At 44.2% G+C, this 57,671-nt stretch carries 64 protein-coding genes (1 of these 64 running past the window's edge); 2 read left to right on the top strand and 62 right to left on the bottom strand.

What is annotated here, in order from left to right; genetic code table 11:
- From QP860_RS07695 to QP860_RS07390, 62 genes are all read right to left on the bottom strand, one after another.
- Positions 1-343 carry the 5' portion of an SHOCT domain-containing protein gene (locus QP860_RS07695; protein ID WP_013439720.1) on the bottom strand. The gene continues 155 nt to the left of window position 1, outside the view, so 343 of the gene's 498 nt are visible here — the first part of the coding sequence; the start codon lies at positions 341-343; the stop codon falls past the left edge of the window.
- On the bottom strand, positions 336-1,247 hold the full coding sequence (locus QP860_RS07690) for an AcrVA2 family anti-CRISPR protein (RefSeq protein WP_041811817.1): 912 nt from the start codon (positions 1,245-1,247) through the stop codon (positions 336-338). The genes QP860_RS07695 and QP860_RS07690 overlap by 8 nt, the downstream gene beginning before the upstream one ends.
- 316 nt (positions 1,248-1,563) lie before the next feature.
- Entirely contained in the window at positions 1,564-1,914 is a 351-nt protein-coding gene (locus QP860_RS07685) for a hypothetical protein (RefSeq protein ID WP_016057819.1), read from the bottom strand.
- Between the two features lies 1 nt (position 1,915).
- Positions 1,916-3,109 carry a GH25 family lysozyme gene (locus tag QP860_RS07680; protein ID WP_013439722.1) on the bottom strand — a complete coding sequence of 398 codons (1,194 nt, stop codon included), beginning with the start codon at positions 3,107-3,109 and terminating at the stop codon, positions 1,916-1,918.
- Positions 3,090-3,437: a phage holin, LLH family gene (locus QP860_RS07675; RefSeq protein ID WP_013439723.1), complete on the bottom strand. Its 348-nt coding sequence runs from the start codon at positions 3,435-3,437 to the stop codon at positions 3,090-3,092. The genes QP860_RS07680 and QP860_RS07675 overlap by 20 nt, the downstream gene beginning before the upstream one ends.
- Positions 3,434-3,763 carry a hypothetical protein gene (locus QP860_RS07670; RefSeq protein WP_041811822.1) on the bottom strand — a complete coding sequence of 110 codons (330 nt, stop codon included), beginning with the start codon at positions 3,761-3,763 and terminating at the stop codon, positions 3,434-3,436. The genes QP860_RS07675 and QP860_RS07670 overlap by 4 nt, the downstream gene beginning before the upstream one ends.
- A 20-nt stretch (positions 3,764-3,783) precedes the next feature.
- The gene (locus QP860_RS07665) at positions 3,784-4,200 is read right to left on the bottom strand and encodes a hypothetical protein (RefSeq protein WP_041811825.1); all 417 of its coding nucleotides are present in this window, start codon (positions 4,198-4,200) and stop codon (positions 3,784-3,786) included.
- On the bottom strand, positions 4,166-4,315 hold the full coding sequence (locus QP860_RS07660; RefSeq protein WP_013439724.1) for a hypothetical protein: 150 nt from the start codon (positions 4,313-4,315) through the stop codon (positions 4,166-4,168). The genes QP860_RS07665 and QP860_RS07660 overlap by 35 nt, the downstream gene beginning before the upstream one ends.
- Positions 4,316-4,317: 2 nt before the next feature.
- Positions 4,318-4,557 carry a hypothetical protein gene (locus QP860_RS07655; protein WP_013439725.1) on the bottom strand — a complete coding sequence of 80 codons (240 nt, stop codon included), beginning with the start codon at positions 4,555-4,557 and terminating at the stop codon, positions 4,318-4,320.
- A gap of 13 nt (positions 4,558-4,570) precedes the next feature.
- Complete coding sequence (locus QP860_RS07650; RefSeq protein WP_013439726.1) at positions 4,571-4,789, bottom strand: hypothetical protein; 219 nt, start codon at positions 4,787-4,789, stop codon at positions 4,571-4,573.
- 79 nt (positions 4,790-4,868) lie between these two features.
- Complete coding sequence (locus QP860_RS07645) at positions 4,869-10,433, bottom strand: gp58-like family protein (RefSeq protein ID WP_013439727.1); 5,565 nt, start codon at positions 10,431-10,433, stop codon at positions 4,869-4,871.
- A 2-nt stretch (positions 10,434-10,435) separates the two neighbouring features.
- A complete protein-coding gene (locus tag QP860_RS07640; protein ID WP_013439728.1) occupies positions 10,436-12,874 on the bottom strand; it encodes a phage tail spike protein in 2,439 nt (812 codons plus the stop codon).
- Positions 12,875-12,892: 18 nt separating this feature from the next.
- Entirely contained in the window at positions 12,893-15,073 is a 2,181-nt protein-coding gene (locus tag QP860_RS07635) for a phage tail family protein (protein ID WP_013439729.1), read from the bottom strand.
- 67 nt (positions 15,074-15,140) lie between these two features.
- Positions 15,141-20,834: a phage tail tape measure protein gene (locus tag QP860_RS07630; protein WP_284912480.1), complete on the bottom strand. Its 5,694-nt coding sequence runs from the start codon at positions 20,832-20,834 to the stop codon at positions 15,141-15,143.
- Positions 20,835-21,029: 195 nt separating this feature from the next.
- Entirely contained in the window at positions 21,030-21,473 is a 444-nt protein-coding gene (locus QP860_RS07625) for a hypothetical protein (protein ID WP_013439731.1), read from the bottom strand.
- Between the two features lie 122 nt (positions 21,474-21,595).
- Positions 21,596-22,240 carry a major tail protein gene (locus QP860_RS07620; protein ID WP_013439732.1) on the bottom strand — a complete coding sequence of 215 codons (645 nt, stop codon included), beginning with the start codon at positions 22,238-22,240 and terminating at the stop codon, positions 21,596-21,598.
- 14 nt (positions 22,241-22,254) lie between these two features.
- A complete protein-coding gene (locus QP860_RS07615) occupies positions 22,255-22,644 on the bottom strand; it encodes a hypothetical protein (protein ID WP_041811832.1) in 390 nt (129 codons plus the stop codon).
- Positions 22,634-23,233, bottom strand: a complete 600-nt coding sequence (locus QP860_RS07610; RefSeq protein ID WP_013439733.1) for a hypothetical protein — start codon at positions 23,231-23,233, stop codon at positions 22,634-22,636. The genes QP860_RS07615 and QP860_RS07610 overlap by 11 nt, the downstream gene beginning before the upstream one ends.
- Positions 23,226-23,579, bottom strand: a complete 354-nt coding sequence (locus tag QP860_RS07605) for a phage head closure protein (RefSeq protein WP_041811834.1) — start codon at positions 23,577-23,579, stop codon at positions 23,226-23,228. The genes QP860_RS07610 and QP860_RS07605 overlap by 8 nt, the downstream gene beginning before the upstream one ends.
- Positions 23,569-23,928: a head-tail connector protein gene (locus QP860_RS07600; protein WP_013439735.1), complete on the bottom strand. Its 360-nt coding sequence runs from the start codon at positions 23,926-23,928 to the stop codon at positions 23,569-23,571. The genes QP860_RS07605 and QP860_RS07600 overlap by 11 nt, the downstream gene beginning before the upstream one ends.
- 14 nt (positions 23,929-23,942) lie before the next feature.
- Positions 23,943-24,023, bottom strand: coding sequence for a hypothetical protein (locus QP860_RS10555; protein WP_231543918.1), 81 nt, complete (start codon positions 24,021-24,023; stop codon positions 23,943-23,945).
- Between the two features lie 128 nt (positions 24,024-24,151).
- Positions 24,152-25,318, bottom strand: a complete 1,167-nt coding sequence (locus tag QP860_RS07590; protein ID WP_013439736.1) for a phage major capsid protein — start codon at positions 25,316-25,318, stop codon at positions 24,152-24,154.
- 16 nt (positions 25,319-25,334) lie between these two features.
- On the bottom strand, positions 25,335-26,069 hold the full coding sequence (locus QP860_RS07585; protein WP_013439737.1) for a head maturation protease, ClpP-related: 735 nt from the start codon (positions 26,067-26,069) through the stop codon (positions 25,335-25,337).
- Positions 26,056-27,339 (bottom strand): phage portal protein, encoded by a 1,284-nt coding sequence (locus tag QP860_RS07580; protein WP_013439738.1) that lies wholly within the window; start codon positions 27,337-27,339, stop codon positions 26,056-26,058. The genes QP860_RS07585 and QP860_RS07580 overlap by 14 nt, the downstream gene beginning before the upstream one ends.
- A gap of 22 nt (positions 27,340-27,361) precedes the next feature.
- The gene (locus QP860_RS07575; protein WP_041811837.1) at positions 27,362-28,702 is read right to left on the bottom strand and encodes a terminase large subunit; all 1,341 of its coding nucleotides are present in this window, start codon (positions 28,700-28,702) and stop codon (positions 27,362-27,364) included.
- Positions 28,703-28,907: 205 nt separating this feature from the next.
- Positions 28,908-29,378, bottom strand: coding sequence for a terminase large subunit domain-containing protein (locus tag QP860_RS07570; protein ID WP_231537955.1), 471 nt, complete (start codon positions 29,376-29,378; stop codon positions 28,908-28,910).
- An 11-nt stretch (positions 29,379-29,389) separates the two neighbouring features.
- On the bottom strand, positions 29,390-29,788 hold the full coding sequence (locus tag QP860_RS07565; protein WP_041811839.1) for an HNH endonuclease: 399 nt from the start codon (positions 29,786-29,788) through the stop codon (positions 29,390-29,392).
- The gene (locus tag QP860_RS07560) at positions 29,766-30,272 is read right to left on the bottom strand and encodes a phage terminase small subunit P27 family (protein WP_013439740.1); all 507 of its coding nucleotides are present in this window, start codon (positions 30,270-30,272) and stop codon (positions 29,766-29,768) included. The genes QP860_RS07565 and QP860_RS07560 overlap by 23 nt, the downstream gene beginning before the upstream one ends.
- A gap of 102 nt (positions 30,273-30,374) precedes the next feature.
- Complete coding sequence (gene gtfB / locus QP860_RS07555; RefSeq protein ID WP_013439741.1) at positions 30,375-31,724, bottom strand: accessory Sec system glycosylation chaperone GtfB; 1,350 nt, start codon at positions 31,722-31,724, stop codon at positions 30,375-30,377.
- Entirely contained in the window at positions 31,717-33,216 is a 1,500-nt protein-coding gene (gtfA, locus tag QP860_RS07550; protein ID WP_013439742.1) for an accessory Sec system glycosyltransferase GtfA, read from the bottom strand. The genes gtfB and gtfA overlap by 8 nt, the downstream gene beginning before the upstream one ends.
- A 1,415-nt stretch (positions 33,217-34,631) precedes the next feature.
- Entirely contained in the window at positions 34,632-35,039 is a 408-nt protein-coding gene (locus tag QP860_RS07545; protein ID WP_013439743.1) for a hypothetical protein, read from the bottom strand.
- Between the two features lie 106 nt (positions 35,040-35,145).
- Positions 35,146-35,697: a hypothetical protein gene (locus QP860_RS07540; RefSeq protein WP_284912474.1), complete on the bottom strand. Its 552-nt coding sequence runs from the start codon at positions 35,695-35,697 to the stop codon at positions 35,146-35,148.
- 102 nt (positions 35,698-35,799) lie between these two features.
- The gene (locus QP860_RS07535) at positions 35,800-36,186 is read right to left on the bottom strand and encodes a hypothetical protein (RefSeq protein WP_013439745.1); all 387 of its coding nucleotides are present in this window, start codon (positions 36,184-36,186) and stop codon (positions 35,800-35,802) included.
- A gap of 12 nt (positions 36,187-36,198) precedes the next feature.
- Positions 36,199-36,927, bottom strand: coding sequence for an ArdC family protein (locus QP860_RS07530; RefSeq protein WP_013439746.1), 729 nt, complete (start codon positions 36,925-36,927; stop codon positions 36,199-36,201).
- A 193-nt stretch (positions 36,928-37,120) separates the two neighbouring features.
- A complete protein-coding gene (locus QP860_RS07525) occupies positions 37,121-37,357 on the bottom strand; it encodes a hypothetical protein (protein ID WP_372743845.1) in 237 nt (78 codons plus the stop codon).
- A gap of 1,574 nt (positions 37,358-38,931) precedes the next feature.
- Positions 38,932-39,435, bottom strand: a complete 504-nt coding sequence (locus tag QP860_RS07520; protein WP_013439749.1) for a hypothetical protein — start codon at positions 39,433-39,435, stop codon at positions 38,932-38,934.
- 63 nt (positions 39,436-39,498) lie between these two features.
- Positions 39,499-39,675: a hypothetical protein gene (locus QP860_RS07515; RefSeq protein WP_013439750.1), complete on the bottom strand. Its 177-nt coding sequence runs from the start codon at positions 39,673-39,675 to the stop codon at positions 39,499-39,501.
- 281 nt (positions 39,676-39,956) lie between these two features.
- Positions 39,957-41,006, bottom strand: coding sequence for a DNA cytosine methyltransferase (locus QP860_RS07510; protein ID WP_013439751.1), 1,050 nt, complete (start codon positions 41,004-41,006; stop codon positions 39,957-39,959).
- Between the two features lie 177 nt (positions 41,007-41,183).
- Positions 41,184-41,363, bottom strand: a complete 180-nt coding sequence (locus tag QP860_RS07505; protein ID WP_041811843.1) for a hypothetical protein — start codon at positions 41,361-41,363, stop codon at positions 41,184-41,186.
- Between the two features lie 223 nt (positions 41,364-41,586).
- Positions 41,587-42,033: a DUF722 domain-containing protein gene (locus QP860_RS07500; RefSeq protein ID WP_013439752.1), complete on the bottom strand. Its 447-nt coding sequence runs from the start codon at positions 42,031-42,033 to the stop codon at positions 41,587-41,589.
- Between the two features lie 263 nt (positions 42,034-42,296).
- Positions 42,297-43,544: an RNA-guided endonuclease InsQ/TnpB family protein gene (locus tag QP860_RS07495; protein ID WP_080552702.1), complete on the bottom strand. Its 1,248-nt coding sequence runs from the start codon at positions 43,542-43,544 to the stop codon at positions 42,297-42,299.
- Between the two features lie 65 nt (positions 43,545-43,609).
- Positions 43,610-43,825: a hypothetical protein gene (locus QP860_RS07490; RefSeq protein WP_016057851.1), complete on the bottom strand. Its 216-nt coding sequence runs from the start codon at positions 43,823-43,825 to the stop codon at positions 43,610-43,612.
- On the bottom strand, positions 43,815-44,291 hold the full coding sequence (locus QP860_RS07485; RefSeq protein ID WP_268886477.1) for a helix-turn-helix domain-containing protein: 477 nt from the start codon (positions 44,289-44,291) through the stop codon (positions 43,815-43,817). Before QP860_RS07485 ends, QP860_RS07490 begins: the two co-directional genes overlap by 11 nt.
- A gap of 46 nt (positions 44,292-44,337) precedes the next feature.
- Positions 44,338-44,610: a nucleotide modification associated domain-containing protein gene (locus QP860_RS07480; protein ID WP_013439755.1), complete on the bottom strand. Its 273-nt coding sequence runs from the start codon at positions 44,608-44,610 to the stop codon at positions 44,338-44,340.
- A gap of 14 nt (positions 44,611-44,624) precedes the next feature.
- Positions 44,625-44,852, bottom strand: coding sequence for a hypothetical protein (locus QP860_RS07475; RefSeq protein WP_041811846.1), 228 nt, complete (start codon positions 44,850-44,852; stop codon positions 44,625-44,627).
- Positions 44,853-45,522: 670 nt separating this feature from the next.
- A complete protein-coding gene (locus tag QP860_RS07470; protein ID WP_231621123.1) occupies positions 45,523-46,038 on the bottom strand; it encodes an ArpU family phage packaging/lysis transcriptional regulator in 516 nt (171 codons plus the stop codon).
- A gap of 55 nt (positions 46,039-46,093) precedes the next feature.
- A complete protein-coding gene (locus QP860_RS07465) occupies positions 46,094-46,420 on the bottom strand; it encodes a RusA family crossover junction endodeoxyribonuclease (RefSeq protein WP_202944341.1) in 327 nt (108 codons plus the stop codon).
- Positions 46,407-46,613, bottom strand: coding sequence for a hypothetical protein (locus tag QP860_RS07460; RefSeq protein WP_013439757.1), 207 nt, complete (start codon positions 46,611-46,613; stop codon positions 46,407-46,409). The genes QP860_RS07465 and QP860_RS07460 overlap by 14 nt, the downstream gene beginning before the upstream one ends.
- Before the next feature lie 401 nt (positions 46,614-47,014).
- Positions 47,015-47,233, bottom strand: a complete 219-nt coding sequence (locus tag QP860_RS07455) for a hypothetical protein (RefSeq protein ID WP_013439759.1) — start codon at positions 47,231-47,233, stop codon at positions 47,015-47,017.
- Entirely contained in the window at positions 47,211-47,399 is a 189-nt protein-coding gene (locus QP860_RS07450; protein WP_013439760.1) for a hypothetical protein, read from the bottom strand. The genes QP860_RS07455 and QP860_RS07450 overlap by 23 nt, the downstream gene beginning before the upstream one ends.
- A complete protein-coding gene (locus QP860_RS07445; RefSeq protein ID WP_013439761.1) occupies positions 47,386-47,685 on the bottom strand; it encodes a hypothetical protein in 300 nt (99 codons plus the stop codon). Before QP860_RS07445 ends, QP860_RS07450 begins: the two co-directional genes overlap by 14 nt.
- A 131-nt stretch (positions 47,686-47,816) precedes the next feature.
- Positions 47,817-48,155, bottom strand: coding sequence for a VRR-NUC domain-containing protein (locus QP860_RS07440; protein ID WP_041811855.1), 339 nt, complete (start codon positions 48,153-48,155; stop codon positions 47,817-47,819).
- Positions 48,156-48,158: 3 nt separating this feature from the next.
- Complete coding sequence (locus QP860_RS07435; protein ID WP_013439763.1) at positions 48,159-48,449, bottom strand: hypothetical protein; 291 nt, start codon at positions 48,447-48,449, stop codon at positions 48,159-48,161.
- 6 nt (positions 48,450-48,455) lie between these two features.
- Positions 48,456-48,632 carry a hypothetical protein gene (locus QP860_RS07430; RefSeq protein WP_013439764.1) on the bottom strand — a complete coding sequence of 59 codons (177 nt, stop codon included), beginning with the start codon at positions 48,630-48,632 and terminating at the stop codon, positions 48,456-48,458.
- Positions 48,633-48,634: 2 nt separating this feature from the next.
- Positions 48,635-50,989, bottom strand: coding sequence for a phage/plasmid primase, P4 family (locus tag QP860_RS07425; RefSeq protein WP_013439765.1), 2,355 nt, complete (start codon positions 50,987-50,989; stop codon positions 48,635-48,637).
- A 19-nt stretch (positions 50,990-51,008) separates the two neighbouring features.
- The gene (locus QP860_RS07420; protein WP_013439766.1) at positions 51,009-51,551 is read right to left on the bottom strand and encodes a DUF669 domain-containing protein; all 543 of its coding nucleotides are present in this window, start codon (positions 51,549-51,551) and stop codon (positions 51,009-51,011) included.
- A gap of 16 nt (positions 51,552-51,567) precedes the next feature.
- A complete protein-coding gene (locus QP860_RS07415; RefSeq protein WP_041811857.1) occupies positions 51,568-52,962 on the bottom strand; it encodes a DEAD/DEAH box helicase in 1,395 nt (464 codons plus the stop codon).
- Positions 52,889-53,605 carry an AAA family ATPase gene (locus QP860_RS07410; protein WP_013439768.1) on the bottom strand — a complete coding sequence of 239 codons (717 nt, stop codon included), beginning with the start codon at positions 53,603-53,605 and terminating at the stop codon, positions 52,889-52,891. The genes QP860_RS07415 and QP860_RS07410 overlap by 74 nt, the downstream gene beginning before the upstream one ends.
- Entirely contained in the window at positions 53,605-53,859 is a 255-nt protein-coding gene (locus tag QP860_RS07405; protein WP_013439769.1) for a hypothetical protein, read from the bottom strand. The genes QP860_RS07410 and QP860_RS07405 overlap by 1 nt, the downstream gene beginning before the upstream one ends.
- 395 nt (positions 53,860-54,254) lie before the next feature.
- A complete protein-coding gene (locus tag QP860_RS07400; RefSeq protein WP_013439772.1) occupies positions 54,255-54,425 on the bottom strand; it encodes a hypothetical protein in 171 nt (56 codons plus the stop codon).
- The gene (locus tag QP860_RS07395; protein ID WP_013439773.1) at positions 54,422-55,201 is read right to left on the bottom strand and encodes a phage antirepressor; all 780 of its coding nucleotides are present in this window, start codon (positions 55,199-55,201) and stop codon (positions 54,422-54,424) included. Before QP860_RS07395 ends, QP860_RS07400 begins: the two co-directional genes overlap by 4 nt.
- A gap of 27 nt (positions 55,202-55,228) precedes the next feature.
- Entirely contained in the window at positions 55,229-55,444 is a 216-nt protein-coding gene (locus QP860_RS07390; protein ID WP_013439774.1) for a helix-turn-helix domain-containing protein, read from the bottom strand.
- A 162-nt stretch (positions 55,445-55,606) separates the two neighbouring features.
- Here QP860_RS07390 and QP860_RS07385 point away from each other — a divergent pair, with 162 nt between their 5' ends.
- Both QP860_RS07385 and QP860_RS07380 read left to right on the top strand, forming a co-directional pair.
- Positions 55,607-56,236, top strand: a complete 630-nt coding sequence (locus QP860_RS07385) for a LexA family protein (protein WP_013439775.1) — start codon at positions 55,607-55,609, stop codon at positions 56,234-56,236.
- A 237-nt stretch (positions 56,237-56,473) separates the two neighbouring features.
- A complete protein-coding gene (locus tag QP860_RS07380) occupies positions 56,474-57,586 on the top strand; it encodes a tyrosine-type recombinase/integrase (RefSeq protein WP_013439776.1) in 1,113 nt (370 codons plus the stop codon).
- The last annotated feature ends 85 nt before the right edge of the window (positions 57,587-57,671 follow it).

Genomic DNA, 57,671 nt, shown 5'->3' with positions numbered 1-57,671 from the left:
GACCTAAGCATTGAAAAACAATTAGTAAAAACGCAACAAGTCTAAAAAGATTATATGCTGGCAAATATGCCACAAGACTTGAGTAGGTAAAAAGCAACAATGCAGGAGTAATGCACGCTAAAGTTACTTCTTGCCATTTAACCGGTCTACGCTTGCAGGTAGCAATGTAGATAATACCTAAGACTATTGACCAGATCATAAAGACTAAATACTTGGACATAAACACAGCATCCGTCAATTGGCTATAGTCTAAATACTCAACACAATAAGTAATGAACAAAAGCAGTTCAAACAACGCCAGCACCAATAATAAAATACCGCCTACTAATCTTCTCTTAATCATTATCCTTTACCTCGTGTATAACAGCTGGCAGTTCTCCGTCAACCTTATCTGCATTAACTAAGATTGGGTCAATCCAAATAAATTCCAATGTCCGTTTCCCGTTTCTAGGCCCTCTCCAGTAATGTTGAAAATGTCCTCTGCGATAATGCGGTCGCTTTCCCGTATGACTTCCTGCGTGCGTTTTATTGGTTTGCTTGTATTGCTTGATAGCAGCTCCGTAGCGAAGTCCTACGTCCCATGTGCGTATTTCCCTATAACTATCTTTAGGGTGGCTCGTAGGCCGCTTAAATCGATTCTGGCGTGGTCTAACTTCCGGATTGCCAGTGCAGAGATAGAGCGTCAGCTGCATTGCCTTCTTGACCATATCGAACAGCCTTGGATTTTCCCGCCCCAGTGACATCTTATCCACAGCCTCTTTGATCGTGCTTGCCGAATCATAGGCTATGAAGGCAGGCCAGGCTTCGGCAGTGTTGTTGCAAAAAGTAAATCGCAATTCAACCGCCTTGTTCTTTACATCATATTCTCGGCTGACAAAGAAACCATTCACACCCAGTCCAGGCGCTTGTATGTAGATTGCTGGAAACGGCAGTCTTTCAAATACCACGGTGGGGAGTTTGTCCAGTGGCTGGCTATACAGATCATTGGCTAGCTCGTTATCAAACACATAGATTTCCTTGCTTATCCTCCACGGTGCTAGGGCTGACATGAGAACGGCATCCTGGACCTGCTGAAATACATTTGCTTGGCTTGCCATAGTAATTGTTAGGCAGCGGTTGATTGGAACATAGCACCAGTCAGGCCAATTTCTATTTTCCCTGGCTGATTCAATTTCAGACCAGGCGCTGGGGTATTTGCTGGACGTTAGTTTCAACATCCGTAATGGTAAGCATTTTTCTTTCTTCATTGGCTTTTCCTCCACACCCATATTATAGCAAAACAAAAAAGCCTTACCAGAATTTCTCCGGTAAGGCTTTTCATGTGACAGGCGTGACGGATCTGTCACCCACCCGTAACTCTTACTCCCACAAGGGATTGGGGCACTTTTTGTGACGGAAGTCCCCAATTTTCCCCTATCTCCTATATATACTTCTTCTTCTTCTATATAAAGATATAGAGTAGAGTACGTTTGCGTCACGGTAAGCGACTGAATCCCTTGTGGCTGTAGGGCTGAAGGCCGGTGACACAATCTGTCACACCTGTCACCCTCCACACTGTGTGGACTAAATAGACCCCACTAACCGAACAACAGGTCGTGCACCAGTTGGGAAGATGGTTTCTGTGTCATCATCATTCTTCAATCGCACTTCGAATTGATACAGACCAGCAGGCTGTGCTGCAAGCTTAGTGCCCAGAACACTAATCGTGTCATCATCGGTAATCACAATGTCGCTTGCATCAGTACTAAACAAATACTGGCCTTGCTCATTAGCAACTCTGACCTCAATATCCTCTGGGTCATAGTCATCAGTAAGATACAAGTCCATTTCGTCATCGTATAAATCCAGCGTATAAATCTGGGAAGTGTCGCCCACCTTGGCAACAGTCTCCGCTACGCCTAAACTTAATGCCATATTACTTGACCACCTTTACATACTTAGACAGAATCCATAAGTCCTTGCCAATCAAGTAAGCCTTCCCCTTCTTAAAGGTCTTGCTCTTGGTAGTCTTCCAGCTTGAACCCTGGGCAACGTAATGGTTAGCATACTTGCCGTTTGAACCAATCAAGTTCACCTTCCAGGTTTCCTTGCCAGCGCCCAAACTGTTGACCTTGACCACGTGCGTGGTAACCTTAGGCTTCTTAACAGCTTTCTTAGGTTCGACTTTAATCGTGATCGTGCCAGTCAACTTAATGACGTTTCCTGGATGGATCATGCTCTTGGTTGTCTTGCCATTCAGCTGGGCAAGCAAGCCTGCATCAAGCCCGTAACGCTTGGCAATTGCATACCAGCTGTCGCCTTGCTTGATCGTGTACTTGTTTGACTTAGGAATAGGCTGAACTCCCTGGGCCTTGTTGGTCGCAGCGTTGGCTGGAGTGACTGGAGTCTTCTTTGCCACCTTGCCGGTGGATACCAGACCATTAATCAATTCCACATTGCCATCGATGCCGTACCAGTTGTCAGCATACTGCCACATCCCTACATGATTCATGCTAGGGAAGTAGCCGAAATCTGGTTTGGTTTGCAAGCTAGTTGTCTTGTAACTAGCCACCCAAAGTACATCACCGTACTGCTTGCCAATTGATTCATAGTCTACGTACTGTTTCAGATAGTACGCGCCAGAGTACAGAATAGGCTTGTAGCCTGCCTTCTTTACTGCATCCATGAACGTTTTTACAGCAGCCGTGTTTGCACTCTTTGAATAAGTCGCTCCGGCTTCATAGTCCAGAGCAATTGCTGAGCCAGACTCAAGTCCAAACTTCTTTGCGTCTGAAACGGCCATTTTAGCCATTTGAGCAGCCTTATATTTGTCTGCGCCAAATTGTCCCCAGTAGTACCCGCCAACGTCCAGACCAGCCTTTTTCGCGTTTGAAAGCTGTGCGCTGGCCTTAGGGTTTTGATAGTGGTAACCTTCGCCGCCACCACTGCCGCCCAGCTTGACAAGGACAAACTTAGCTCCCTTAGCCTTCATGCTATTAAAGTAAGTGTATGAACTGTCTTGATAGCTGGACACGTCCATGCCTAAGCGTCGTGTGGAGGCACTGACTGGAGATGCTGACAGGGCCAAAGCAAACGCTCCAGTCGCTAAACTAAGATTTAACTTTCTCACTTGGCACCTCTTTCTTGTATTGGTCCAGCGTCCCCACCTTGGACAATTCTGCCCACTGTGCTTCAACTGCGTTTTCAATCATAGTCAAGTCAGCGTTGTCAATGCCTGCTTGATTGAGTGCATGCTGAACAAAATCAACCGCCTTGGTAAACTTAACATTGCCAGCACCACCAATTTTTTCAGCAGCAACAACGGCAGCTGGTGCTACGCTATTGATAATCTGCAAGGCCAATCTTGCCTTGCTGTCTTGCTTTACAATTTGGCACATGATTGTCCCAATTAAAGCAATCACTGCCAAAATAATATCTACGATAATTTCGTGTGTCATTTTTGCACCTCATCGTCCCCATGATCGCTTGCGTCAGTAAACGTATGCTTCGTACCTAGCTCGTTTTCAAGTTCAATTAAACGTAAGGAATATTTAGAAACCTGCTTAGTTAAATCGTCAATCTCTTTTTGATCTTCAACATGCAGTTGCTCTAAATAAGCATTGCGTTCTCTTTGATCTTTTAAATCTTCACGCAGTGCCGAACGTTCGTCTTGCTGTAGCTCACGATCATTCTTTTGCTTGCTTGTCCAGTAACTAAATAGTGCTATTAGGACTGTGCCTGCCGTGGGAATGATTCTCGTTAACCAGTCCATCAAAGAGGCCATGCGTCAACCATTCCCTTCTATCATTCATCTTCTCTCGTTGGTGATTTCCTTGCCATGTACAAAGTCACCAGGACCATAACCAAGTCGCTAACAGCGCCCCATTCCATGCGGGGAGTAAACGGACGTGCAAAAAGTAAGTGCATCAATTCCGTTAGCCCCATCATTGTATAAAATGAAGAACTGCTAGCAAGCAAAAAACGGTTCATTTTGTATGAACCGTGTTCTTGATATGCCCAGTGAATCATGCCTATCCCAATCAAAATCCCCGTGTATCCTACAATGTCGTCATTGAGAAAATCGGTAATAAATTTTGGATGAGGCGGCCAAAAGAAATAGCGTGTGCTGATTGTAAGCACAAAGCCATTCAAGATTAAGGAAAAGCCAACGATGCAGTGCCAGCCATTATTCAGTAGCCTTTTCATCGTTCTTCTTAGCATCTTGTAATTCCTTCTGGAGTTGTTCAACTTGCACCTGCATCAGCAGCAGGTTGTACTGCAAATCATCAGTCAGCTTGCGATACTTTGCAATAACATCATTTGCGTCAATGTTCATAATTAAGCCTCGCCTAATGCAGCCTTAACGTAAGCTTCCAGCTTCTTCAAGCCCAAGGTTGTGATCTGCGTCTTGTTCAAGCTATCCAAGGTCGTACCGTCAGTTAAATCTGATGCCGTGATTACGAGGGAACCATTGATGTAGTCAGATGCTTCTGTACCACTCAAGTTAATAGTGATTGACTTAGTGCTACCGTCTGAATCTGAGAATTGGTAGCTAATGCCTCTTGCGTTAATCTTCATGATTTATTCTCCTTTATGCGAAAGTTAACTTACTCTTGACAAGTGCAATGACATCCTTTGGTGTCATGTCATCAAAGGTCTTGCCACTTGCCAGTTCTGACTTGTTGATAGTAATTCGGCCATTGACATAATCGCCGGAACCATCGTTTGCGTAGCCGGATACGGAAACGGTCTCACCAGTGATGATCTCATTGTCGTACTTCGGCTCAATATTATTAATTCTTAAATCCATATGTGTTCTCCTTTATAGTTCTCACACACTACAATTATATCGTTCCGGAGGGGAACGTTTGTCTCTAATTAATCTCAATTTACTTTGCTTCTAATTTGTCTAATCTCTTGAGAATTTCTTGCAATACAACTTGGTGATAACCCAGCAAGTTTGCGTCAATTCTGGCAGTGCGTTCTTTGTTAATCAGCATCGGATCCATGTTGTACTCTGGCTTATCGTGAATGTCATCGATAATCCCGGAAACATAGTGCTGACCAGTTTCGTCACTGGTATAGCGGTAGTCGTACATGTCAGTGTTTTGAACGGCCATAAGCGCACGGTCATAGGTCACCTTGGTGATTGCTGTCTTAACTGAAAGCCGGGATGATACCGTGTTTGCCCTCCGAGAAATAACGCTATTGCAGTGCACATTGACCTTACCAGCATCGCTATAACGCTGGCCCAATAATGGGCCAACATTGCCTTGCTGGATATAGAGGTCTCCGGATGGCATATATATTGTGTTCTGGCCCAGACCAATGCCAGACCAGACCTGGAAGCCGACAGAACCAGCATTGTCAAAGTTAGTGCCGTTCCAGTTGGTGACGTAAAGACTGTCGTTAAGACCACGCATTTTACTGCCTGTAAGTCTGAAGTTGCCTGCCTGGACGTCATTCGTTTCAATTCTACCCGCATCGATGTAGGTTCTAGCCAATTGATTAGTAAAGCCGTTGTTGACATCATTCCACGAAGGATATACGGTAAACTTCAGATATGTAGGGGCAAGTGTCGTTATAGCGGCAGACGAATCTCCTCTTAGTCCGCTGATTGACGTATTGTCATTACTGTAGCTCTGTGAAACAATCGTTGACTGTAGCTGAAGGCCACCACTCCCGGCAAACACGTTTGCATCCCGCCAAGCCCAAGGATTATGAAATCCCTGGACTCTTTGATCGACATATCTTTGGTCAGTAGGTAATAAATTGAGTTGACCACGAATTGTAGTGTTACCGTTTAGTTCGATGTTCTTACCATCGATTGTCACACCATCTGGGCTAAGGTTGATAGCTGAGATAAGGTTTGAACTGTTAGGAAGCATAACCCAAGGCGTCCAGTGGTCACCAGTCCACGTGCGCTGATATTGCGTTGGGTCATAGTCCCGCCAAACGGTAACGACAAACCGAGTACCATCGGCTGACCCACGAGACTGAACGTATACCCATGGCTTTAAACCGTCTGGCCCATTGTAGAAGTAATTGCCACTCGTGTCACCATTTATGAACCAGTTCTCATAAGTTGACTTTGTGTAATTGAAGTCCCAAGGACTTGATGCAGATACAGTGTAAGTTTTGTACTTAACCTTCTGATCAACGGCTAAAAGGATATCCTTTGATGTTTGTTGAATCAAAGAGCGGGTAGACGAACCATCGTTTTTTAATTCTTGATAGTAGCTGGTCAGCTTGCTGTTAGTCTGATTAATCGACCCCCACAAGGTGTTGCCTTGGTCATCTTTACCACCAATTGTGGAGTTAAGCTGGCCCCACGCTATTGCAAGATTTTGATCTGATGCTGAACCGTCAGCATTACCAACTGAATTATGAACGGTAATCTTGCTTGCGTTGATAACACCATCGTCAATGTGTGTCTGACCATTAAGGTGGATGTTCTTACCTTCAATACATACACCATCTGGATTTGTATTAATCCCAGCAATCAGCTTATTGTTTACATACGTACCAAGACCAGCTTCGCTGCCATCCAGTTTCAGAAGGGAGCCAACTACGTTGTTGCCTTCGATTCTTGATACACGCGCGCTGATTCCGTCAGCAGTTTCCTTAATCGAAGTTGCTCTGCCATCAACTGCCTTGATCTGGGTATCCAGTTCCTTTGACGTTAATTGCAGGCTGGACACGTTATTCTCTGCATCGTGCAAGCGGGTTGTGAACTGACTAGCCGTAACCTGGAGGGAGGAAATATTACCCTTCGCGTCCTTCATGTCTGCGGTGAGCCCACTTGCTGTCTGCTGGAGGGAGGTGATATCGCCATTGGACGGTTTCCATGGAGTGGCTGTTTCGCCATATTCAATTTGGTATTTGCGAGTGTAAACGTTGTCTGATTCCGTCGTTGAGAAGTACGTTACCCAGTTGTGGCCGCCAGATGTTACCTTACCGGAAACATGGTAACGAACCCACTCGGTCGTAAGTGGAGCATCTGTTAAGAAGTTGCCTTCAAGCCCCATCACACAAATCTTGGCTTTGCCGTTGTCGCACCGTGCATCAAACGAAAGCGTGTAAGTCTGACCCACCGTGTTGTTGCCGCCCCACCAAATACCTTGCCATTCCTCCGGCTTCATAACGCATTTGTGCTCAGTTACCTTTTCTGAATCATTGTATGTGTCTGATTGATTTATAGAGCTAGAGCCAGAACCCGCCCACCAGGCTAAAGGCCAAGAGAAATCACTAGTCCCAGAAAGCAAGTTAACCCCACCATTGCTCAGCGTGCTGGTGATGCTGTCTGCCCGCTGTTGGAGAGTGCTGATCTGATTGTTTGCGTTAGCCATGCTGGAGGTTAGACTGTCCGCCTTGGCCTTGACACTGGCAATGTCATGATTGGCGTTAGTGAGGTCTGTTCTGACTGAATCAGCCGTAACCTTGACGCTAGCAACATCATCCTTTGTGTTGGTGATCTGGGTTTGCAAGTCGCTTGCTGTTTGTTCCAGTTTAGACACATTACCTTGCGTGTCGGCAACCTTGCTGGTTAGGCCGTCTGCAGTGAGCTTTAATTGCGCAAGGCTGTTGTCATCTGGACACCAAATACGAGGATTGCGGAACTTCAAGTAAGTCCCAGTCGTCACGTCAACAACGTCAGTGAAGTTAAAAATATCAAACATACGGAGCAAATGAGTAGCTTCACTAGCTGTTGGTGTGTATGACCCAATAAGCCTATAAGTGTTATTTCCCAGTTTAACAAGCGTTGCATTTTCTACCCTATGACTTCCACCTGCAAACCACGTCCATTTCATGCCGTCAGTGACCTTTGCATCAGTTTCAAAGATGATCGACTGCATGTAGGTTTTACCTGCTTGCCATGGGATATTTAACGTAAACCCAGCAGTCTGCGGGAGGACTTCTGGATGTATTTTAGTTGTAGGTAACTGGATGTATGAGTTACTGTCTTGCCAAGTCGTGTTGGCAATCCCGTAACCCATGACAAATGGCTGATCGAGATTTGGAATTAAATCAATAGCCGCACCGCCCACAGTTGCGCTTAACCCATCAGCATCCTGCTGTAGTTGTGAAATCTTGTCGGACTGGTCAGTCACGGTAGACTGTAAGCCTTTAGCCGTCTGTTGTAATTGTGAGATATTACCATTTGCATCGGCCATTTGCGCTGTCAGACTATCAGCCGTAGCCTTGACCGCAGCCACGTCTCCCTTGGTGTTAACCAGATCGGTTTTGACTGCGTTAGCTGTTTGCGTCACCGAGGAAATGTCGCCCTGTGCGTTGGTGACCTGGGCTTGAATTTGGTCAGCTGTTTGCTTGATTTGGGAGATTGAATCATCTACGTCTTCCGGAGCTGGAGACCAATCGGTTGCCAAGTTGCCCTTTTTTACAAATAAGCCCTTGTACGATAACGTTCCGGCTGGAAAATTGTCTGTTCTGATTCTTAAATTGAATTTACTGTTTTTAAGATTGTCAGCGGTCAGTGTAAGGTATTGAACGAGTGTTGTGGTTGCGCCATCTGGACATACTTTAGAAATATCATACGAAGGAGAACCAATGCTACCGGCATTCCAAACCGTGACATTTCCTGGGCCTTGTAATTGAAATTTGCCAGATTGAATACCACTGTTTTTTATCGTATAACCGATTGTTACAGTATCACCTATTTGCAAATCGTCTGGGTAGAAAACGCCAAAGTCTGGTGTACAGTAATTAGTTGCGCCTGTAAATCCAGTTAATGTTTGCCACTCGTTTGAAGTGTTGCGTGCATAGTTTCTGTCACCAGCGTGCAAATTGCTTACCGTGCTAGTTAAACCGTTAGCTGTCTGTTGAAGCTGTGAAATGTTCCCCTCAGCATTGCCAACCCGTGATGTCAGTCCATTTGCCGTTTGTTGTAAGCTACTGATATCCCCCTTAGCATTAGTCAAGTCTGACTGGAGCTTAGTTGCCGTCTGTTGAAGGCCAGACACGTTACCTTCTGTATTGCTTACTCTAGTGGTTAGCCCACTAGTCGTCTGTTGAAGACTGCTTACATTTCCTTCTGCATTTGACATTCTCGTGGTCAAACTGTCAGCCGTTTGTTTGACCGAAGAAATGTTGTTTTTATTATCTGTGATCTGTGATTGCAAACTATTTGCTGTAGCTTTAACAGAAGCAACATCACCCTTGGTATTGGTCAAGTCCGCCTTGATCGCATCGGCCGTTACTTTCAGCTGAGCTATGTCACCATTAGACGGCTTCCAAGCTGTGCGGTTTGGGCCAAGTTCAAGCTTAACATCTTTGTAACTCAATGTAATTGTGCCTGAACTGTCACCACACCCGACAACCACGTTCCATACCGACCAACCACTCGGCATTGTGTAGGTTACTTGTGACCAACCACTACCTCCGGCAGGGATTTTATTACCCAGAAAACGTCCTTTGTCTGTATACATTTGCACCCAAGCCTCTTTTGATGGATTTTCAATCCATGCACTAAGAGTGACTGTTTCACCGTCTATTGAGTGTGTCGGAATAATGTCGCTTTTAGATGATTCCCACATCCAAGCTTGACCGGTAAAGGTCTTGAGTGTATCACTAGAGTCATTTAGCAGATTGTTGCCACCGCCTACTACTGTCGTGCTGATCTCCTCAGCCGTGTGCTTGACTTCTGCAATAGCATCGCTATTAAACATAATCATGCTGTTGGCTGTAGACAAGCTACCACTAAGCTGTCCAGTCTGCCTTTGCAGTTCTGAGGTAGTCGTAGCCAGACTATTTCTAGTAGCCTCCAAGCTGGTCTTTGCCACTGACAGATCGTTGCTTGCCTGCTTCACACCATTTCTCAGATCGTTGTCCACTGCAGCCAAACTGTTTTTAGCGTTGTTCAGATCATTGGCTATTTCACTGGTAGCTGTTGCAAGGCTTGTCTTAGTATCGACCAAACTGGTCTTAACATTAGCCAAATCGTTGGTAGTCGTTGCTAGACTATTTCTAGTATCATTCAAAGAGCCTCTGATAGTGTCCATATTGGAATGCAAACTCTCATCCACTGCATGGAGACTATTTGCTGTACTGTGGAGGTCTGCCAATGACAAACTGTTTTGTACACGTAAACTTTCAAGATGACTGTCAACTTCACTAGTTGCTGTGATTGCAGAGTTGTACAAACTTTCTTCCACAGTTGACATAGAGTTCCAGCTTGATTCCATGTCTGACCGCAGGCTCGCTACTGCACTATCGTTTTGGTGCTGGCCTTCATAGATTTGGCTCTTAACCCAGGAAAGATTAGATTCAAATTCTTTTTGCGCTGTGTTCAATGCTTCAATAGTTTCAGAGTTGGCTTCGTCCCATGCCATTTTATATTTATTGGCTACCGTTACCGCTTGATTGGCTGCCTGCTGAGCTTGATTCGCGGCTAAGCCATTTGCTGTAACATTGACCGAAACTGATTTGCTTTTCATCTTTATCTCCCCTTTAATGGAATTTCAAAAACAGGTTCGATTCTCGTAATGCTATTGCCATTAGTATTCGCACAATTGAACGACACTAACAACTTGCCATCTCTGTATGACAATGCTTCGGGTTCAACTACGTTGCAGTCAACTGGAGTGTGGATATAGTCCAGGAAGTTGTATTCCAGTTCAAAGACTTGCCCCTTGTGCTCCATGTTGACGCCGTAAAGCACCCGCCTGTCGTGCATGTCATAGTCACCGCTATGCCAAAATACGTATGGGTATTTGATCGCCGGAGACTGCCAAGTCTGAGTTTGCGGATTCCAGTCGTAATCAGTAAGCACTGTGTTTTGAGTTGGCTTAAAATTGCCTGCCATTAAATCTGTCAGCTTAACAGTGTAAGCATGCCAATCTTTGCTGAACACTACCACACAATAGCCGCTGTCATTATCTAAGCTTGTATAGAAATAGTCGGGACTGGTATAGCCAATTTTGAAATCATCACGGCTCGTCTTGTTGTCTGAAACCTTAACATTGGTTTGCTGTAGCATAAACTTAATTCGTGTAAATCTGTACTTATTGCTGGAATCATCATTATTGTACGTGTTCATGTAAACATAACAGTAGTCGCTGTTTACTTCCTGCACACCAAAGCAAGAACCGTGACCACCGCTGGCAATTCTGGCTGAGCCTAAAACATTGCCGCTTGTTGAATAGTGAATCAATGCACAGTCATTGTCATACTTGTTCAGGCCATCGCCTACGCCTTCAAGAGAGTACGTAGTCACAAGCGAGCCATCACTCAACCTCCAAGCGTTCTGCAAAGCCACCTGGTGGCCGAACGCTTCGTGTGGTAGTTGAGCCACGCTAACGCTAGCTGTCTGGTCTGGATAGATTTCAGCATCGCTGGTAAGGTAGTCGTTATCTACTTGTGCTCTATAGTTGCCCAGGTCTTTGCTGGTCAATGTCTGGGAATAGCCATACAAGGTCTTTTCATACTCGCCAATTGAACTATCATCGACCGTGCCATCTAAACTTATTGTGTCTGACTTGTATTTCAAAAATTCAAAGCCTTGATTTTGAACATAGCCGCTGATGTTAGTTCCCATTGACCAAGCTTGGATATAGAATCGCTTAGTTTGGTCACTGCCTTTAAAGTCAGTACCATCCGGAGTGAGCACAGAAACTGAGATGTTTGCAGCATCCTCCTTAGCCGCTTTAAGAGCCTTCTGAATGTTAGTGCTATAGTTAGCCAGCCATGCAGGCGTAACCCGTCTAACGGTCACAAATTCACCAAATGAAACAGTATTTTGACTTGGGTCAGCAAATGAAAATGTCTTGCTGATTACTCTTTGGTAGGTAGTAATTTCTGGGTCAGCCAAAAAGTCTTTAGTTCTTACAGTAGCGCCCAGTTTCGGATTGAAAGTGTGGGTGCATTGCAAGGTATAGCTGATTCTTGGGTGATTATACATCTTCAAAAGCTTAGCGCCGTACATCATCAGACCTGCTGCATCTGTGATATTGTCTGTGGTAATCACCCCGTCAAGCCAGTGCTTACCATCACTGTATTCAGCGTTTGCATCACTATCGTAGACATAAGAAAAGCCCTTATCATGTTTGATAGGGCCAGATGTGTAATTGTCAGCTTTCGCCATTGTTTCGCCGTTAGGGCCGATGACAGTAAGCCGAGTGATAACGTCACCGTTCGTTTGTTGACTGAGGGCTGTTACGTTCTTTCCTACATAAGCTTCGCCATAATAGCCAGAGTCAATTTCTGGTGCGACTTGAAAAATCTTTTTAGTTACATAGTTGCCTTTATACTCTACGTAAAAGTCACACTCAAGATTATATTGCTGCAAGAGCGTTTGGAGCATTGCTGAACTCTTAGTGTTTGCATTGAACTCCACATCACCAGTAACAGAATAATTCTGAATTGCACTAAAGTCTGCATTCCAGTCCATATCCTGCAAGAGCCAATAGAAAGCGGTCTTTGCTGATGCACTCTTCATTGACTTCTTCTGTGTCATTCTGTAGTGCAAATCCCACAAGCCCAGGTTAACCAGCTGGGCAGTGAGCACGTGAGCACCACTAGCATTCAAAGTTCTTTCCACATTCCAAATCTTCATTACATACCAGCGCTCTTGAGGCTCATCATAGTATGCTAGGCAATTGCCAATCTTGATTTTTTCTGAGTCAGTGCCTGGCTTTTCAAGAACTGAAATGCTACCGGAGTGGTCAAAGTTCTTTGACTCAGCATTAAGGTTAGGATTGTTTTCATTTGTTGGAGCTTGAGGTGATTCGCCGTATGATGATGAGGATTGGTCTGCGTCCGCAACCTGGTGCGTAATCGTATCGCCGTAAAATTCAGTCTTGCCGCCAATTTTCAAAACGCCAATCGCCATCAAGTCCTCGTTCAGAATCCGGTATTGTCCGTATTCGCTTACTGCCATTTAATTAATCACGCTCCTTTAAAGCATTCTTGGTGCCCACTCAATCTTATATGTTGCTCCAGTCAAATCTCCATCACTCTTGAAATGCAGAGTGTTGATCTTCTGTGGCGTAAGTGTAGGATAATTAGTCCCCCAAGTTGGTTGGGCTGCTACACCATTCTTTTCAACCTTAGTTTCAATTGAACTAAAGGTTACATGATCGCCACTTGAGATAGTTACGTTAGGATAGCTCTTAATATCCTTTGGTGCATACATATTGTAGTACTCTTCATTCATTGCCCAGATTGAACAATGTGTCATACTCAATGAACAAGATCTATAGATTTCAAATGGAGTAACCGTATCTTCCATAATTGAGTGCTTAAAGAATCCACAAGCAACACGACTTAATGAAACGTCTCCAGTTGGAACGTTCGGCACTGGTGTACTCTTATACTTTGTGAATGACCAACCGTCCTTCATGTGATTTCCATTGCTGTCCAGCTTGTAAGCTTCGATGTAGAACTTACCAAACTCCCGGCTGAGAGTAACTTCAATCCACCCGTTAGTAAATGCGTTTTCCTCATTCTTAGTCTTTTCAGTGTAATAACTGTATTGGTATGATGTTTTCTTTTCCGGCCTAGTAGTCGTGCTTGTGCTTGAACTAGAGTGAGAAGTAATTGCCCTGCTCTTGCCACTTCTCTTTGTCTTGGAAGTTCGTGTGGTTGATGAGGTAGACCTTCTTGAAGTCTTGCTTACAACCTTCCGGACAATTGTTGTGATTGATTTGGTCTTGTATGGAACTCTAACGATCTGGTCGTTTCTCTTGGTCTGACCTCTAAGAGCAGCCTTGGAATCACTTACCAGAGTAAGTACGTTTGCTTGGTCACTCCATGCACTACCAGGTTTGCAAAATTGCATAATCAGAGTTGGGGCTTCACCAGTTGATGAATCTTTAATCCCGGCTCTAAAGAATGCGTTGTTGCTTGCATCCAGCAGCAGAAACTCAATATCGCCCATAGCTCTAGCATTATGTGGGTGTCCATTGCCATACTTTGTATGGTGGATTCTAAAAGTGATCTTGAAATTATTCATGGCCGTGCTTGTGTCAGCTGGAATAATCCCGGTGCTTACAATTACAGGCCCATACCATGGAGTACCAGTAGGCACACCATTATTGGTTGTTCTCATCACCTCGTCAGTCCCATAATTTTGAACGCTATAGCTCTTGCCATCAGTCGGCTTTAATTCCTTGTTCTTAGGATACTCGCTAGGCTTATAGCCCTTTACCTTACGAGTGCCTACGGTAATCTTCGTACCCTCGGTCGTAACTGCCCCGCCAATGGTTTGACCTACTGAATCGTGTCCCCATTGAAGGTTTGCAAAGTTCTGTGAGATAGTAGCTTGGTCAGTTACCCAGTTTGCCAATGTACCCGATACTGAGTTGGCAATATCAACAAGATTAGTTGGATCCCACTTTGTTGGAATCAGATTGTTTGTTTCTGATGTACCATTTGAGCTAGACCAGCTGCCTACTTCAGAGCTGTCATCGCCAATTGCCATGACACCACCGTTGTCAGTAATAAAGCCTATATGACGAGCCGCCTTGTTGCTGGCATATAAGACTTCAGCTTCAAACTCAGCTGGAGCTGTACCGTCATTGTAATTTATTTTTACTTCTGTGTTATCGTTTGAGGTGAATACGCCTTGTACTGTGTGCATAGGAAGATATGCACGTGGGTCGGAGCACTCAAACGTAATGTCACAGGTAAAGTCCCTGGTCTCATCATCATGTAAATATTGCGGAGCACCAATACTAGTAACGTGACCAATATAGTGTTTGTGCGCATGATAACCGAAGCCAGATACACTTTCATTACCAAATACTAATTCGTATTCTAGTGTTGGATTGCTAGGATTAAACTTGATAAAGGCCTGGGCAATGTTTTCTCTGATCTCTTGCTCTAACCGTTCATCAGTCCCACACTTTGCAAAGATCTGAAAGTTGATTTCCCTGCTTTCATAGTTCATGCCTTCATAGAAATTCCCGTACTTGCCCGGAATGCTTTCATTTACGGCACTCATGGTTGGCCCAATAGAGATCGAACTTTTGACTGGCCGAACCTTAATATCCTTGATAAAAGAAAGCCCGTTAATCCAAGCATCATCATTACTAATGGTGTCTGGATCAACAGGTGTGTGATGTTCCATATCAATCATGAGTTCACCCCTAAATTAAATACCCGCCCTATCCCGTGGCTATAATGCCACACTCGCTTATTAATTGTTAGTAGAGCATTTTAGTTTTTAGCTCTTGATTTTTCTTGTATTTATTTAATGCTGAGTAAGCTTGAGCAGTGCCCATGATTGCAGGGACTGGATTATCTTGATTTTTGATTACTTGCTTGAGCTGACCAAGCACTGTTGTAAATTGGTTAATCAAAATATCAAGCTTATCTTCAACATTCGTGTTTACGTGCTGAACACCTCGACTAGATTCAGCGTTGAACTTATCAACCACTTGCTGAGTCAATTGCGTAGCACGTGGCCGCTTGAGTGGTGACAGTGGAATAATCATTTCTGGGTTATTATCCTCAGCCACATGAGCTAATTGCTCTCTAGTTACCAGGCCGCCGTTAGCATAACCTAACGCTTTAGCTACCCGTAATGCGCCATCAACGTGTTGTTGGTTGTAGCCACCACGCTCCCATTGACTTGAGAACGCATTGGCAAGACTAGCAACTGAACCGTGACCGCCCAAAATACGCTTGAAGATAGCACTGTCTGAACCTTCTGCATTCAAGGCAAATGATACCTGCGTTCCTGCATTTGTCCAGCTTGTGCCGTGTTTCTTGGCGTAAGCAACAAGGTTTGCTTTACGTCCACCTAACCATTGCCCTAAACCACTAGCGCCACCGCTAGGGTTGACAGCTGCTGAATTAAGTCCGGATTCAAATACCCAGTTACCGATAATTGCAGCTATACCAGCCTTGGTTGCGGCGGGGTAGACGCTCCTCATGATCTTAGCAAGTTGTCTTGCCCGCTGGGCTTGTGAACCGGAAAGTGACCCCTTGGTGAACGCACCTTCCTCTGCGTCAATTAATGCCTTGTATGCTTTCTTGAAAATGCCCTTGATGAAGTTAGTGGTATTCTTCTTGAACATGTCTTTCAGCTTAACCATTTCATTGATCTTTGCAAATGGATAAGCCGTCTTAGGTGCATCCCACTTAGTGCTGAATAGTTTGTTAACCCATTCCACTGGAGACTTCAACATGTTCTTAATTGACTTAGGAATCTTCTTGAGTACCTTGTCACTAGCTTTCTTGATATTGTTTAACCAACTACTCAATGCAGAAGTTCCCTTAGCATAACCTGGCAAGACGCCAGAATAGCTACCGCCCATCAAGCGCTTAGTGTCCCTAGCATTTAAGACTTGTTCACCAGCTTTAAGGTGTGTAAATTCAGCACCACCTACACCGACGACTCTTACGTTGTCAGCGTATGGAGTGTAGACCAGTTCGGGACCTGCTTCACCCACAAGGGCTAAGCCATTGCGAGCCACCCCACCAGTTGCGTAACTGTTGGCTGAAATATGTGGCGATTTCTTAGGTGTAGTCTTGGCGATTGGTATTGGCTTTTGACCAAAGAATTTAAGGACTGCGTTCCAAGCATCCAGGATTGATTTCGTTACACCAGTTGCGTTTACAGCTTGTGCGTTGTAAGAATCAATGCTGTTGTTACCTTGACTGACAATGTGCTTGCTTACTCCCTTGCTTTGCTTTTCAGCATATTCAATAGTCTTGTCATGTTGATCCTTGGCTTGCTTTACCACGCCTCTTCTGGCTGCATCAGCCGCATCAATCTTAGCTTTCTTTTCATCTAAAGCTTTACGCTTGAGTGCCTTGTACTGAGATTCACTGATTGTCTTACTATCATCACGAAGGTGTTTAAGAGCACTAACTCTGCCCTTATATTCATCCTTTGCCGATTGAACCGTCTTATCGTGTTGCTTGTTAGCATTCTTGATAGTATTATTGGCAGTCTTAGCACTGTCCTTAATCAGCTGGCCTGCTTCCTTTTCAGAAAGCTTGCCTTTTTGTCTGACAATACTCTTCATCTTGGACAGCTGCTTATTGTTGCTAGTGTTCCAAGTTTTTTCAAGAGCTTCAGTTAAGGATTTCTCGTTTCTCTTTCTACTTGCCGCATACTTAGAATCGATTTCACGTAACTTGTTTTTAAGATTGTTTTCAGCAAACTCTTGGCTAACGCCTTTTTTCTTTACTTCCTTGTAGTATTGGTCGTAAGCTTTAGCCCGTTCCCTAGTTTCAGTTTTGGTATCCTGAACTAATTTATCTGTAACTTTTTTATTATTCTTTTGGCGATTAGTGTCAGCCTTTTCAATATCTTGAATTGCCTTGCCGTATTGCTTTTTATTGATAAGGCCGCTCTTTAACGCAAAGTCAAGGGCTTTCTTTTCGCTCTTCATGCGAGCAATTGAAGCCCTGTCAGCAGACTTCTGCATGCTCCTGTACATGTTATCAAGAGCAGCACCAGTCTTCTTAATAGAATTGCTATTTACGCCAACCTTCAATTCAATGTTTTTCGTTCTCAGCTTTTTAATGGTATTTGCCAGGCCTTCTGCCGCCTTAGTTTGACTAGCATCAAGTATACTGTGCTTCCTCTTTGCCTTGGTTTGCTTGGTTGGAATCATCCCGCCGATACCATTACCAAGCATTGCACCTAAGCCTGCGCCGACAGCTGGGCCTAACGGGCCAAACGGAACACCTAATGCTAATCCAGCAATTGTGCCGATACCCATGCCTGCCGCCCGGTTGAACTTGGTTTGCTTTGATTGCTTCTGGTTAAATTTAGGAACAATTTTGCTAAGACCCCAGCCTGCGCCCTCGCCAAGGGTTGCGCCGATTACAGCCCCCGTTGGTCCACCTACGAATCCGCCGATGCCACCGCCAACTAACATGCCCATTATCTTCCATGCGCTACTTTGGCGTACTTTTTTAGATGATGACGTAAGCATCTCGATGATACTCTTAGACATGTCGAATGCTAAAAAAGCATAGTTCAAGCCGCCAAGTATTTTGCCACCTATTGCAAGGCCCTTAGCCCACAGACCCCGGGATTTAACTACGCCTTCGGCTGCACCTTCAACGCCTTTAGCTAAGCCACCGGATTTCTCTACAGCTGCGCCCATTTCTTGGGCAAGTTTTGATCCAGCTTGCTTTACTGCTCCAGATTCTGCCGCACCTGCGCTAACCTCTTCAGCAATTGCCCTACCCTCTTCTCTGGCGTAAGGAATAACTGATGTCTCCTTACCCGCATTTTTAACACCATAAGTGACCTTTTCAGCAGTCTTGCCGCCTTTTTCATAGTTAATGATAGGCAGGTCAGAGTTAGCATCTTCTACGCCAGCTGGGGATTTCTGTCCAAGCGGTCCGTGCTCTGACTTATAAGCCGTAGCATCAGCCACCTGTTGAGCATAATTCAATACGTCAATCTGCTTTTGTTGAATCTGACTAAGCAAGTCATTTGTGGTTTTCAGTTCAGAGTTAACGCCCATGAGCTGAGTTTGTTCGGTAGTCAACTTTGAACCAAACAAACCGTTCTTAGCCATCGCTCTAAAGTCTCTGAACCCAGCAATTGTCCAACCAAATAATGCGTTAAATAATTTGACGGCGCCTGCACCAGCAATAAACCAGCCGGCTATTCTGCCCATCCATTCAGCGCCGCCACCTTTCTTGCCGGACATCATGTCAAAGAGTTTAACCACTGGGCTAAAGATAACTTTGGTTACCTTCCCAATGTCCTTAACCCCAGTGACAGCACCTTCCAGGAATTTTAGGATTGAACCAGATCGCTTTGTGATCCCGGTAAGCAAACCACTAACCATATCAGCTACATCATGAATGGTTTGCTTGCCTTCCTTGCTGACAGTCCACTTGCCCAGAGATCTTGCTACCTTGTTCACGGTCGGCAGCAGTTCTTTGCCGATCATGATTCCAGTAGCCCACAAGGTTTCTTTCAATACAGCCATCTGGTTCTTGGTTGACTGCATGTTCTTCTTAGCCAAACGGGTAATGTAGTCCCCAGTTTCATCTTCCCTAATATGTTTAATCAAGGTTGTGATGTTCTGGTCATTGTGGGCTACTTCCCCAGCTGTCTTAGCTAAGTCTTGAGCGGCTTCCATACCTGTTGCACCGAAGACCGTCTTGTAGAACTTAGCCTTCTCTGTACCACTTTTGCCGCTAAGATGTGAATTGATTTTCCTAAAGATTTCATCGATTGAGAGCAGGTTGCCCTTTTGGTCGGTAAAGTCTTTCGTTGACAGTCCGATGCTCTTAAATGCGCTTGCGGCATATTTTGTTGGGCCAGTCAATGAAGTAAGGACCTTACGCAAACCAGTACCGGCCCTCGTTCCATCGAGCCCACGGTTGGCGAGCTCGCCCAAGGCCGCCGCTGTTTCTTCAACTGAGTAGCCAACATTGTGCGCAGTACCGGACACGTACGCAAGACCAGTACCCAAATCTTTAAAGCTGGTACTTGTTCTGTCAGCGGCTGATGCAATTGCATTGTTAACTCGCTTGGAGTTTGCTGCCATCTTGGCAGCATTTTCAGCACGTAAGTTGAATGAGTCCAAGACAGTTGAAGATACTCTAACGACATCTGAGAACTCGTCACCAGATGCCTTTGATGCTTTAAGCATGGAGTTCATAGAACCTAATGCGGCAGTCCCAGAATAACCACGCTTAATTAATTCTTCGTATTGTTCGCCAATTTCTTTTTGGCTTATCCCATACTTAGTTGATAACGTCACGGCTTGTGACATCATCTTGTTCATATTCCTTATGGATTTAGCTGAGCCTTCGCCTGCCGTCTCCATGAGGTTTCGTACTTCGATGAATTTGTTCTGAACTTCAGATGCCTTCTTGATTAAGACACCAGCCCCAGTGCCCACACTCGCCAGAGCGCCGCCTACTACCATAGCTGTAGATTTAGCTGAGCTTGCCCAGTTCCGCATATGCTCGCTATTGTTCTTAAAGATATCCATCTTAGAACCAGCGGCACTAAAGAAACTGCCAATCTTAGTCGATGAGAAAGAACTAGCGGCTTTCTTAGCATCTTTTAATGCTTGCGTGGTTTTATACAGCTGCTCTGACTGTTCACCAATAGCCTTACTTGATGCCCCGATCCGTTCAGTGAGACCTTGCACCTTGCCTTTAGCTTCGGTCAGTTCAGCATTTTCAGCTTTAGTCAGCTTACCGTTTTTTGCTTTCTTGGCAGTTAATCTATCAACCGTGGCAGATTGCTTTTTGAACTGTTCAGTAAGTTCAGCATGGTGTTCCCTGTTCTGGTCCAGCAGCATTGATTCAGCCTTGACTTGTTTGCTCAAGCCTTTGACAGTTTGCTGTAAACCTTCAACATGAGTACGATTGGCCCGGTATAAATTACCGGACTTGCGCAGTGATTCTTCAAGAGAAGTATAAGACTTTTGCAAGCCTACGTTGTGTTCTCTTAAAGCATCAACCCCAGTGGACAATCTAAGAATATGTTGGCGTGATTCCTCCATATCCTTGTTGATTGCTTCTATTCTGATTAAGACATTGGCAATTCTCCGCTGGGTGCTGGCAATTTGACTGTCCAGTTTGTCTGAACCTGCTCTGTATTGATCCTGGGCTTTTGTGCCGTTTTGAAACTCTTTACGCAGGCGCTCTTGTTCAGCCCGTTGATTGGCAAGCTTGTCTCTTAGCTTGTCAACCTCTAACATGGCTTCTTCTTCCTGCCTGCTCAAGTCATGGATTCTTTGTCCATAAGCACTGAGTGAACCTACTGAACGAGACAGTTCGCTGAAGTTAGCTTCCATAACACGTTTCATAACCTTCACACGGTTATTGAAAGTGTTGATAGAATTTATCGCTTGACGTGCATCAAGGTTAATAACAAATTCATAACCAGAAATTCGTGTCATAGCCTAGTCCTTTCTAGAGTGATTCAAGAAAATCACTTACACGCCCAGGCCGCTTATCTCGTGACTGTGCGTTCTGTGCTTCGATATAGTCAGAGAAAGAACTGTTATAAAAATCAGTTGGTAAGATATGGTAATTGACCATCATTTGCTGCGCAAGATAATCAATGTCTTGTTCCAATTGATACAAGTCCCAGATTACTTGTCGTCTTCTTGTTTTGGGTCGGTAGTACCTTCGCCTTCTTCATCATCAAAGTCTACGCCATCTTCAGCGAGTTGAGACTTTAACATAGCTTCGTTGACATCACGCAGGTAGTCACCAGTCGCTAAAGGCATGTTGAGGAACTTATCGCAGACTTCAGAGTAAAACTTCTGAATGTCGCTAAATGACATGTTTTCCAGCTCCTTTACATCAGCCTTGGACAAGCCCAATAATTTAATTACGCCTTCCATGATTAAAGGGTTACCAACGTCTTCATAGTCAAGGATGGTTGGAGACTTGTCTAACTTATCGAACTTTTCTTCCAACTCGTTGTATGCGTCAAGAATCTTTCTCAAGCCTTGACTTGCTAACTTCATGTTGTTGTTAGTATCTAAGATATGGTATTCCTTATCACCCATCTTGAATGAAACTTGCTTCATAACTTTTTTTCTCGCTTTCTTTCAATGACTAATTAATGTTTTGTTTTAGTGCCCACCCGTTCCCGACAAATAAAAAAAGCGAGCAAGACTTTGTCACGCACTTACGTCTTGCCCGCTATAAATTATTTGCCAGTTGGTGCAGGGAAACTTGAAGTAGTACCAGTAAACAAAGTTTGGCCAGGCATTACTGTGCTGAAGAACTTCGTCTTATCAAAGTCGCTATCTGATGCATAAGCCCGTACATACGGCTTACCTTCGAAGCCATCAAATGACAATGCTTCAAAGGTAATCTGGTCATCTGATCTAGTTTCAGCAGTATCCGTGTTGGTTTGTACGTCCATTGCTGATTCAGTGCAGATACCACGGCCAAAGCCCATGTACAATTCCTTGCGGTCTACAGGGTCACGGGTTACTACAATGCACGCAACTTCAACGTTGTCGTCACTTGGCACCCAATAACCATTAACCTTCTTGTGGCCAAGAATCTTTTCCTTGACTTCATGGTTAATTGCATTTGCGTCAATAGCAATTGAAGGTGCTGCTTGACCTCTGGACACATCTACTACACGGTCGTTACCGTTGATCTTAGTGTTTGACCCCGCAAGGTTGGTGATGTTGGCTTGCTTCGTACCCAAGTTACCCTTGGACTTGTCCGTATCAATTGCGAACACGCCGGAAGCACTCAAGCCATCAGCGCCAACCTTGATCTGACCAGTGTTTACATCACGCAATGCGAGATACACCATTTGTAAACCAAGAGATGCCATCTATTTTTTTCTCCTTAATCTAATAAATCTTTTACGTAATTGAATTTGTAAGTATTAGTAATGTTCTGACTGTCTGGTGTCATTGTCCAGCCTGCGCTGGAATACAGTGCGTAGCCTTCGGACAACAAAAAGGTCTCAACACTTCGTGCGAGGCTTTCAATGTCACCTTCATAAGTAGGCGGACAATAATATGTAAGCTGGATTCTGCCTAGTTCAGTAAGCGGAGTATTGTTAGCGTAAGACCTGGACTTCATCGGGACTTCGTTGATAACCAAAATGGGAGAATCTATACTAGTATCATCTTGCGGAATCATGAAAGCATGAACATGATTAGCACTAAGTCCTTCAAATTTGTCAACGTTGTCCTGCAAAAGCATAGCCAGTTCTGCGGCTTTAGTCGCCATCGCTATCACCTTCGCTATCGAATGGAACTAAGTCTCCATTGTCATCTGATACCACACCACCACGAGTGTTGATTTCGCCCAGGATTCTATTGAGCTTATCGGTCATCGCTTTCTTGACATCCTCTTGACTTTCCACTTCAGACCTTTCAAAGTAGAACTCACCGTTAACGTGTGGGAATGGTCCACCGTATTGGTTACGTGGATCCCAGCCGTCATTAATGAAACGGCCAACAAAGCCAAGCTTCCCTTCCGTAGAGAAACCTACGCCAACTGCCGTCTCCCCACGTTCGTGAGCGACAATCAACGTGTCAGCCATTTTGTCCCGGTCGTGTTGGTTGTCATAAGGAATGCCTTTAGAATCCTTGTGATAAGTAACAGGACCACCTGGAGTGTCAGCTCTCTCATGTGCAAGAAAATTCTTTTTAAGCACTGCCTTGTAAGCATTAGCACCTGCCGTGTTAATGCGGATAGCTTCCCGCCCAGTAAACGATGAGCGGAGGGATGCCAATACTCTATCGATATTGCCTGGATCGCTGACCTTCATGCGAATGCCAGTGCCTGGCTGACCAAAATACTCAATGCTACCCATGCTTATTAACCTTTCTGCAAGTCAGAATGTCAAAGTCCTTAGGTGAGCCAGTGTCGTCATACGCAATACTGTAAATATCGTAGACCGTATCCTTGCACTTCAGCTTTTGATCTGTCGTGACCTTAGGGTTATGCCTAATGGCAAATTCTACTGCATCGGTGATTCCGTTGCCCGCCAATGACAATTGTCTTGACTGGCTGATTGTCCATTCTGCACCCCACACAGTTAGGTCTGGTTTGAACTCTTCAATATATTTCCCAGTGTTAGGATTGCGTTTAGTGCCGGACGTGTATTTACCAAACTGCAATCTCAACCGCATTCTGGAAGGATTCACATTACGTGCCATCGTTGGTGTTCTCCTTTAATTGTTGTTGTTCGAGTGCGTAACGATAGTCATCTTTCAAGCCGTTAATATCATCACGTCCAATTCTGTTGTAAGACAGATAGGCCGTAGATGCTGTCGTACGGTTATTGAAGTGATCGAAGACTTCAATCCAAACTGCTTGCTGGAATAGCGGGTTGTCATCATAGAAATCATCGATTTGCTCACCGACAGAACCCATGACTTTTCTTCGTGCGGCTAGCAGCCAAACTTTCAGCAGTTCATCTTCTACACCTTCATCAAGCTTGCAGAAATTACGAACGCTTGCCAGTTCTTCGTCAGTAACAGTTGTCTTTAGGGAACTGATTGACACAGGCTGTCACCTCCTTACTTGACCAAAGCCAAAAGTTGATCCTTAGTCGAATTGGAAGCATAGCTGATGTTGTGAGCATCAAGGTAAGCCTTGATATCTGCAACAGTATTTGAGCTAGTTGGCTTAGTATCATTGCCAGCTGAACTAGTAGAACCGACAGAAGCGGTTGATTCACTAGTTGAGCCAGCAGACGGATTACCGGTTGAACCGCCATCAACCGGAACTATTTTCCCGCTGATGCACCCACGCTAGCAAGACGGAACGCACTAGCCAACTTAATTCTGTGGTCAAGCCATGCAGTCAATTGGAAGTAGTTAAAGCCAGTCTTGTAGTCCTTGTATTGTTCAAATACTGGAGTAGCAATATCATAGTTCAGACGGGCTTGGTGGAAGTCACCTACAATTGGAGTAGTTGCCTTTGAAGTGAAGTGAACCGGAACGCCAAAGATTTGTTCTGGTTGCTTTTCGTACAAAGTAGCTGAGCTGTTTGACAACTGATCCAGCATGTCGAAGTAGTCTGCACGAGTCATCAAAACTTGTGCATTGTCTTGGTAAGCATCGTCCAAGTCTGCCAGGGCCTTATTAATAGCCTTAAACATGTCAGTGCCATTAACCGTCTTAATACCATTAACAGCGTTGTAGAATGACATGTGTTCTTCACCAGTTGCTGGGGAAGTTGACAATGCGGCACTCAATTCACGTGCTTGCAAGGCTGAGGATAATGCGTTGTTTACGTATCCAACCAAGTTGGCGTCAGTGCCATTCAAAATGGTTTCTGAGATACCTGCACGTACCTTAGTCTTGAAGCGACCAAATTCAATTTCGCCACCAGTTACAGCGGCGTCCTTAGCTGGGTCGCCATCCTTAACAGCGTCAGTAACCACTTCAAACGCAATAGTAGGCAATACCAGGTTGGTTACAGTTGAAACTTCTTCCATTGAACGAAGTGGGTTAGTAGCCAGTGGTTCATAAACCAGATCGCTTGCCACGTTTACCGGCAGAACGTCAGCACCTTTAGTAACGTCTGAATCATCCTTCAATTCGTCCTTAATTGAGTGCCACTTTTCAAGGACTGCTGCATCTTCTGGCTTCATGGTCTTCCGAATCCATGCTGCCACGATGGTTTCCTTCTTTTGTTCTGGAGTCATAACAACTTCTGCCTTAGGCTTGTTCACTGGAGTAGCCGCCTTAATTTCTTCAGATGCAGTCTTCTTGTAGGCAGCGTTGATAGCTTCAAACTTGGCCTTCAAATCGTCACGGTGCTTTTGAGCAGTTTCGATTTGTTCCTTGTCAGCGTTTGGGTCGCTTGCCAAGTCGATGATGTGGTGTTCAGCCTTTGACAATGAGTCCTTCAAAGCCATGCGCTTTGCGTTCAGTTCATAAGAATTCATTTAATAGTTCTCCTTGTTAATACAATAAGTTATCGTCCAGGTATTCCATCGATTCCTGGGCTAACAGTTTTACCTTTTGACGCCAACTTTCATCTGGCGCTTTTTCCGCTTTTAATGGATGAACAGTAACCAATGCTTCTGGAGCATGCTTAAAGCTCTTAGCCTGTTCTTCGGTCAAGCATGCTACCATCTTTACAGGTTCAAGTACTTCATCAGCCAAACCATACTCAGTTGCTTCCTTAGCCGTCAGCCAGGTCTCTTCATCCATGAGCTGGTTCAAGGTATCCAAATCCAACTTGTCATTAGATTTTGACAGATATGAAGTCTTGATCGATTCACTCATCTTGTCCATGTCATCAGCAATCTTTCGCAATTCCTTAGAGTTGCCTTGGGCAATGGTCCACGGGTTGTGAATCATGAGCATTGAATTTTCTGGCATAATGATTGTGTTGCCTGCCATTGCAATAACGCTGGCAATTGATGCAGCCAGGCCGTCAATGTAAACGTTGATGTCAGCCTTGCTTTGTTTAAGCATGTTGTAGATAGCCACGCCCTCAAACACGTCCCCGCCTGGGGAGTTGATGTGAAGATTGATCGTCTTGACGTCTCCAATCTGCTTGAGCAAGTCTCTGAATTGACTGGCTGATGTTTGTGTTTCGTTATAGACGGAAGATGTGATTTCACCTTCAATGTCGATTTCTACTTCGCTGTTGCTGAGTGCTTTGTAATCGAGAAATTTAGGAAGTTTCATGTGCGTTTTCACCTCCTTCCTGCTTAGGTGCCGCTACGCTGGTATCCGTTTGAATTTGATTATCAAGGATTGCATCGTAGTACTTATCAAGCGGGTAAAGGTCCTTAGAGATGTACAAGCGGTCTGCCGCTTCATCTGAGATAGGCGCTTGCCCTTCAAGCTCTCTGATTTCATTTGGCTTGAAGATACCGTTACGAGTAAGCGTCTGGTAGTATTGCGTTCTGGCAGCCGTATCACCACGGAGCAGACCGTTGACATTGAAACTAAAGTAAAAGCCCTTTGCTCGCTGTCCTGGAGTAAAGAGCTTCATGTTAAATTGAGATTCGTATTGTCTGATGATGGGCATCAAGGTCATGGTCACAAATTGTGAGTTAACGTGCTCAACGTTGGTAGTAGACTTGGCTTGGTCATCATTCAAGAATGAGATAGGCACGTTGAAGGCCGTAGCAATTCGAATACGGCTAATTTGCTCAACGCTGTTCAAGTCGGCAGGCTCAAATTTAGATTCATATCGTTCGATATTCCATCCTGCTTCCTGGACTACAGCACCACCATTTTCCTTAACCATTCGCAGGAAGTCGTTGACCATTGCTTGCCGTTTCTCCGGAGAGATTGAACGGTCATATTGAAGAACAAACTTGTCCTTCTTGTCCATTTCACTCTGTGAAAAGTTCTCGATGCTTCTTTGAAATTTCAGAGATGATGAAAGCACATCGATAGGTGAAACGCCGTACCAACTATTGCTTGGTACGACATGCTTTACATGAATTACATCACTGATTGGAATCGTGAAATTGTAAACGTCACTAGTTACTCTATACCAGTAACTGTTGTTGTCCGTGTTTCTTAGAATAGATACCGTGTTTGGGTCAAGCGGCCACAAGGCAATAGGCTCGCCTGTGCTCAAGCTTCTTTGAATCCACGCGTAGCCGTTGCCACTTACGTTGCGGTCTGTTTCCAAACGAACAATAAATTCAAAAGCCGTCATGTTCGGATTTGGTGACGTTTTAAGCAAATCAGCTAAAGACTCATTGTCCATTTGCTTATAGTTTTGATACTCATGCAAAGGCAAGCTGGCTAGCACGTTTGATAGTCTAGTGACAATGCTAAAAATGTACTCGTTGCTTTCAAGAATACGTTCTCTTGAAAATGTAGCCTGTTCCAATTTCACGCCTGCCATGTCTAAAGGCTGTGGCATAGGATTCTGAACAATCTGATTTGCTTGGTCGTAAACGCCAAAGAATTGGCGAACTTTACTCATAAATGACATCTGGTTTAATCACCTCCTCCGTTTAGCGGAATGAGATAAACATGCTTGTGTCGGACTCTTCGTCCTTCTCCATAAGCATATTGATTACTGTTGTGTGTGCGTCAAGAGCTGCGGCAAAACCGTCAATTTTTCTTGACATGCTAGTTTTGCTTGGCAGCCAGTTATCGTTGCGGTCTTTTATAAGCCGAACGTTATTGACGTACCACTTAAACATTGATTGGTTATTAAAGACAACCTTGCCGTCCAAAAACATTTCGTTAAGATTCTGCATTGGTCCGGACAAAGTAATAGCCCCCTGTCTGGTAATGTTGGTGACAAACCCCTCCAACTCCAAAGCTTTATTTAATCTAAGGGCCTTGGCTGGGTCGTAGTTGATCTGCAAGATGTCGTACTTCTCAGACATCTCTTTGAACCAATCCAGTACGTACTCATAGTCTACAAAATCTTTAGGGATTATGGTTAGGTCTCCGGCTTCTTCCCAAGCTCTCATACGTTCTTGATTATTGTCTCGTTCATAACGAGGTTGCGGAACCCAAGAGTGCTCAAGGAAAAATACTGAACCGTCATCAAGTGGAAATTCCAAACAGGCAGCTGTAAAGTCTTCTGTTTCTGATAAGTCGAAACCACCCACGCACTGACGGCCTTCAAGTGTGTCCAGGTCAATACTGCGAGTGTTTTTCTTTAGCGTTTCTGGGGAGATAAAGCTAAGCTCATCTGTTTCTGCAAACAGATTAAATTGCTTGGTCATCCAGTCCGCTTTTTCCTTAGGGCTGCGTCTATCTTTCTTATAGTCTCCGAGCATACCAGCTAAGTCCATCAGCCCAATATTTGGATTAGCCTTAACCCACATTCTAGGGTCATCCATTTCCTTCTTGTCATCGAGGCTGCAAAGGAAATAGAATGTGCGCTCATCAACGTCATCTTCGTAATTGTTGAGACAGTCTTCACCTTGATCTATCATGTCAGCTAATGGCCCGTCTAATACATAGCCCGCAGTCGTGATATAAACGATTAAGGGCTGGGTACGTGTCCCACGTGACCGCTTCATAACGTTAATCAAGGAGTAGTCTCTATACTCGTGAATTTCATCGAACACGCCGAAATGTAAATTTTCCCCGTCTTTGTCTTTCTTTTCAGCAGACATGGCAACGATTGAACCATTGGTTGCTGGGAAACGAATTTCTGAACGTGTCGTTCTGAATCTGTCTGACAGCCATGGCGAGCTGTCGATCATGTTCTTAGCTTCTTGAAAAAGGATTGATGATTGTTTTTGTGAGTTCGCAAGGAAGTATACGTTCGCTCCGTTTTCTCCGTCAAAGCCAACCATGTAGTCAGCCAGACCGGACTCAAGCGTAGTTTTCATTTGTGTTATCGCACAGGCTTTTTATCCTGGCTTCTAGTAGTCGCCTACTAGTTCGGCATATATTTTCTGGGTTAGCCCAGGTGCGGTCTCGTGGAGGTATTATATTTGTTCAACCTCTATGCTCTACAATGCTAACCAGCCTTTCGCAATCTGATTAGTTATCTCGGTGTCTTCTCATTGAGGTTTTCACCGATTTACCGCACTTTTACAACGGCAAAACTCTACCGTTCTTACGTCCCATGAAGATCAGCGCTTCTCTGAATCTTCTTAGACCAGTTTCCTTGTGAACCCAGCCAAACAGATTACCAACTACAAAGTGCTGCCAAGGCTGGAGAACTAATCTTCGAATAGTCCCTTTACTTGGCGTTACTTTCTGCTCAATGAATCTGATTGGCCGCCATGCCTTTGACTCATCAAACCTCCACATGAAGTTGGGGTCAGTTCTGCTTCGCTCCAGATCTCGCAAAAATCGCATACAAGCCCGTTTAACTTCCTTGCAGGCTATTTGTACGCCATTGACTACATCTCGTGCATACGCCTCTGTAGCGAGCGCTGGGAGTGGGCTAGAAACAATATGGAATGCTTCACGTTCCTGCTCCTTATAGTTCTTGACCCACTCTTCAATTCCCCTTGTGTTCATGTTCAGTGGATTGTCTGGTGATTCAGCATAATTCACCTTATCACCTCCTACCAAATTTCATCGTTAGGCTTAAAGACTTCTGTCTTATCATCTGGCTTGATGTAGCGAATTTTCTTTTGAAGCTTCATGCCCTTTTCACGGTGCAGGCGGTTGTGGCACTGCCGACACACTGTGATTAAGTTATCCATACTGAAAGCCTTGTATGAATCATCTCCAGTTTTTCTGAGTGGCTCAATGTGGTGGACAGTATCGCCTAACGTATAGCGCCCCTCAGCCTTGCAAATCTGACATAGGTGCATGTCTCTTTGAAGTACCTGCTGCCTAATTGATCGCCAGGATGCTGAACGGTAGAACTCATTGTTGTTAGTTCCAAACCGTTCACTCTTCTTTTCTTCTTTAGCGACCTGTTTGCCATTCCATACTTTAGGCTTCTTGTCCAAACTCATCAAAATCATCACCTTCCGCCAGTGCTTCTCTTTTGGCCTTGGATTGAAGGTCATCTTTTAGGTTCAAGGCTAGGCTGGTTCTTGACGTAGGCATAAGCCCTAGCTTATCTGCCAATTTGTCAAGCTCCGTGTTTAGTTTGATCTTTAGAGAAAGGAAACCAGAAGGATCGCCCTTCTCATTTGATCGGCCAGACTTTTTTAGTTCGTCATTACACTTCTTTAGCTCACTCATCATGTCAGCATAGCGGGCAATGGTGGTTACATCAGCATTGTTGTATAGCGTAGTAGACTTGAATGTGTCCACAGTTTCTTTGAAAACTTTTTTGCCATAGGCATCTAACCATGTAGGAACTTTAGACAGCTTATCATCATCAACAGCTAGCAGCCGTTCATTCTTGATATTCTGTTTCAATTCCTTCTTGGTCTTGCGGTTTGGATTGCCGTTTACCAAAGCTACTAGGCTTGACTGGATTCTCTGTGCCATTCCTTTTCCCTCCCTTCAAGCAAACTAAAAAGGACAGCCGCTATAGCTGTCCTGTTAATTTTCTATACTATAAATATACCATCTTTGTCTGCCTTGTTTGTCTCAATTTTGTCTCATGCGAACGTTTGATAAAACTTTCCGGAAATGCTCAGCCGTTTCTGACCCAGCATGGTCTTCTTGCAAGCTAAGCAGGCGAGCATATTCTTTATAATCCGATAATTCTTTGATTGCGGTAATCATCCCTACTGCATCCCCAGCCGCCAAAATGTTTTCTGTTGCTACATACTCCGGTGAATGCAAAGTATCCTTGAAGGCCAAAATCAAAAGGCGATTTTCAAAGGCCTGCCGTCCGGCCTGCAAAATTTCATTAGCATAGTTGATATCCAAATAGAGATCATCTTCTTCCAGCAAGCGGACGACATCCTTTTTCCTGGCGACCGGATAGAGGCCCACATTTTCATAATGCCCAAAGCTCATCAGTCGACTGGACATTTCCGTCACGGCGGCAATATCAAAGTGCCAGTCTGGCAAGCCTTCGACCAGCTGCTTGAGGCACTCAATCTGGTCAGAATTAGTTAAGATCAAGGCCCGCTTTCTGGCTTGGTTTTCCTGCTTGAATGGGTAAACAATCCCCAGGTAGTTGACCTTCTTAGCCATCTGACCGTTCAGTTGCCCAGTAATCCTATTATATTCGCCCCTGTCTTGGACAATCACCCTGCTGCCTGGCAGACTATCTTGTAGAATATACAGCATATTTTCCGGCACGCTTCCTTGATTGCTTTCCTGCCAGAAAAGGATATTGTGGGACGGCTTCTTCTTCAACTGAATCAAGGTGAAAAGGCAGCTGCCAAGAGAATTAAAGATAACTTCATCCAAGTTAAAGTCTGCTTCTTCCAGATAATAGGCCGTTAGCTGATTAATGTTTTTGAAGTTATAAATTTTCCCATTCGGCATATTGTAAGTATAATCCCCAGTCAAATGGTTACGAATCAAAACTTCCTGGCCGTTGGAAGCAAAATAGCTAGTCATAGCCTGCCGACCGTTTTTGTCGCAGCTGGTTACTGCATACTTCCATCCCCATTGGTTGTAGTGGTCAATCACCCGAACCTGTCCAGACTTATCTAGCCATTCAACCTGGCTAACCTGCCGAAGGTTGTTGTTTTTCCAGTAGCGGATATTGGCCTGCTTTTGTCCATGATCTAGGACTTCACCACCTTGCGAGTCTGCCTTAATTTCCCAGAACTTCGGCAGGTCAATTTCGTTAAAATAGCGGGGACGGCCTGTAAATTCAGACCCCGCCACGCCTAGAAAATATCTAAGTGGTGAATCGACACCATCTGGCAAAAAACCATTGTCTTGAATCACCACACTTGGATGCTGGTAACCGGCCAGTTTCAGCGACCTTTCCAGGTCCTGGCTTTTTTGATTATATTCAAAGAAAAGATTAATCACGGTGCAGCTCACTTTCTATAACCTTTTTCCATAGCTTGGCAACCTGCTTCTCATTATACTTGTCAGCTATTGCATAAGACTTCTCTGACATAGCAGCTAAGTCTGATGAGAAAAGTTTGACAATCGCCTGGGACATTTCGTTGACATAATCTGACACGGTTGCTAATCGATCATATGGCAAAAGAAGGCCATTGTCAGCGATAAAGGTTTGGTTTCCATAGCGGACATCAAACCCGACCATAGCTAGGCCAGATCCCACTGCTTCCATCAAGGTGAGACCAAAGCCTTCACTGGTCGAGCAGGACAAATAGGCTTGGTAGTGCTGGTAGATATTGTCCATCTGCTGGTGGCCCTTTAAGTGAACATAGTCCACAGCTCCAACTTCCTTAATCACATCTTCCAGTATGGCTCGTTCGGAACCTTCTCCGTAAATGTCCAAACTAAGTTGCGGCAAGGATTTCTTAGCTTTAGCCACAGCGCGAATTGCCCAGTCCAAATGCTTCTCGCTGGCTAAGCGTGAGGCCGTCACCAGACTGAAAGGGTTGCGTGAGGCAAAATCTGGTTTCTTCAATTCTTTTAAGCTGCCCACTGGAATTACATAAATCTGGGGCTTCTTACCCTTATACTTTAAGAACTGTTCTTCCATCAACTTTTTCTGCCAGTCAGTTGCCGTCACATAAAAGTCAATCTGGTCATCATGCTCAAGCATATACTCATAGTAATTATTCCAAAGAATGGTAGTGTCATTAGTCTCAGCTTCACTGAAGTGCTCAGCGTGAATGACCGTCCCCACCTGGGCCTTACCACGGTTTTCTAGAATTTCCTGGCCCTGGTCTCCAGCCCGGTCGATCAAGATGATGTCTGCTTTGGAAAAATTAAGTTCCTGCAGCATCTTGATTAAAAGCTCATGCTTAGAGTACAGAATTTCATCTTTGAACTTGAAGACTTCCTGGTCACCATCGATGATTTCATCATAAGCGGTTGTCCCGTCTTCATTGTAAAAGCGGCGCTGGTAAAGCTTGGCTCGATTGTTTTCTGGAGCGTAAAACTCGCTGCAGTAACGACCATAGCTATAATAGTCCTTTCTGACTAGGTTCACCCCAGATACATATTCAACCCGGTCAACGATGTTTGATTTCAAATCCTTCAAATAAGCCGTAGCCCAAAAGTCATTGGCAAAGATATAGCGAACCGCCTTGCCTAAGTGCTTACGCTTTATAATTGGCGGTAGAACCTTTTCCAAGTCGCCCAAAGTAAAGCAGCCTGCCCGGATTTCAAAGTCAGTGAAAAAGGTATACAGCCAAATGATTTCCTTATCTTCAAAACCCAGATTCCTGGTTAAGTGGGCAATGTTTTCATAGCCAATCCAATCAGTAAAAATGAACTTGGCCTTTACTCCCAACTTACGAAAGACCTGGCTTCGGTAGGCCTGTGCATATTCAACCCCACTGGAGGCCCAGCCAATTCCCTTGTTGATGCTATAAACTGTCATGCTAATCACCTAGATCATTTTTAAGAAAGAAAACAATTTCGTCATTTGATTTACTTTTTATATTAACACCTTTGAGTGGCCCATTCGTTTCATTTTTTTCTCAATGGCCGGCCCTCCGAAGTCCACACTTTGATTGGGGTTGGTATATACCAATAGTCATTGAAAACTATGAAAATGTGACTGAAAGAAAAGTGGTGTGACAGATGCGTCACACTTACAGCCATAAGTGTTGTAAGCCATTTCATGTGACGCTTGCAGGCCAAATCTCATATATAATATAGAATTCTTCTTCTTCTATATAGAGAAGTATAGAGAAAAACAGAGAATGCGTCACACTAAGGTGGCTTGAGCCTTACTCTCCCAAGGGCTGAGGGGCATGTGACGCATCTGTCACGCCTGTCACGGGATGCAGCTGAGGCCAGGTGATTTTTCAAAAACGAAAATTAAGGTGTCTCTGAGTTGCTCAAGTCATCGTGTGGTTGATTGTCTTAAAATAAATCTAAAGCGCCTGTACGGGGCTAAAAATTGATTCTAGGGCTATCTGAGCAATTACCCTCCCCCTCCCGTGTGGAGGTCTATGCAGCGGGTAGATTTTTGGCTAGACTTGTGTTATACTACGTGTAATATAAATATTTAAAAATTAACACCGCAAGAATCAGCAGCCTGGAAAAAGTTTTCCTGGGCTGTCTTGCGTTTTGCCTGGATTGTGCTAGTATGAAGGTGAACGCAATAAGTTCGCTGAGGTAAGCGCTACCTGTATATAAAACGGGGTGTATAGCAGACTTACCAAAAACGAATTTATTGCGTGATCCCCCCTGGCGCCCGCTCCCCCAGCAGGATAAAGGTATTTTTTACCTATAGGGGGGTATAAAGGTATAATTTACCTAAAGGGTTAAAGGTAAAATCTACCTAAACATTATAAAAGGTATTTTCTACCTATTTAAATAACAATAAGATAATAACTGTTATATAATATAAGACCATAAACAAAAAGCACGCTTCGGAACGTGCTTTTTTAGCGGCCTATTTTTTCCCCGGTTTAAAAGCCCGGTACTATATACCCAGCTGCCGTGCTGTGGTCGGTCGTGCTGTGTTGTGTGGTCTGCTGCTCTGTGTCATGTCGTGCTGTGGTCGTGGTAGTAGCGGCCGGGTAAGCTACCAGGCAAGCGTGGTAGATAACAGACCATGTAAGTGGCCTTGCTCTCTATCGTGTCTAGCATGCTATATAAGCGGGCTTGTGTGGTCTATGGTAGGTGAATATAGAGCTACCGACTAGCGGCCGTGTAGCGGGCTAATAGAGCGGTCTAGTTATAGCGGCTAGGCTCAGGAATGCAGTATCATGTGAATTATTCACAAATTACTGCAATAAAAAAAACCTTAACCCGTCAAGGGTCAAGGCTTGCAATTAAATCAAATCAGTCAAAACACTCAAACCCGGCGCGGTCGAGTAGCTTTTTAGCTTGCTTAGTAGTAAGCCGCAAGTCAAACGCCGGCGAAGTCGGTTCAGTGCTAAAGTCTTCAGTCGAAACGTACCGGCCCTTTACGCCGTCAATGTAAAGCGCGCCGCCGTCCTTTAGCCAAAAGGAAAAGCTGCTATAGCCGGCCGCTAAAGTTTGAAGAATAGCAGCGGCCCGCCGCCGCCGTGCTACATACCAGACCACGCCGCCGCCAATGACGGCCCCTAAAAGAATAAGAAGAATGATAGCCGCCTTTGCGTCAATCGGTCGAACGTTACCAAGCAGCCAGGATGAACCCGGCTTCCTGCTAGCTACCCAAAATAAATTCTTAATGAAGTTAAAAATACCAGCAATAATATCAAACATAATATAATTCCTCCTACTTGTAAAGATAACCAGGATAGCGGCCGGCAATAAAGCCAATCACAGAAAACAGCACAATCAGAATTAAATCAATCACGATTTAGCCTCCTTATAAACTCAAATTACGACATAACTGTTTTTCTGCTGCTGTGGTTGCGCCGTAAGGCAAGATAACAAAGTCTACCGGATCAGTTGCTACATAGCAGACCGCCAAAGCTTCCGGGTCCTCCCCGTCTAGTAGGGAAGCGGCTGCCCTGATCGCGTCCCGTTCTTCGGGGTCGGTTGTCTCTGCTGCTTCTTCTTGATAGTACGCTAACCATTCCCCAACAGTCATTGTGTGGCAATCATTTAAGCGGTCGAAACGGTCTAGAATTTCTTGTGCTTCTTCTTCCCACCCCTTGACCAAACCGGCCGCCGTGGTATCACCCACAACGAAAGCTAACCAAGCATACATTTTTTTATAGTCCATGCAATCAGTAGCGGCCGCAATCAGGTCCCGGACTTCTTCGTCGGTTGAAGTCCAACCGTCAATCTCGTTGACGTGGGCGAGTACGCTATTTTTCTGCTCGTCGGTCAAGTCGACACCTACAAGGGCCGCGCCGTCAAGGAGGTTAAAAAGGTTAACCCCTACGCTGGCCGGGTCCGTGAACCCGTCCCACAAAAAGTTACCAATTTCACGCGTTACATAGCTTTTAAATTTAGTCATAATATTATCTCCTTTTAGTCATCAATTCCATTACATAAAGCCCCGGCCGCAATTTCATTAAGCGTCATAGCGGGCACCTCTTTCCATTTCCCGGTATAGAAGCCAAGTTAATTCTCGTTCGGCTTCTTCTTCAGTGTATTTTTTAGCCAGTGCCTTCTTTTCGGCGGGATTGGCTTCTTCTAGGTCGGCCAGCGTGTCAAGTGCTACACACGGCCCCAACAGCCAGGCCGGGAAGATAGCCCCGGCTAAGGCGTCTTTATATTCTTTAAAGGCCTTTTGGCGGCCTACTTGCTCAATTCGCCAACCGTATTCGCTTTCGAACATTTCCCCTTCAGCCTTTAAAGCTTCTTCAGCGCTGGCCGGGGTCGGTTCGTCCCCTTGCCAGTTCTCAAGGAAGAAGGCGTATAAGTTTGCTCTAAAGTCTTTACTAATAGTACGTAACACTTTTCTATCCTCCTATGCTTCCTGGCTTGCCAGTTCGGTTTGATCAACGCTAAAAAGTGTAACCAGGCGCAAGCCGTCAATTGCTTTCGTTCCATCTTCTTTTATAACCATTTTCGGGGCAAGGATTTTAAGCCCGTGCTGCCCCTTGGTTACCTGGCGGCCTTGCTTCAGCCAACCGCGGTAGGTTGCAACCTGGTTGCAACCTGGCCCGCCTTGCAAGTAAAGTAGTAGCTGATTATCAGCGCTGTACTTCTTAAACCGGGCTGAAAATTCAGCCGGTACGGTACGACTAGCGTACACCTTGCCCGCGTGAAGCAAGCTAGCAATGGTTATCTTACCTTCTTTATCACTTACCAAGCCCGGCCCAAACTGAAGGCCGGCCGGCTGTACTGGCTTGCTTGCTTGCTTAGCTGGCTTCTTAGCGGCCTTTGCTACCTTTTCTTTTCCCGGTTGCTCTGCTTTTATAGTGCTTTCGTAGCTGCTAGCGGCCAAGATTACGGCTTTTTCTACCTTTTTGAACCCGGTTAAATCTGCTAAAGTGTCTTTAGCGGTGATAGCCCGGCTTTTCGTGTCAACCACGATATAATCACGGCCGGCGGCTCTTTTACTTGTAAAAAGCGCCTTGCTTGCTTCCTTGCCTACTTTGGAAGCGTAAAGGCCGCCGCCAAGGTCAAACCATTTTTCACTTAGGCTTAAAGCCTTTTCCAATTTGGTGAAGTCGATTTTAATGCTTTTAGTCATTTTAAAAAGCCCCTCCTAGGCTATTGACCTAAAAGGGGCTTTACTGTACTATATAAGTACAGCCCTTTTTAGGTCTGTAATAATTTCTTGAAGCTCACGGGGCCAGGTTCCAATTGCCCCCGTGAGCTTTTTCTTGCTTACAATCCTAATTATACTCATTACCACCGGTAATGCAAGCGTAAAAGCTAACTTTTTATTTTTTCTTTTTGGCGGCTAGTAAAGCTTTATGTCTTGCGGCTGCTAGTTCCCGAATTTCGCCTAGCTCTTTGATGCTGGCGTGTAGCCGAATATAGCTTTTTACTGAACTGTACTTACGACTATGTAGCTCTTTTGCCGCCTTTTTGGGATCAGCTTTTAAGCGCGCCCGGTAGCTTCTCATATACGCGGCCCTTTTCGCCTTTTCGGCTTCCTTGTCGGTCAAGGGCTTCACCTCCTTTTTTATAGGATACTTAATACTAGCATCTAACCACTGGTAATGCAACCCCCCTGGCAAGACTTTTTTTAAAAAAGTTTTTGGCGCTACATCAAGCCCCGGCCCACCTGGCTTGTTAGTGATCCTAAAAAGCATGGTAAAAAGGAAGTAGGGAAAAACAGCCGGCAAAAAGTAGCAGGATCAAAAAAAGGCCGGCCCGTAAGCTGGCAAGATCCAAAGGCAAGCCCACTAAAAGGGCTGCTAAAAAGTAGCAGATCAAAAACCCGGCCGCGTGGATCCAAAGAAGCTGCCCCCCGTGATCATATAAAGCGCCCACTGCTAGCAGATCCACTAAAAAAGTACCTGGCCAAAAATACATATATAAGGAAGAAACGCAAAATTTTCTGTTTTCTTCCTTATATAGCCCGGCAGCCGGGGCGTCAAAAAGGTAAACTATACATTTTTAGATTTGTATATAATAAAATTAAATTAAAAAATCCTTAGAATAAGATTAATGAACGCTTAGAATATAATTATAGCTCTACGTCTGACCGATTTTCACCTTTTTTATTTTCGCCTTAGGAGGATTTGCTGTACAACTGGGGTGATTTTTTATTTTTTATTTTTTCGCAGCCAGTTGGCCAGCTGACCGACAGATCGTTCGATTGGTTGGTCGGCTGATTGTCAGTTTATGATTGGCTATGGTATACTAGATATACAAGCCGTTCACGCTTTGTATGATCGTATGGTATGCTGATTGCCCCACGCCTTCATGTGGCGGACTAGGAACGGTATTTTATATAAAGGGCACTGGATCCTATCAGCCAGTTGCTCTTGCTACGTGCCGTTTAGCGGCTTGCAGACAGATGATTCAGCTAGTTCACGGGACGAGAAATCCTATGGAGCTTTGGTGTTACATAGGCTGGGCTAGTGTTAGGGTTGTCTGTCTAGCACTCACTGACACCAAACAGTGGGTGCTTTTTTTATTTGCCAGATCATCCCTCTTGTGATAGAGTATATAGCGAAAGCCGCAAGCTAGCACGGCTTTCCATCCAATATTTCAGCGACATGTTCTCCCCAAGTGCACTAAAGAGAGAGCAAACATTCATACAGTATATAAAGGCAGTCAGCATTCTTTCCTCAACCGCTGACTGTCTTTTTTGTGTTATGTATTTCCGTGTGGATATAGCCGCTCAGCACGCCACAGAATCAATTTTAAGCCGTTTCAGTATAGACCATAGGTAAACCCCTACCACAGGCTTGCTTAAAACGCCTCACATGCCGTATTATGGCTGTCTGACGGGCAATCACTGTGTTTCGGCTGCATGGATAGATCGTGTGTCACCTTCCCCAGTATATTAATTATCACACTCCCCAGTCTAACTTCACTACCATTAATCACCCCCAGTCAACAATCGGCTGCCAAAAAACGCCCCCAGTCAAAATTCAGTCCTAGAAAAAAACACCCCCCAGTCAATTTTTGCCTCCCAAAAATCACCCCCCAGGCTTTTTTTGAACTCAGAAAAAACACCCCCTAAGCTTTTTTAAAGCATAAAAAAATAGCCCCCCAAGCTTTTTTGGGGAGCTATCGATTATTTACTTAACAAGTTAGCAGCAGTATCGTCACCGCCTACCCAGTCTGTCCAGCGAACCAGCTTATCGTAGTCCACACTTTCAATAGCACGTACAACTTGGTCCATAATTTCATCATACAGTCCAGTGTGGCTATCTGCGCCTTCATTGTATTGGCGAACATATTCCTTGATTTGATCGTCAGTAATCTTCAATCCAGCGTATTCTCTAGCGCCAGCCAGCACGTCTTCCAGCTTTACACCTGCTTGTTCTGGATATTCCAAAGCGTCCTCCAGGTAATCTTCTAGTGGTTCACGGTCCGGAACTTCTTCCAGATCATAGTCATCGATGAAGCCCTGGTCCTTAGCTTCCTTCAAAAGGGCTGGCACTGAGCTGTCGTCAATGTCTTCCCAGGCGGCCAGATCACCAGCTGCTAGGTCAGCCTCGCTAATTGCTTGCCAAAGCTTTTCAGCTGATTCAAATTCACCTAAATCTTCGTGGTTTACCTTTACGTTGTATAACATTTTAGTTTTCCTCCTTTACGCTCTCTATTATACACCTTGACAAGTACATTGCAAGGAAAAGTTCTACTTTTTTTCTTGCTTTTCCTTGATACGTTTTACCAGGTCTCTGAGGTCGTCATCATTGGCTAGATCGCTAATGAACTTTCTAGCCTTTGATCGATATTGCAGGTAACGCATTTCTTCTTTATGAGCTTCATTCCATTTCTGGTTGGCTCTTTTTCTTGCTTCGGTAATTGCCATGTGTTGCCCTCCTTTTTTATCTTATAGTACACTTGGCAAGGTAGCAAGTCAACGTCTCCACGTGGCAATATAGGAAGAAAACAAAAAGGTTTAAAGGCTTCCACTTTTAAATTCAAGCATACCATTTAGCATATATGCCAAATCCTAAAGCCATTAAGCCTATAATGACAATGATTACACCTACAGTAATAATAAAGTCAGCCGCTTTAAAATGTCGACTAATGCTAACGCTGTCGCCTATTGCTACTATAAGTAGCCCAAGAAACATTACGATTAAGCCTTCAAGCAAAGTGCAACCTCTTTCCTATATCGTAAACTACTGGAACACTAACTGCATTCCCAGCTTGCTTGTATAGTTGCGTATCACTCAGCCCAGCATCCTTTGCTCTATCGAACTGATCGTCAGAAAAGCCCTGGAGCCGCCAGCATTCCCTTGGTGTAAGTTTTCTAATCGCTAGATTATCGGTAACAATCTGCGGTATCCGACTGCCGCCACCGCCAGTATTTAAGGTAGGTGCAATTCCACCTGGGCTATATGTTCTGCCCACAGTAGGATTACCACCATAGCTTTTTGACGTGCTTGTATTGCCAATCTGGACAATCTTATGAGTACGCTTGCGGATTAGTATTTTTAGTGGATCTTTATAGTTGGTTGCCAGTAGTGTAGGTGCTAGTCCATCGCCCAGCACTACATACCGATCGCCCCGGCTAGTCTGAGTCGGTTTCTTTACGTTTCCTACTACGTTTATTTTTCTCTGAGATTGTCGATCAGCTGCTGAACTTTGTCCTGGCCTAGAAAATATTTGGGCTGTATTTTTTTTTCTAAGATGTCCGACAATATACACTCGCTCTCTATTTTGTGGGAGGTAGTCGGCAGTGTTATAAACTTTCCATTCACAATCATACCCGACTTTGTCCATTTCAATGAGCACCCGGGCAAAGTCCCATCCTCCATTGCTTGATAACAGTGCTTTAACGTTTTCCATGAGCAAAAAGGCAGGGAGCTCCTTTTGAGCTTGTACTCTTTCTTCAAGGCATCGGACAATTTCAAAGAACATACTGCTGTGCTTACCTTTAAGTCCTTCTTTTCGTCCAGCAAGTGAAATGTCTGTGCAAGGGCTTCCGAATGTCCACAAGTCTGCATCTGGTAGATCAACTCCTTTAACATCTTGAATGTCTGTTGCTGTATATAATCCGTCTGTGTCATAGATAGCTTGGTAACTCTGTCGAGCAAACTTATCCCACTCTACCCAGCCCACACAGGTGTGCCCAGCTTTTTCTAGGCCAGTGTGGAAGCCACCTATCCCAGCAAATAAATCAATAAATTTCATTAGATAAATAATGTCCCTATCACTAATGCAAACAATATAGCTATTTTAACTATATGCTTTCTTTCGTTTTGCCGACTGTCCTGGTCAAGCATAGTCAGTTCATAGGCCATAATGATAATCCATAGCAAGGCAATTGCATTCCGGACTACGCTAAGTTCCGGAAGCATTAACATAAAATTATCCAAGCCATCTGACCAGGACCCCAATAATGACCAGTGGCCAACCAACAAATTCGCCTAAAATCAGTGTGGCTGTAGCAATTTCAACGCCATGTCTTGGCAAGATAGCCACTGCAACTAAAGACAATGCAGGGCTAAACAGTCCAGCTAATAGCCCTACCCAAAAAATAATTGGCATAAATACCTCCACAAATGAAAAAGCCGGCTATACCGGCTATAATAACCCGCTCGGATCAGTTGATCGTCATCGCTTGAGTATAGCATCCCTACTCCGCAGTAGAGCGCTATGCAAGGGTTTAAGACTATAGTGCAGTTCCACCCACACTATAGCCGAAGTCATGTGAGTCTGAATTTCCAAAATGCAGTGACCCACAATAACTCGTCAAATGACATATTAATTACTAGATTGGCAAATGTAGCTCTTTAGCTACATCAAAAATAAATTCGTTCCATTTCCTATAGCCGTCTGCACGGCTTACAAGGACTTTTCCTTGCATTACTAAGTCAGAAATGGTGTGTGCATTTCTCAGTCTTGACGGTTTGAAATACAGTTCTTTACAGATTGTCTGTACTTCTTCTGGTGCCTCTTCAAAACAAGTCCGGATTGCCATGTGCTCTTGTCTTAATGCGTTCAGCCGCTTGTCTTCATCAAGCGTTACAATCCATCGTTCTTGATAAGGTGTACTGCTGCTAGATCGACCCCCACCCACATTGTCGTCCGGCTCTACATATGGGTGCTGGAGTTCAAATCTCCGTTGCTCTACGTATTCGTCATAGTGTGGATAGTCTTCAAGCAAAGATTCAATATAGCGTTTAGCATTCCGTTCACGTTTACTAATAGACACCATTTCACCTGCTGCAAAAAACGTGTGTAATGTAGGCAATTTTTGTTTTTTGACTACATATCCGAAGACTTAAATACAAACGTTTTCCTTATTGCCGTCATCACCAGTATTCCGATATCTCAACGAGGAGGTAATCGCATTGACCAGCGCAGGTACTTGCGTGCCACTCTTGCAACTTCTTGGAAAAGCTCTCGCCCTTCCTCGGGTACAGCTAACCCGCATGGCTATGACCGAAGCCGCAGCCTTAACTTCCTTTCTACTAAAATTTATAGCGCATGATTCAATTCTGGATGCTCAGCCAGCGCTAAAAGGCTAAGCATCGCATTCTTGTCCCGATCTACGACTTTATTGTAGTTCGGGCATTTTTCGTTATAGCAGACGTACTCGTTGTGCTTGGTACCATGTTTCTTGTTTCCATAAAGGGTGATCTTGTCATCACCTTTTTTGACATTGCTACAAGCCGCGCAACGCTGAGTAGACGGGTACAGCTTATTTGCCAGAATAAGGTCTTTACCGTACCAATCGCACTTGTAAGTCAATATCTGCTTAAACTTGCCAAACATCGACCGATGAACACCCTTTGAAGCCACGTGGCTCATAAGCATACCCTTAACCGACAGGTTTTCGATCACGATCTTGTCGTAGTCCTTGACCAGTCTAGTCGTAAACTTTTGTATCAAGTCATTTTGGATATTTCCAACCTTCCGATAGCATGCTTGAAGCTTGGCTTTCGTCTTCAAGTAGTTCTTGCTATTGTAGGATGCTTGTCCATTTTCAGCCCGTTTTCTGGCAAGCTGACGTTGATAGTGCTTTATTCGCTTATAAATCCTGTTGAGACGCTTAGGTAGAACGTTTATCCGGCCTTCCGTGTAGTCAAAGTGACCAACGTTCACGTCAACTGCTGTTGCCTTGCCTGTCTTAGCTGGTTGCTTGACGTTTTCAACTTGAAAAGGAATGGCCGCGTAATAACGACCTTTTTCTTTAAAGTAGCTGACAACGCCGAATTTCTCAGACAAGGGTTCTTCACTTAACTTAAAGCCTCGCCATTGATCTTTTGGAATGGTACTTTCTTTTGCCCGTTCCAAATAAAGAACTCCATCTTTGATCCGGCTCTGATCACTTTTAAAGCCTTGTCTAGGTGCTTTCTTTGACTTAAATTTAGGCTTGCCCCAGTTTGGCTGGGCTTTATTGAAGAAATTGCTCCAAGCATTAGCAAGATCAGTAATAGCAAGCTGCAGCAAGTGCGCTGAATACTGATACTGCCAGTCGGCTTTATTGGCGACCAATTCATCACGAACTCTTCGTTCAGTTGGTGATGGATATGATTTAAGCAGGTCTTTTTGCTTTGTGGCTTTGGCAATCTGCCTTGCTTCATACATCTCATTCCATAAAGCGAGTCCTTGGTTAAAGCAGTAGCGGCGATAGTCGCACGCTTCATCCAAAGCCTGTCTCATGACCTTATTAGGGTGCAGCTTATAAACCCTTGTCTGAATTAATTCAGATATTGTTTTCACCTCCTTTCAAAACATCAGTTTTCTGTTACTAGTCTTTAGTCCCTAAGAAATAACCTATACGTCTATTATATACCTTTCATTGCCGATTTGCAAACATTTTTAAGAATTTCTTTGCAATCGTTCGGTATATCGTCAGTTGGAAACGGAATTAATTCAGTGTCTGTTCGTATAATCCTAGCCCACTCTTTACCATCAGCTCCATAAAGCATAATCTCGTTGTCACTGATCGTGGTCTGCGTTCCATCTGGGAAGCTGCGTAAACTAAAATTGTTAGTTTTCATAGCTGTCATCTCCATGCTTCAAGAACAAGCCATGTGGTGTAATGTAGTAATCTCCGTTAGCTATGTCAGCCCAGATTGATTGTCTGTATTTGACAGTATAACCATCGTTTACAAGTTGCCGCTCAATCCAATCGGGATTGCCGCCTACGGTTCCACCAAGCAAGTACTTGCGGGCTTGGCCTTTTGATGTAGCATAATAGACATTGCCCACAGCGTCAGTCAGAACCCAGCGGAAGTTACCCTTTACGGTCAAGTTGTATTTGGCTATAACCCTCTTCACCGTGGAATATCCAGCTCCTAGTTCACCGGCTATTGCATTGGCTGAATATCCTTCATCGACCATTTGGATTGTCATTTGCTCAAACTTCTCTCGATTGCTGTCTGTCCACTTGATTGGGATGTCTGGATGTTCTTCATGATTCAGTTCAGTTTGCAGTTGCCGCAGTTCACACTCTGGAGTAGCCATAATTGAACCATACCGCTTCTCGCAGTCGTGGATAATCTGGTAGTGCTTAGTGTTTATCCTCATTGTCCAACTCCGCCATGGTCAAAACGCAATACCCAGCTAGATCAAGCAAGGTGTCCTGGACTGATTCGCCCAGGTTATCTATGCCGTTACTATCAAGCATTAAAGTATTCAGTCGATTCCACTTGTCTGACATTCTCACCAGTGCCGCAATGTAGCCGTACTTTTCAATACTCTTGCCAAATGCGTCACCGTAGGCTGCGTTCTTTTTAGCTAAGGTATCCGCCAGCTTGTCAGTGTAACTTTTATATGTTTCCATAGGTTATCTGCTTTCTATCTATATTTCTCTAGTTGATTAATCCACTGCCAATTGAGTTTAAACTTTCGATAGCCGTCACCGATCAGTGTTAAATAATCGATGCCTTTATCAAACTTAAAGCATGTTTTCCACTCTGCAGCTTTTCTCAAGTCCAGGTATGCCTTTTCTGGACACAGTGGACTAAAGTGCATGACGTAGAGCGGATAGCCTTTATCGCCTAGCAAAGTTAGCTTACGTTTCATAACTGCTCCTTAAATGAAAATAACCATTGTCTGGAATCGAACCAGACTTAAAGTCCTAACTTAATGGTTTGTAGAAATGAGATGATTTGATTTGTGTTACGAATTATTAGCTCTTAGGTTCAAGTAATGAAATCAACCCTTAGCTATATCATCTGCAGCCGGTAAGCTGTTGATATGGCCGTGCCCCGCTAAGCGTTTAGCTATCACGGCAGGGCTAAGGCAAGCTGGGGAGTCGAACCCCAGCTCACTGTGCGAAAGAGAATAGTAAAACAAAAATGCTGTTATCTATACCTTTAGGTGAGGTAGAATGCCCAGCTGGAGGAAGCTGGGCTAAGTTGTGCGCTGGAATCGAACCAGCTTTCAACCGAAACACAACTGCAATAAAAAAATAATGAGATCTAGTACTAAATTTAAATTACAGTTTACAATTTGCTGTTCGCAGCTTTCCACACTGTTCACAGCAATGCACGACCTGGGGCTTGCACCCAGCGGCTCTCTATGGTGTCGTGTCACTACAATGAAAACATACTATCGAAAAAATGTAACCCAATGTTTAAAAGTAAAAAAGGAGGTCACAGACCATTTATTAGTTTCACCCATCACGCTGAGACACTGTACTCATATGAGTACTCTTTAATAATATCTTTGACTTAGTGCATGAGCACCGTATTTATACCGCACACTCGCCGCATGTTTCTACAAGCACGCCTGCTATGTTTAAACCTCGTCTTGCCTTTACGCCTTCAAAGCATTCAGCAAATTCAACACATGCTTGCTGGCGGTATTTATTCACTGTCCGTTCACCCAGTCCAAGTTTAATTTCTTCATCAAGGTTATTCTTACGCTTGATATAACAATCAATCAACAGCGTTCTGTGGTAGTGGTAGACCTCTCCATCACGCATAATACCAATCGCTTCAATCAGTGCATCAACTGCTTGCTCATACTCATTGCCCGTTGATTCTTCCTGGTAATGCTTTTGCCATTCTTCGGGCTTGGTCAAGTCGTTGATAGACCGCCCAGCAAAATTAAAAATCCGTGGTACCGTGTCGTTGAAAAAGGTCTGTACGTTTAATGCTGTCTGCTTCACATCAATCTCTGGAAAAATCATACGATCATCACCGACCAGTAAGCTGTAAGCATAAAGCCCAGAAAAATCAGCGTGGTCAGCGGACTGGGCTTGCACATTAAGAATGCAATAGCCACAATCAGCCCTCCCCAGCTGAGATAAATAAGTGCCGTCAGTAACATAAGTCCTCCACTCTCACATCAATTTTATTCTCACTGCCATAAACCTTAGCTGCATCAACCATTGCCACACGCTTGATGTCGTCATAGGCAAGCCCTTCAAGTGACTTGCACACCTGGCTTACGTCAAGGCGCTTGGAGGGCCATTCTAGCCCCGCTAAACACGCATCAGCGTGATTATCCGTATATGATCTGGGAATGGCTGAGACAGCCCGTATGGTCAACTTAACAGGCCTCTCAATGGGCTTTTCTAAATATGCTCGCTTGATGCAGTCTTCAACCGCCTCACCTTCAACTATCGTGAAATCAAAACAACTCATACTCATTGCTCTCCAGCTTTTCATTGACTGTCTTCACGGCTTGATCTAACAGGTTAGGATTTACACCGCTTGCTAGCAGCTCAGTAATCAGCTCAGTGCCTGCAAACAATAATGACTGGCCTTCAACTTTATTGGCAATGCTGGTGATTGCTTCTGATGCCTTTAATCTAATTGTGTCCTTGTAGCTAATCATCGATAATCCACACCCCCCAGCCAATTAAACTTGCGACTACGATTAAGCCAAACAGTACGTCAAATACAATCTTCATTCCTTGTCCTTTTCTCTCAACTTGTCCAGAATATCCATTGACCGCTTAGCTTTAAGTTTTTCAATCTCAATGTTGTTCGCAGTATGGACACCCATTCGTTAAATTCTTAGGGCTTAGCCATTGGTTCAAGCCTACATGCTGCTCTTTGCCGCAGTCCAAGCACTTTACATCTGCCTTAATTGACAGCTTGTTAATGTCTTCAATCCCTGGATAAAGCAATTCCCAGTGACCTGCCTTCGCCTTAAACCGTCTTCTGATCTCTGCATTGTCCAGCTTGTTGCGGCTTCCGTTCTTTGGAATGTAATACATTACAATAACTCCCTTGCTATTCTGTAATAACCTCTGCATCAAGCTTGTATGAAATCAGCTTTACTGGGCAAGCGTATTTCTCTCTAGTCCGTTCCAGCTGGATTAATGCACTTGCCAAGTCAATGTAAATCTTGGCCTTACCATTGGCGTTATGAGCAACATACCAATGGTTACGGTCAAGGTTAACTGCCACAGCATACAACGCAGGATGGTCAATCTTGTTCCATGTTGTCATGCTGCACTTCCTTCTTTTCACCATATTCTTCGCTATAGTAGGCTTCAAAGATAAGGTGTCTTGCCTTACGCAGACTGTCATTGTAGACAGCCTTGTCCAGCTCGCCTTTATTCCACTCTTTAACCGCCTTGTGGACCAGTTCCTCAGCTTGTTTAAGCTTGCTCATCGTTGTTATATCTTTGCTCATTCTCTTTCATCTCTTCTTCGCTATTAAAACCCAGCCGCTCCCAGCGTGGTGATACTTGCTTAATCATCATTTCTTTAATCTTGTGATAGTCCTTATGACTGAACCCGGTCGGATCCATTAAGCCAACGCTAATCATCGCTAACACATCTCTCACGGGCTTTCTATAGACGTGGGCGTAATTATACACAATCTCTTGGCAAACCTGCTCACGGCCTTCTAAAGCCGCCTGCAGGTAAGCATTCATCATTCTGATCTGCTCAACCATGGTAAACCTTCTTAATTGGGCAATAGTACTCCATCATAAAATCTACTAGGCAATCATCACTGCACAGTATAAAGCCGTCAACTTCATAGCATTCTTGTCCGTCTTCAAGCGGTGTCTTGCACTCAGCACATTTATCTGTCGAAACCATAACCTACTAACTCCTCGTCTACAATCTTTAATGCATCCTCTGGGCTTCGTGCAATGCCGTGGATAACTCCCCAGCGGCTAAGCATTTCATGAAACCTAATCTGGCTGTCTCTAGCCTTACCTGTCTTGTCTTTCATTTCAATGTAGAATATCTTGCCGCCGTCATGCTTAAACCCATACAAATCGAAGTGACCGACTGGCAAGCCCTGGATAATTCTCTTACCGTCCATGCTACGAAACTTGCCTGCGTTTGTTCTGAACACTGTGCAGTTGTCTTTTGATAAGGCAACCATGGTTAACTTCTGAATATCTGACTCGTGCATTGGCTAGTCCGCGCCTTTCGCTCTAACTGCGCTTGCGTCTTTCATGACACGTTCAATGAAGGTTGCCTTACCAATTCCCCAGTCACTGCATTTATCCAATGCTTGCGTGGCTTTGACTACTTCTTCGTAAGTGAGATATCCACTCTCCACCAAATAGGCAATTGCCAGCACAGCTGCATCTCCCATATCCCAGCTGTCATCTTCAGTGATCGCACAGGTATAGCTTCCCCACCATTCACCTTCTTCATCGTCCAGTTTTTCTAACAGGGGATAATGTTTATTGTCGCTAAGCATAATTGATTACTCCTTAACCCACAAAATGTTTTCAGTGTTTACCAGATACTTACTTGTTTGTTCTGGCCGTCCTTGTTCATGAACCTCCACAAACTTATGAGTGGCAATCTTTGGAACTAAGTCTTCGTACGATTCAGTTACCACCATTGCATTAGCATCAGCTCTGAATGTGATTAATGCCATTGCTATTGCACCTCCTTGGCAGTATCTCCAATTACAGTTTCAGTTGTTCTGATTCCCAGGTAAACTGTCCCAACTCTTGTATGCTTCTTTTTACACTTATCTTTCATCTTTTGGCTAAACGCCTTGTGGCTAAACACATATTCGCCATTTCTTCTAGCCCAGTCTTGGAACTTTGAGTAAAGGACTTTCGATGAGACTTGAGCACCCTCGCACGGTACAGTTTCGTCTTCCAGGAAAGCTTGTACTTCGTCCATCTGACCACGGTAATCTTCAACAGCAGACTTTATGCTTTCTGGTACATCAAGCCCTTCGAGTTGATACTTGATAGCACCTTCGACCGCCCAGTTGAGGATGCCTACTGCTTCACTCATTAACTTATCGTAGAGCTTAGGGTCAACATCTTCCTTGGCAATGATATGGTCAAACGGCAGAATAATGATTCTCCGCCAAATACCTTCGTCAGTCCCTCTAATGATCGGTTCATGGTTAGTAGCCATCCAAATTTTGCAGCAGGGGTCAAATTCAAATTCCTTGCCATAAAGGTGACGGGCTACCACACGGTCGCCACCAGTAATTTGCTTGGTCAGCCCTTCATTAAGTCGTGAGCCTTCGTTCAATTCGCTGGAGACAACGAATCTAGCACCTTCAAGCCGCGCAATGTCTGAATTAGCTCCGTTAGTTGAACCTTTAACAATTAAAGTGTCAGCACTCATCGTTTGTGAGTAAGACCCCAGAATGTCAGAGATAACTTTCAGCATTAATGATTTGCCGTTACGCCCCTTGCCGTAGCAAAAGAACAACACTTGCTCCGATGTAAGGCCAGTTAATGAATAGCCAATTGCTTTTTGGATATATTCAATTGCTTCCTGGTCGCCACCAAACGTTTGATAAAGGAATTTATCCCACATTGGGTGATCGTACTCTGCGTTTGGTGAGAACTCAACTGATGCCTGCCGGGAAAACATTTTTGTCCAGTCCGCATCATGGAGAGTACCGTCAGTCAGATCAACATAGCCATTCTTAACATTCAGCAGCATTGGGTCCTGGTCAAATTCACCGTGACTAACTGCCAGCAGGTGCATGATTTCTTTAATCATTGCTTCCTTGGCAGCGCGAGAACGCATATGCTTTTTGAACTTGGTAAATGCTTTAGCAGCATCCTCTTCGCTCACACCTTCTGGGACGTAGAGTGGCTCATCTTTTAGCTCGTTAATTACTACGTCACAGGCCTTCTCAACGTTCTTGCGGTCATCCTTCTTCCACACGTTGTCTTTATCGTAGTAGTACCATTCCTTGTCAGCTACCAGGTATCTGAACGTGTCCGGCCAGCGGTCCTGGAATCTCTGGGCCATTCCCATGTCATCATATGAACGATGTGGATGCTCAGCATTCTTAGCTCTTTCAGCTGACTCTGGAGGAACATTGAATTTAAACACGTTGTCAACGAATGGACCAGCAACATCTGATGTTGGGTGATATACGCTAGTAGTCCCGGCAATTGCTTTGTTGATGGTCATTTCACCATAGGTGACAGCACCGTGCTTCTCATCCCACTTGTCACGCATTAAGGCTGAGTTTCTGAAGATCGTGTCCATCTTTTCTGGGTCCTTGCCAGTCCAGAATGCTAAATCATTAGCAAAGGCTAAGTCAGCTTCTGATTGGCTGGCATAAATCTTTTCCCAGCCGCCTTGCATGAACAAGCGGTCACGTTGGCCTTTTGAACTATCCAGCATTTTGCGAATTATATCGGGAACTGGTAGATCAATGGCTTGTGTCTCAACTTGTGGGTGCAGATCAATCACCTTGTCTTCTTTGCCGAACAAGCGAGTATATAATGTAGTCATTTGATCGCTGCTCAGTTCAGAAATTGTATTGCTAGTAATCATGTTGCCAGTAAGGGCAAAGAAACGGCCGTCCTGGTACATTTCATAGTTGCTCTTACGTCTACGCTTGCCTGGAATTTTTCCTTTGAAAATGAAGTGCAGGCCTTCACCAGATTGGCTGATTTCACCGTAAGTATGATCGGTCAGATTGATGAACTCATCGACTTCGTTTTCAGCGTTTCCCAGTTCCTTCAATTCAATATCGTTTGCAATGTGGTCAATGTCCAGACCAACATATCCATCACCAAAAAAGAAAGCCAAGCCAGACGCTCGGCTGTTCTTTTCCAGACCTTCCTTGGCTGTTTTAAAGTCACACCAAGTTGAAGGGTCGTTGGTCTTGGCATTGTTGCCCGTCATTGCATCGATAGGAATTTTTGTATTCTTATTTCGACTTGGGTCGAATTTCAATTCAAACAGTCCCCAGCGCTTGAGCTGTCTCAATTCATCGGGAATATTTTCATAGAATGTTTGCATGCCGGACTCTCCTGTTTAACTAAAATGGCAGGTCGTTATCGTTAACTTGCGCTTGCGGTTGTGCAAATGGACTAGGTTGTTGAGGTTGAGGTTGTGACTGCATTTGCGCTTGCGTAGGGAATTGAGTTGGTTCAAAATCTGAAGGCCAAACTTGGTTGCGCTTAGTAGTCTTTCCTTGGTAAGTGTCCTCAGAAACGCTAACCTTTACACGAACGTTCTTGCCTTCAAGTTTTTGTGACCAGTCGTTCCAATCTTCAATTGGAGTGCCTGGAGCATAGCCAGCAGCTTGAGTGATAGAGCTTAAATCACCTTCGTCATATTGACCAGTTGCCTTACGTCTCCACACACTGGCAAAGACTAAGCGGTTATGGTACTTGCCGTTAGTTTCTGGCAGAGCTTGATCGAGGTCTTTACGAACACGGAGAGCTACCTTAATATATTCAGTGCCGCCCTTAGTTGCATCTGGGCCAGTTGAATCAATAGTCATTTCATAGTAGCCTTCCGGCAATGGTTCGAAGTCGTTGTTCTTCTTGTCAACACGTTGAGTAACAAATAATGCCATGATTTTATAGTCTCCTTTATTTCAATAAATGTCTTGCCTTGGCTTGGTAATAAACCCAGCCAGGCTTATACTTCATTTGTTTTGCGAATGCTTCCAGATCAGCATATGTTTTGCAGTCTTTCAGCTTGATGACTTTGCTTGTCTTAAAGTGCCCGCTGTTGACTTCCTGGATTTTTTTGAGTTCCATTCCATCATCAGCGCCCAGTTCTTTATCTTTACGTTCATTCTTGATTTCGAACTGTTCACCACAATACGGACACTCGATTATTTTTACTTCGTCAGTTTCACTAACAATGTTTTCATCTCGTATGAACACACCCATACAATAGCTACATTGATAGATGCCGCTGACTTCGCTGTCACCTTCACGTGATTTGCCACGCTTGCGGCTTTTCAGAGTCCAGTCTCTGTCTTGATTGGGAAGTCCAAACTTTCCCCAGTTGTTTACGTGATCGAGAATGATAGCCCGCTTGTCCGGTTGGTATCTCATACAGCGCATTGCCTGCTGGAGATACAGCACCAATGACTTAGTTGGTCTAAGTAAGATCACGCATGAACATTCTGGAACGTTGAACCCTTCTGAAACGAGGTCACAGTTTACAAGGACCTGGTATTTGCCACTCTTAAAGCCCTCCATAACCTCATCTCTGATTGCAGTTGGCGTTTTGCCGTCTGCTTCGGCTGCGGAAATTCCGGCTTCTTGAAAGCGCTGGACAACTTCTCTAGCCGTAGCAACCGTAGGTGTATAACAGATTGTCTGTCTGCCCCCAGCATGCTTTTTCCAGTTGCCGATCAAGTCACCATAGGCAACAGTTTCCATATATTCATTCATAGAACTGCCAGTGTAATCTTGGCCGCCATGTGATGCAAGCTTGCTAAAGTCACCTAATGGAACTGCGTAGTAGTCATAAGGCGCTAAGCGGTTATGGTCAATCAGCCACTGGACTTGTGGGCCTTCAACCATTGACGAATATTCGTCAGTGAATCCTTCACCACTCATTCGCCATGGTGTTGCAGTGAAACCCAGCCTTGGAACATCCGGCCAATACTCAAGTATTTTCTTGTAAGTGTTAGCCTTACTATGGTGGGCTTCGTCAATGATAATCAATGACGGCTTTTCTAAAGATTGGATATGATTCCAAACTCTTTGAACCGTGTCAATTGTCACCTTGCTCATATCCACACCGTTGTTGATGAAGGCTTCCTCGATCTGCCTGGTCAACTCTCGCCTATGTACAAAGAATAAAATTCTGTTTCCTTTTAAGGCGGTCAGCCGTGCAATTTCAGCAATGACTACTGACTTACCGGACCCAGGCGGGCTAACAATCATAACCCCTTTATTCTTCTGGGCTAGTTCCTGCCGTGCTTCCGTCACCAGTTTCTTCTGGTAATTGAATAAGGAAAAGTTCACTAGCCTCACATCCCTTCCGATTGTCTAAGCGGTTTTTAGCATAGGTGCCAATGTCACCTTCTAAAACAAGGCCGTGACCACCAGTCTTAGGGTTAACTACCATACGTCCAACCACATCGCAGTTGCCCATAAGGTAGTCTCTAGCACTTGCTCTAAGATCTGGAGCATGTTGCTGGAAAGTTTGTCCGTTAGCTTCCGTTACATCGAAGTCACCTTCCCAGCACGTAACCAAGATATTAAGGTTGTAGCTGAACATCTTAGAGATGAAACGGATTACCCAGTTGGTGAACTCTCCATAGTGTTGAAGCTTGTTGTCCAGGTGGTTGCTAGTCTCGTTAGCTTTTTCAACAAACCAAAGCTTTTGCAGGTTGGACAGGTTGTCAATCACCAGCCAGTCATATTCATCTGGGTTAAACTCGACCGCAAATTCTTGCAAGTCCTCAATAGGTGCTTTTGGGTCAATTGCCCAAATGTCTTCTGAGCCTTGCCAACGGTTAACCCTTTGAAATGAGTTGTCCAAACTGAGCATAAACACTCTTCCCGGCAGGTACTCACTTAATGTGGTTTTACCCACGCCTGGCACGCCATAAACAAGGTAACGGTACTTCGGTGCTGGAGCTGCGCCCCAATTAAATCTTGGCATTAATCCTCCCAGCCCCGGCTAAGGGCTTCCTCTCTAATACGCTTGGCTACATCATCAAATTCTTTGTAAGCCAGCGTATACTTAATTACTTCGTCACGACTGCCAGAATAAGCATCTGGCAGTGCGCTTCTCATCTTATTAAGCCATTTAATTGCTCCTAACGGAGACGTTGAAACAGACTTAGCTTCTTCGTAAAGAGCTTGTTCAAAGTCATCTGAAAGGTCAATCAACATTTGTAAATGGTTGTCGATCATGATATAATCTCCTTAGTGTTTATAATTGCTGACTATCTTTTGATAGCCAGCTTTTTTTTGCAGTAAAAGCATTGCTTGCCTTGACCAGCCGCTTGATAGTTTGTTCTGACATGTCCTCACCTCCTTTAGTTGAAGTACTTCTTAGGATTGCTAAGGATTGCCCCAGCAAAAATTCCTAAGACAAACCAACATACTGTTTCCCAAATGCTAATCATGGTTAGCCTCCTCTTCCGCTTGCCATCTTAAAAATTCTTCCCACCGCTCTTCGTTATAGCGGTATGTTCTCTTGCCTAACTTAATTACTGCATCAGAGTACGGGCTATACTTGCACTCCAGTCTCAGTTCATATAGGAAGTGACGGCTGACTTTCATCTGGTCCATCATTTCCCTGCTTGTTAATAGACGCATTGTCTGAGATACTCCAGGATTTCGTGGTCAGTCATTTCTCTGCCGTCAACTACAGGGGGATGATCTGGATTAAGCAACGCCATGATGTAATTCATTGGTGTGTATTCCATTTCATCAAGTTCTTCGGTTTCCGTTGGGTGTAATTGAATTACATTCATTGTTGTTCCTCTCTCTCAATCACTGGCAGTAATCCGTGATCTTTCAACAATTCATACAATCCTAAGCGACCTTTTTGTGTCCACTTGGTATGAACTACTGCCTTTTCAGCTCCATCTTTACCCTTGACCATGCTAGTAGTACTTTGAGTCCAGCCGTTACTTTGATACTTGGCATACAAGAACCAAACTTTGTTTTGATTGTATTGGACACCCAAATTCTCTAGCAGCTTGTTCATTGCTTGTGCGCTCATGCCGTAATCTTTAGCAATTACAGTCACATTAACCAGGGCTGGATTCTGCAAAACCACATCACAGAACTTTGCTTTTGGTTCAAGCTTCGCAGCCTTTTCTTCGGCCAGTCTTCGCTTAGCCCGTTCCTCTTTCATTTCTGTTAAGACTCTAATCATGGAGTCTGGGTCTTCCAGCATCTGATCGATAGTCTTTTCAGTTGCAAACATTCCATGCTTGCGAATGCTTGGTAATACCACACTCGTTACCCAGCGCTTGAACTTCTTAGCAGTTGGTAACTTGCTGGATAAGATTAATGAGTAGAGACCAGATTCGTTGATAACCTTTGTGGTTTGAATTCCTGAGGGGGTAACGATTCGTTCACCCCTTGAGTCTTCTTCATCAACATGATCTCTTAGCGCCTTTTGTGGATTGGAGTATCCCAGCACCTTAGCCACATCTTTGCCCACGAACCATGGCTCATTGTCGATTTCAATAACCCGGACTGGGCTGCTTTCAAAGTTAAAAGTTTGAACTCCGTTTTCCATTATGTTGTTCCTTTCGCAACTTCTTACCTAATAAAAATCGGCAATTGATATGCCAAGCTTCTTAGAAATGGCGTCGGCTTCTGAATAGTAGAAGTCTTGACCGCCTTTTCTATTTATCTTTCTACTAAATGTAGCCTTGCTGACGTGAATCAGATCAGCCAATTCGCTTTGGGTGACATTTCTACGTGTCATAGCATCCATCAACCCGTAGTACGGCTTCGGTTCTGTTTCTGTCTTTACCAAACAACTTCGACCTCCTTTCGTTAAGTTGCTCCGTTCGCAACTTTCACTATGTATCATACGCTTGCTCAGTTTCGTTGTCAACAACTTTATGTATTTTATTTAAAAAGGTTCCCCAACGCGCAACAAAAGGAGGATAATGAGTAATAAAAGGAGTGAGGAAAAATGTCAATTGGAACAAGAATTAGACTACTTAGAAAATCTAAAAAAATGACCTTAGAAGAATTAGCAAATCAGTTGAATTCTAGAAGCAGTTCATCCGGATTTACTAAAGGACGTTTGTCCAAATGGGAAAACGACCGTGAAGAGCCAAAGCTTTCATCTTTGAACCAAGTCGCTCGTTTTTTTAACGTTGATATTGATTACTTCTTTAATGATTCTCATCCATCAAATACTTTGCCTCTGTCAAGGAATACAATTCGCGTTCCCGTCATTGGCACGATTGCTTGCGGTGATCCTATTGATGCAGACGAAAATATTGTTGACTACATTAATGTACCAGAGCCGATTCCTGCAAATGCGTTTGCGTTAATCTGCGAAGGAAGTAGCATGGAGCCGTCAATTATTGATGGAGACAAAGTAGTAATTGAACCAACGCCGGACGTCGAAGACGGTGAAGTAGCGGCAGTGCTTGTAGATGATCAGACCAAAGCAACCCTAAAGCGGATCAAGCACATAGGCAATTCAATTTGGCTTATGCCAGATAACCGAGATTATGACCCAATTGTTTTAGATGCTCAACACCCCGGCAGGATAATCGGTAAAGCAATTAAGCTGATGCGTGACAGAATTTAAGACAGCACCGAATCAATCTGGTCTGGAATGAAAACAACACAATGCAAGTTGAATATCTGTCCGTGGTAGAAATTAAAAGGCTGATCTCATCACTATTGAACTGCAGCTGACAGCCTATCTAAATATCAGCACTGAACACTCAGCAAGTCGATCAGTTGAACACAATCATATCCATACTAAAAAAGCGCCCTTACTAATGGAGAGTAAAGGATACTTTTATTTTTCCTGGAGGACCAAATGAAAACCTACCCAATAGGAAAGCCTAAGAAAATGAAGTCTGGAAAGTATCAGTGGTATCAACGTTACCGTGACCCACTAACGGGCAAAATCAAGCGTGTGACATGTCTTCTCTCTCGTGGTAGTCAACAGGCCAGGAAGGAAGCTGAACTCATTCTAGCACGGAAATTAGCCGATATAAGCGATGCTAGAACAGAAACAAATATAACCATAGGTGAGCTATCAAAACTTTTTCTAGATCACGAGAGAGAGCGTGGAGTCAAACCCACCACATTGAGCGTACGCAGGACTGGAATGTCTGCAATGCTGAAGTATTTTGGCGAGGACGCAATAGCTAAAAATATTACTAAACCAATGGTAACCAAATATCTTCAAAGCTCTTTAAAGAAAAAGACTAATTCAACAGTCCATGTCTACCGTGTAGGTATGAGTACAATGTATGACTTTGCAATCGATTATGGATACCTGACTGAGAACCCAGCTAAAGGACTGCGCATTCAATGGAAACCGCAAAAGCCTACAAGCATTACCGACAAATACTTTACAGATGAAGAGCTTAACAATCTATTTGCCGTTATTGATCGCCCAGATTACTTGCGGCTTTTTAAATTTATGTATCTAACTGGCATGAGATTTGGCGAAGCAACAGGCCTGCAATTCAAAAACATTCACGATCAATACGCTGATATAACGGGTACCATGTGGGCCAATGGCATTAAATCTGATTCGCCTAAGACACTTGCTTCTTTTCGGTCCGTATTTCTGCCTAAGCAAGCCGTAGAAATAATAAAGTGGTTTAAGCAGTATGACCGAAACACTGAGCCAGATGATTTTATTTTCATCAATCAACTAAAACACGTTCCATTCAAAATGAATACTGTTGCGCTTTATCTCAAGAATAAAAGTAGAGAAGCTGGAATAGATCGGAAAATTACTACCCACTTTTTTAGACATACCCACATCTCAAAGTTAGCTGAACAAGGCGTCCCCTTGCACGTTATTCAGAAAAGAGTTGGACACACAAAAGCGGAAACTACAAGAGAAATTTATCTTCACGTCACTAAGAAAATGCAGGAAGAAATGGAGAAACAGATCAATGATTTTTCCATTTGAGCCATATTTGAGCCACCGATAATTAAAAGACTGGGCGAGTCTTGCTATATCAGCCAATTCTTGCCAGACTGCACATACTGGTCCG

Source organism: Aerococcus sp. UMB1112A, assembly GCF_030230715.1.
Lineage (GTDB): Bacteria > Bacillota > Bacilli > Lactobacillales > Aerococcaceae > Aerococcus.
The sequence above is the reverse complement of the archived record's forward strand: the minus strand, read 5'-3'. Positions and strand labels throughout refer to the sequence as shown.

Bases quoted from the DNA above. Each gene is read 5' to 3' on its own strand.
- QP860_RS07690 (WP_041811817.1), bottom strand. From the start codon at position 1,247: ATGAAGAAAGAAAAATGCTTACCATTACGGATGTTGAAACTAACGTCC.
- QP860_RS07685 (WP_016057819.1), bottom strand. From the start codon at position 1,914: ATGGCATTAAGTTTAGGCGTAGCGGAGACTGTTGCCAAGGTGGGCGAC.
- QP860_RS07675 (WP_013439723.1), bottom strand. From the start codon at position 3,437: ATGACACACGAAATTATCGTAGATATTATTTTGGCAGTGATTGCTTTA.
- QP860_RS07670 (WP_041811822.1), bottom strand. From the start codon at position 3,763: ATGGCCTCTTTGATGGACTGGTTAACGAGAATCATTCCCACGGCAGGC.
- QP860_RS07665 (WP_041811825.1), bottom strand. From the start codon at position 4,200: ATGCTAAGAAGAACGATGAAAAGGCTACTGAATAATGGCTGGCACTGC.
- QP860_RS07660 (WP_013439724.1), bottom strand. From the start codon at position 4,315: ATGAACATTGACGCAAATGATGTTATTGCAAAGTATCGCAAGCTGACT.
- QP860_RS07655 (WP_013439725.1), bottom strand. From the start codon at position 4,557: ATGAAGATTAACGCAAGAGGCATTAGCTACCAATTCTCAGATTCAGAC.
- QP860_RS07650 (WP_013439726.1), bottom strand. From the start codon at position 4,789: ATGGATTTAAGAATTAATAATATTGAGCCGAAGTACGACAATGAGATC.
- QP860_RS07645 (WP_013439727.1), bottom strand. From the start codon at position 10,433: ATGAAAAGCAAATCAGTTTCGGTCAATGTTACAGCAAATGGCTTAGCC.
- QP860_RS07640 (WP_013439728.1), bottom strand. From the start codon at position 12,874: ATGGCAGTAAGCGAATACGGACAATACCGGATTCTGAACGAGGACTTG.
- QP860_RS07635 (WP_013439729.1), bottom strand. From the start codon at position 15,073: ATGATTGATATGGAACATCACACACCTGTTGATCCAGACACCATTAGT.
- QP860_RS07630 (WP_284912480.1), bottom strand. From the start codon at position 20,834: ATGACACGAATTTCTGGTTATGAATTTGTTATTAACCTTGATGCACGT.
- QP860_RS07625 (WP_013439731.1), bottom strand. From the start codon at position 21,473: ATGAAGCAAGTTTCATTCAAGATGGGTGATAAGGAATACCATATCTTA.
- QP860_RS07620 (WP_013439732.1), bottom strand. From the start codon at position 22,240: ATGGCATCTCTTGGTTTACAAATGGTGTATCTCGCATTGCGTGATGTA.
- QP860_RS07615 (WP_041811832.1), bottom strand. From the start codon at position 22,644: ATGGCGACTAAAGCCGCAGAACTGGCTATGCTTTTGCAGGACAACGTT.
- QP860_RS07610 (WP_013439733.1), bottom strand. From the start codon at position 23,233: ATGGGTAGCATTGAGTATTTTGGTCAGCCAGGCACTGGCATTCGCATG.
- QP860_RS07605 (WP_041811834.1), bottom strand. From the start codon at position 23,579: ATGGCACGTAATGTGAATCCTTCCAGAATGCGGTTGAGATTGCAGTTT.
- QP860_RS07590 (WP_013439736.1), bottom strand. From the start codon at position 25,318: ATGAATTCTTATGAACTGAACGCAAAGCGCATGGCTTTGAAGGACTCA.
- QP860_RS07585 (WP_013439737.1), bottom strand. From the start codon at position 26,069: ATGAAACTTCCTAAATTTCTCGATTACAAAGCACTCAGCAACAGCGAA.
- QP860_RS07580 (WP_013439738.1), bottom strand. From the start codon at position 27,339: ATGTCATTTATGAGTAAAGTTCGCCAATTCTTTGGCGTTTACGACCAA.
- QP860_RS07575 (WP_041811837.1), bottom strand. From the start codon at position 28,702: ATGAAAACTACGCTTGAGTCCGGTCTGGCTGACTACATGGTTGGCTTT.
- QP860_RS07565 (WP_041811839.1), bottom strand. From the start codon at position 29,788: ATGAGTTTGGACAAGAAGCCTAAAGTATGGAATGGCAAACAGGTCGCT.
- QP860_RS07560 (WP_013439740.1), bottom strand. From the start codon at position 30,272: ATGGCACAGAGAATCCAGTCAAGCCTAGTAGCTTTGGTAAACGGCAAT.
- gtfA (WP_013439742.1), bottom strand. From the start codon at position 33,216: ATGACAGTTTATAGCATCAACAAGGGAATTGGCTGGGCCTCCAGTGGG.
- QP860_RS07545 (WP_013439743.1), bottom strand. From the start codon at position 35,039: ATGTTTGATATTATTGCTGGTATTTTTAACTTCATTAAGAATTTATTT.
- QP860_RS07530 (WP_013439746.1), bottom strand. From the start codon at position 36,927: ATGACTAAAAGCATTAAAATCGACTTCACCAAATTGGAAAAGGCTTTA.
- QP860_RS07520 (WP_013439749.1), bottom strand. From the start codon at position 39,435: ATGTTATACAACGTAAAGGTAAACCACGAAGATTTAGGTGAATTTGAA.
- QP860_RS07515 (WP_013439750.1), bottom strand. From the start codon at position 39,675: ATGGCAATTACCGAAGCAAGAAAAAGAGCCAACCAGAAATGGAATGAA.
- QP860_RS07510 (WP_013439751.1), bottom strand. From the start codon at position 41,006: ATGAAATTTATTGATTTATTTGCTGGGATAGGTGGCTTCCACACTGGC.
- QP860_RS07505 (WP_041811843.1), bottom strand. From the start codon at position 41,363: ATGCCAATTATTTTTTGGGTAGGGCTATTAGCTGGACTGTTTAGCCCT.
- QP860_RS07500 (WP_013439752.1), bottom strand. From the start codon at position 42,033: ATGGTGTCTATTAGTAAACGTGAACGGAATGCTAAACGCTATATTGAA.
- QP860_RS07490 (WP_016057851.1), bottom strand. From the start codon at position 43,825: ATGAAAACTAACAATTTTAGTTTACGCAGCTTCCCAGATGGAACGCAG.
- QP860_RS07485 (WP_268886477.1), bottom strand. From the start codon at position 44,291: ATGGCTACTCCAGAGTGTGAACTGCGGCAACTGCAAACTGAACTGAAT.
- QP860_RS07480 (WP_013439755.1), bottom strand. From the start codon at position 44,610: ATGGAAACATATAAAAGTTACACTGACAAGCTGGCGGATACCTTAGCT.
- QP860_RS07475 (WP_041811846.1), bottom strand. From the start codon at position 44,852: ATGAAACGTAAGCTAACTTTGCTAGGCGATAAAGGCTATCCGCTCTAC.
- QP860_RS07465 (WP_202944341.1), bottom strand. From the start codon at position 46,420: ATGAGTTGTTTTGATTTCACGATAGTTGAAGGTGAGGCGGTTGAAGAC.
- QP860_RS07460 (WP_013439757.1), bottom strand. From the start codon at position 46,613: ATGATTAGCTACAAGGACACAATTAGATTAAAGGCATCAGAAGCAATC.
- QP860_RS07455 (WP_013439759.1), bottom strand. From the start codon at position 47,233: ATGACAACATGGAACAAGATTGACCATCCTGCGTTGTATGCTGTGGCA.
- QP860_RS07450 (WP_013439760.1), bottom strand. From the start codon at position 47,399: ATGAGCAAGCTTAAACAAGCTGAGGAACTGGTCCACAAGGCGGTTAAA.
- QP860_RS07445 (WP_013439761.1), bottom strand. From the start codon at position 47,685: ATGGTTGAGCAGATCAGAATGATGAATGCTTACCTGCAGGCGGCTTTA.
- QP860_RS07440 (WP_041811855.1), bottom strand. From the start codon at position 48,155: ATGCACGAGTCAGATATTCAGAAGTTAACCATGGTTGCCTTATCAAAA.
- QP860_RS07435 (WP_013439763.1), bottom strand. From the start codon at position 48,449: ATGCTTAGCGACAATAAACATTATCCCCTGTTAGAAAAACTGGACGAT.
- QP860_RS07430 (WP_013439764.1), bottom strand. From the start codon at position 48,632: ATGGCATTAATCACATTCAGAGCTGATGCTAATGCAATGGTGGTAACT.
- QP860_RS07425 (WP_013439765.1), bottom strand. From the start codon at position 50,989: ATGCAAACATTCTATGAAAATATTCCCGATGAATTGAGACAGCTCAAG.
- QP860_RS07420 (WP_013439766.1), bottom strand. From the start codon at position 51,551: ATGGCATTATTTGTTACTCAACGTGTTGACAAGAAGAACAACGACTTC.
- QP860_RS07410 (WP_013439768.1), bottom strand. From the start codon at position 53,605: ATGCCAAGATTTAATTGGGGCGCAGCTCCAGCACCGAAGTACCGTTAC.
- QP860_RS07405 (WP_013439769.1), bottom strand. From the start codon at position 53,859: ATGATCGACAACCATTTACAAATGTTGATTGACCTTTCAGATGACTTT.
- QP860_RS07400 (WP_013439772.1), bottom strand. From the start codon at position 54,425: ATGAATGTAATTCAATTACACCCAACGGAAACCGAAGAACTTGATGAA.
- QP860_RS07395 (WP_013439773.1), bottom strand. From the start codon at position 55,201: ATGGAAAACGGAGTTCAAACTTTTAACTTTGAAAGCAGCCCAGTCCGG.
- QP860_RS07385 (WP_013439775.1), top strand. From the start codon at position 55,607: ATGTCAATTGGAACAAGAATTAGACTACTTAGAAAATCTAAAAAAATG.
- QP860_RS07380 (WP_013439776.1), top strand. From the start codon at position 56,474: ATGAAAACCTACCCAATAGGAAAGCCTAAGAAAATGAAGTCTGGAAAG.